Raw genomic sequence first — 57,671 nt, 5'->3', positions numbered from 1 at the left:
CTTATCCAGTGCGAAGTGTTTAACTTCCTTCAGGTAGGTCGGTGACCAATCGAGGATACCGTAACGCAGCAGGTAAACGAAGACGTTGGCGATTGCGATGTACCACAGCAGCTTGTTCGGGAAAACGTACTGCATGAAGATCTGCTTAGCCGTCAGTTCTTCTTCCGCTTTTTCATTGTAATCAACCGGATAATCGTTTTTGTACTCTTCAATTGGTGGCAGACCACAGGATTGCGGCGTGTCACGCATCAATGCAAAAGCGATCATGGCAATCAGAATGGCGGCGAAGGCCGGCATATAGAGTGCTGCTTTCCAGTCGTTGAACCAGGCCATACCCAGCAGGAACAGCAGAGGAGGAATACCACCGCCGACGTTGTGAGCACAGTTCCATACGGACACGATGCCACCACGTTCTTTCTGCGACCACCAGTGAACCATGGTACGTCCGCACGGCGGCCAACCCATGCCCTGGAACCACCCGCACAGGAACAGCAGGACGAACATAATCGCAATGCTGGAGGTTGCCCACGGCACGAAGCCCATGAACAGCATGACCGCACCTGACAGAATCAGACCCGCAGGCAGGAACACGCGTGGGTTAGAACGGTCAGATATCGACCCCATGATGAATTTGGAAAAGCCGTAGGCGATGGAAATGCCGGACAGTGCAAAGCCAAGATCGCCACGCGAGAAGCCCTGTTCAATCAGGTAAGGCATGGCGAGTGCGAAGTTTTTACGCACCAGATAGTAGGCGGCGTAGCCAAAAAAGATCCCCATGAAAATCTGCCAGCGCAGGCGGCGATAGAGCGGATCGACGTGTTCTTGCGACACGCGCGGCTGGTGGGCGGCGGGCCTAAAAATACTCAGCATAGAGATCTCCAATGCGAAAAAAAACGATAGCTTTTTTGTTCTATTACGAACGTTATTGTAAGGGGATAGCGTGCAAATGAGTGTGATTCATGACGCTGATGTTACACTTTTATGAAACTGTGACGATTTTTGCGCTCATGTTAACAGAATCGGAAAATTCCACAGTGCGCTTTTAGTGACCTAAATCACACTTATTGTTTTTAAACCCCGCTTTATTTTCGTTTAGTGTTCGTTTTTGCTCTTTATCAAACACTAACCCTTCTTTCTGTGTCCCAATAGCAACATGTATACCATCCGCCTGGAGCGAGAACATGATGCAAAATACGGGGAACTGGCGTGAAACTGACGTGGTTGTCATCGGCGGTGGTGCGACGGGAGCGGGAACGGCACGGGACTGTGCTCTGCGTGGACTGCGCTGCCTGCTGCTTGAACGTTATGATATTGCTACCGGAGCGACCGGCCGTAATCACGGCTTATTACACAGCGGCGCCCGCTATGCGGTAACCGATGGCGAGTCTGCCCGCGAATGTATTGAAGAAAACCAGATTCTCCGGCGGATTGCTCGCCACTGTATTGAACCTACCGACGGTCTGTTTATCACCTTGCCCGAAGACGATCTCGGCTGGCAGGCACAGTTTATTACCGCCTGCCAGCAGGCAGGGATTCGCGCGCAGGCGTTGGACCCGCAGGAAGCGTTACGACTGGAACCGGCAGCAAACCCGACGCTGATTGGCGCGGTGCGCGTGCCGGATGGTTCGGTCGATCCTTTTCGCCTGACGGCGGCCAACATGATTGATGCCTGCGAGCACGGCGCGGAAGTCTTGACCTATCACGAGGTTATCGGGCTGATTCGCAAGGGCGATCGTATTACCGGCGTGCGCGTTTTCGACCATAAAAAAGGTGTAGAAACAGAAATCTATGCACAGGTGGTAGTCAACGCGGGCGGTATTTGGGGACAACACATTGCGGAATATGCCGATCTGCGCGTGCGCATGTTCCCGGCAAAAGGTGCGCTGTTGATTCTTGGGCACCGCATCAACAACATGGTGATCAATCGCTGCCGTAAACCGGCGGATGCCGACATTCTGGTGCCGGGCGATACCATTTCGCTGATTGGCACCACCTCAACCCACATCGATTACGATCAAATCGACAATATGCTGGTGACGCCTGCCGAGGTGGAAACGCTGATGCGGGAAGGCTCGATGCTGGCCCCGATGTTGGCGAGCACGCGCATTCTGCGCGCCTATGCGGGTGTCCGACCGCTGGTTGCCAGCGATAGCGACCCGAGCGGCCGTAGCGTGAGCCGTGGCATTGTGCTGCTCGACCATGCCTGCCGCGACGGGCTGGAAGGGTTTATCACTATCACCGGCGGCAAGCTGATGACCTACCGCCTGATGGCGGAGTGGGTGACAGACGCCATCTGCAAAAAGCTGGGTCATGACGTGGCCTGCTCGACGGCACAGACGCCTCTGCCCGGTTCTGAATCGCTGGAGGAGGTGAAATCTGCGCCTCACGCCCTGTCTGCTTATCCTGCGGCAAAACCGCTCTCTGCGCCGCTGCGCGGTTCGGCGATTTATCGCCACGGTGAGCGTGCCGGAAGAATGCTGTCCGGTGAGCGTCTGGACCGCAGTCTGGTGTGCGAGTGTGAGGCGGTGACGGCGGGAGAAGTGCGCTACGCCGTGGAATCATTGCAGGTGAATAACCTGATTGATTTACGTCGGCGCACCCGCGTGGGTATGGGCACCTGTCAGGGTGAACTGTGCGCCTGTCGGGCGGCGGGTCTTCTGTGCCGTCTGGGCACCGCGACGCCAGAACAGTCGCTCACGCAGCTCAGCCAGTTTTTGAACGAACGCTGGAAAGGCATTCGCCCGATTGCGTGGGGCAATGCGCTGCGCGAAAGCGAGTTTACCATCTGGATTTATCAGGGATTGTGCGGCCTGTCGGCCAGCGACAGTCAGGAGGATCGTCATGCGCTATGACGTTGTGATTATCGGTGGCGGACTGGCGGGATTGACCTGCGGCATTCGCTTATCGGAGCAGGGGAAACGCTGCGCGATTGTCAGCGCGGGGCAGAATGCGCTGCATTTTTCTTCCGGCGCGCTGGATTTACTCTCCCATCTGCCTGACGGGCAGCCCGTGAGCCAGCCGCTCGATGCGCTGGATGAATTGGCGCGTCAGGCTCCTCATCATCCTTATTCCCGCATGGGCGCGGCGGCGGTTTCGGCACTGTTGCCACAGGTTGAAGCATTGCTGGAACGCAGCAATATCACCTTGCAGGGCAATCATCAGCAGAACCACTGGCGCATGACGCCGTTAGGTAAGTTTCGCGCCTGCTGGCTGAGTCCGGTCGATGGCGTAACGCGCGGTCTGCCGGATTCCCGCTTTGGCGACAATCCGCTGATTGCGGGAATCGAAGGCTTTCTGGATTTTCAGTCCCGTATTGTGGCCGGCACGCTGCAGGCGCAGGGGATCGCGGCACGCAGTGATGAACTCAAGCTGCCCGTGCTGGATAGGTTGCGTCAGAACCCCAGCGAATTCCGCGCGGTCAATATCGCCCGCGTGCTCGACCGACCGGAAAATCGTTCTGCGCTGGTGGAAGAGCTGTCGCTTCTGGCTAACGGGAACGATGCCATCATCATGCCCGCCTGTCTGGGATTGGACAGCCCTGAAATCATCAATGAACTCGCTGATGCGTTAGGTAAACCGGTGCTGCTGTTGCCGACATTGCCGCCGTCATTGCTCGGGTTACGCCTGCATCAGGCGCTGTCGCAGCGCTTTCGCCAACTGGGTGGCATGGTGATGCCGGGCGATCGCGCGGTGCGCGCCTCGCTGTCGCCGCAGGAGATTGCTGTCCATAGCCACCATCATCGCGATATTCCGCTGCGGGCGAAGCACGCGGTGCTGGCGAGCGGCAGCTTCTTCAGTAACGGGTTGGTGACGCAGTTTGATCGGGTGACCGAACCGGTCTTTGGGCTGGACGTTCGATTCGCTGACCAGCGCGAGGGCTGGAGCCAGCAGGATGTGTTTGCGCCGCAGCCTTATATGCAATTTGGCGCGATGGTCGATGAACATCTGCATCCGTACATTGGGGGTGAAACGGTCAACAACCTGTATGCGATTGGCGCGGTGCTGGAAGGCTTCGACCCGATTGTACAGGGATGTGGAGCCGGGGTTTCCTTGCTCAGCGCACTTCATGTTGCCGAACAGATTTTGAAGGAGGGCAACCCATGAGCCTGCTTAGCGATAACAGTTTTGAAGATTGCATCAAGTGTACTGTCTGTACCACGTACTGCCCGGTTTCTCGCGTGAACCCGCTTTATCCCGGCCCGAAACAGGCTGGGCCGGACGGCGAACGCCTGCGGCGTAAAGATCCGGCGCTGTATGATGATGCGCTGAAATACTGCACCAACTGCAAACGTTGTGAGGTCGCGTGCCCGTCGGATGTCAAAATTGGCGACATTATTCAGCGTGCAAAGGGGACGCACAGCACCCACAAGCCGACGCTACGCGATGCGATTCTGAGCCATACCGATCTCATGGGGTCGATTGCCACGCCGTTTGCGCCGCTGGTAAATACGGCGACCAGCCTGAAGCCGGTGCGCCACCTGCTGGATAAAGCGTTGAAAATCGACCATCGTCGCCAGTTGCCGAAATATTCATTCGGCACCTTCCGGCGCTGGTATCGCCAGCAGGCAGCAAAGCAGCAGGCTTATGATGAGCAGATCGCTTACTTTCACGGCTGTTATGTGAACTACAACCATCCACAGCTGGGTAAAGATCTGGTGCAGGTCTTCAATGCGATGGGCATTGGCGTCCAGTTGCTGAATAAAGAGAAGTGCTGCGGCGTGCCGCTGATCGCTAATGGCTTTCACGACAAGGCCAGAAAGCAGGCACACGCGAATATCAAATCGCTGGATGAGGCAATCAATCAGAAATCCCTGCCGGTGGTCGCGACGTCCTCCAGCTGTACGTTCACGCTGCGGGACGAATACCCACATCTGCTGGGCGTGGATAACGGCCATGTGCGCGACGGCGTCGAACTGGTGACGCGCCAGCTCTACCGCCTGCTGGAAGAAGAAGGGCGCACGCTGCCGCTGGGTAAATTGCCGCTGCGGGTGGCGTATCACACACCTTGCCACCTGGAACGAATGGGCTGGACGGCGTATACCCTGGCGCTGCTGCAACGCATTCCCGGTCTTGAACTGGTGATGCTGGATTCCCAGTGCTGCGGCATTGCGGGCACCTACGGCTTCAAGAAAGAGAATTACGCCACGTCGCAAGGTATTGGCGCACCGCTGTTCCAGCAGATTGAAGAGAGCGGGGTCGATATTGTGGTGACGGACTGCGAAACCTGTAAATGGCAGATTGAGATGTCGACCAGCAAACGGTGTGAACACCCGATCACCTTGTTGGCGAGGTCACTGGCGCAGCCAGAATAACAAACAGAAGGGGATCAAAACGGGCTGTTCCTCAGTCCGTATTGAGAATAAGAATTTATCGCAAAAAGCACTTTACAAGTGCGAATGATAATGATTATTATTGCTGTGCGTTCCGGGGAACGATGTCATGCGCCTGTGTTAATTACCTATGGTGTTCATGACGATCCGGCTTCCCTGTGAAGGCACGACATTGCTCACATTGCTTCCAGTATTATTTAGCCAGCTCGGGTGCTGGCTTTTTTTTTGCCTAATGACAAAGAAGGCGTGGTGGTTGCGCTGCAACGCTATGTTATGGCCAACAAGAGTGCATGTTGATGGTTTTCCCGCTCATCACGACTTCTTGCAAAAACGCCCACGTTTATCCGAACGATGGGGCATTGGAAGCAGAACCCAGCGTTGATTGTTACCAGTGCTTAATCAGTGAAGTCCCTATCTCTGCGATCTGCTTATTTCGTTCCTCTATGGTGGCCTGACTCCCCGTTAAGTAGATAATTACTATACGGGAAGGTTTACCATCTGGTCCCAGTGCAGCGATGATTCCGCGAGAACCACGTTCACCCGCGCCAGATTTATCCGCAATAAACCAGCCTGCCGGAAGTGCCGAACGCAAAAGTGGTCCTGCGACTTTATCCGCCTCCATCCAGTCCATTAATTGCTGCTGAGAGGCGACAGTAAGTATCTTTCCAGTTAATAGCTTATGCAGTGTTTCTGCCATCGCTTTAGGCGTCGTTGTGTCACGTTCGTCACCCGGTAAGGCTTCATTCAACGCTGTTTCCCAACGGTCGAGACGAGTAACATGATCACCTGTCTTGCGCAAAAAAATGGTTAACTCCTGCGGTCCCCCGATGGTTGACAGAAGTAAATTAGCCGCGGTGTTATCGCTCATGGTGATAGCCGCATCGCACAATTCTCCAACGGTCATACCATCCGTAAGATGCTTTTCAGTGACAGGCGAATATGTAACGAGGTCACTTTGATGGAAGTGTATGCGACGATCGAGCTGTTCTTTCCCAGAGTCAACACGTGATAATACCGCACTACATAGCAGTACTTTAAAAGTACTCATCATTGGAAAACGTTCTTCGGGGCGATAACCTTCCAAGATCATTCCGTTGGTGAGATCCAACTCAGTGTAACCCACCCGTGCCTTAAGCTTATTTTCAGCATCTTTTACGGTATCCAGCGTGTCGGGATGGGCAAACGCTGGCAAACAAAATGCAGCGAAGAAAGGAATAAGCGCTATACGGAAATGTTGCATATTAATACTTTCCCTTGGATTTTAGTTTTTGGAGTGAAAGACAAATCGAATGGAAGCGTAGAGAACGTTCGGTGTTCGGTATCACGTTATTCAGACACCCGTCAAAATAAATGGCTAACGGCGACAATGTCAAATTTCAGGTCTGGGTGGGTATTGTCCATTTTTCCTGTGCGTTCATGTGGTCTCAGGCTGACACGCGATGAATTTTTTGCCTTCCTTTTTTGCCCTTCACCCCGTTCTGATTTTTCGAACAGAGCGGTGAGTTTTTTGCGCTATCTTATTTATCGCCGCCCGTTACACTTTCCTTATCAAAAACGCGGGAGGAAATAACATGATCTATTTACGTCAAGCGCAAGATCGCGGACATGCGAATCACGGCTGGCTCGACAGCTGGCACACGTTCTCATTCGCCGATTATTACGATCCTGATTTCATGGGGTTTTCGGCACTGCGCGTTATTAATGAAGACTATATCGAAGGCGGTCAGGGCTTTGGCACGCATCCGCATAAAGATATGGAAATTCTGACCTATGTATTATCTGGTGCGGTTGAACATCAGGACAGCATGGGAAATAAAGAGCAGGTGCCAGCGGGCGAGTTCCAGATTATGAGTGCGGGCACGGGTATTCGTCACTCTGAATACAATGCCAGTAAAGATGAACAGCTGCACCTGTATCAAATCTGGATTATCCCGGAAAAAACCGGGTTGACGCCGCGCTACGAGCAGAAGCGCTTTGATGTACAGCAAGGGCGTCAGCTGGTGCTGTCTCCGGATGCGCGTGAAGGTTCGCTGAAAGTCTTTCAGGACATGACGCTGTGGCGCTGGGCGCTGAAAGCGAAGGAGCAATCGGTGTATCAGATTCAGGCTGACCGCCGCGTCTGGATTCAGGTGGTGCGCGGTACGGTAGAGATTAACGGCCAGAAAGCGGAAACCAGCGATGCGTTTGCCGTGTGGGACGAAACGGCGATCTCCGTACACGCCAGCGAGGACAGCGAAATCTTGCTGTTTGATCTGCCGCCAGTATAACGGCGAGTGAGAAAAGTGAATAAGCCCACGTAGGAAAGGACGCGGGCTTTTTATTTGTCACGGCCTGGCGTCATCATGCAGATTCTGCCCCTTTGCCTTTACTTTCTTTATGCTTTTTTTGTTAGACTTAGATTACTGTTTTTCAGGCATTTTAGTCGACGATGAAGAAAAAAAGACCCGTTCTCCAGGACGTTGCTGACCGTGTTGGAATTACCAAAATGACGGTAAGCCGTTATTTGCGTAATCCTGCTCAGGTATCCGCCGCGTTGCAGGAAAAGATCGCTATTGCATTGGATGAGCTGGGCTATATCCCCAACCTCGCGCCGAATATGCTCGCCAGCTCCACCAGCCGGGCGATTGGTGTGCTGCTGCCGTCATTAACCAATCAGGTTTTCGCCGAAGTCTTGCGCGGGATTGAACGCACGGCGGAAGCGCACGGCTACCAGACCATGCTGGCGCACTATGGCTATCATCCTGACAGAGAAGAACAGCGTCTGACGTCACTGCTGTCGTATCACATCGATGGGCTTATTCTGGCCGAACGTACCCACACGCCGCGAACGCGCCAGATGCTGGACGTTGCCGGCATTCCGGTCGTCGAGCTGATGGATTCCGTCTCGCCCTGTCTGGATATGGCCGTCGGGTTTGATAACGTTGAAGCTGCCCGGCAGATGACGTTGCGTATGGTCGCTCTGGGGCATCGTCATATCGTCTATCTCGGTGCGCGTCAGGATGAGCGTACGATTATGCGCAGCCAGGGCTACGAGCAAGCGATGTGGGAAAGCGGGCTCAAGAGCTATTGCGTGATGAGCGAGCGGGCGTCTTCCTATTCGCTCGGTGGCGAACTGCTGCGGCAGACGCAGGCGGAGTACCCACAGGTCGATAGCGTATTTTGTACCAATGACGACTTAGCCGTCGGTGCGATGTTCGAATGTCAGCGGCAGGGGCTGCGCGTGCCGGATGACATTGGCGTAGCCGGTTTCCACGGGCACGACATTGGTCAGGCGATGGTGCCGAAGCTGGCTAGCGTACTGACGCCGCGTGAACACATGGGACGCGTCGGCACCGAACAACTGCTGGCTCGTCTGCGGGGCGAGCCAGTTACGCAGGATAGGGTCGATGTCGGCTTTACCGTGCTGGACGGCGAAAGCCTCTAAGCCGCTGTGTTAGCCTACCGCGCGTAGTGCGTCAACGCAGCGCTGCACGACCTCTTCCCGGGTGCCGTCAATATCGACTTTCAGGACATCCGGCTCATCGCTACCTGGTTCTTCCAGCGCATCGAACTGGCTTTTCAGTAGGTCTGTCGGCATGAAGTGGCCTGCTCTGGCTTTATGACGTTCCAGAACCAGCTCAAAGCTGCCTTTCAAATAGATAAACACCATCTTTTCGTTGCCTTCGCGCAGGCGGTCGCGGTAACGCTTTTTCAGCGCGGAACAGACGATGATGCCGGTCTCGTTTTTGTGCGCCAGGCTGTAGGCAACATCGCTGAGTCGCTCCAGCCACGGTGCGCGATCGTCGTCATTCAACGGCGTACCGCTGGCCATTTTCTGGATATTCGCGCGCGGATGCAGATCGTCGCCATCAATAAATTTTGCCTGAATGGCGCGGCCAAGTTCAGCGCCAACTGAGGATTTTCCACTGCCTGATACGCCCATCAGAATAATGCTTCGACCTGACATAATTTGATCTCTATCTCAAAATGTAAATTAAATGGTGTTTGATAGTTCCTGATTTTAACATGTTACCCGTATCATGTTACCGGTATCAAATGATGATGTGATACACCTCACAAACAATCAGCCAATCCAGACCGGGTGCCCTAAAGAGATTATTAACGATGACAGAAATAACATCCGCCTATAGCGCCAGTGTGCTATTAACCATCGCCGCAGGTGCGGTCGCGCTGTTACTGGTACTGATTATGCGCTTCCGCGTCCACGCGTTTTTGGCGTTGACGTTGGTGAGCCTGATCACGGCGCTAGCGACGAAAACCCCTTTTGAGAAACTCGTTCCTACGCTGCTCAGCGGTTTCGGCAGTACGTTGGCATCTGTTGCCTTGCTGGTTGGTCTGGGGGCAATGATTGGTCGCCTGCTGGAAGTGACTGGTGGCGCAAATGTGCTGGCGGATACGCTAATCAATAAATTTGGTGAGAAACGTGCGCCTTTCGCGCTGGGTCTTGCCTCTCTGCTGTTCGGCTTCCCGATCTTTTTCGATGCTGGGCTGATCGTGATGCTGCCAATTATTTTCAGCGTGGCGAAACGTTTTGGCGGCTCAACGCTGACCTATGCATTCCCTGCTGCGGGCGCGTTTGCTGTTATGCACGCCTTGCTGCCGCCGCATCCCGGTCCGGTTGCGGCCAGTGAACTGCTGGGTGCCAACATTGGCCTGCTGGTACTGGTTGGTGCCGTGATTGCTTACCCTACCTGGTATCTGGGCGGTTATCTGTTCGGCCTGTGGGCAGGTAAGAAATTCCATTTGCCGTTGCCGTCTACCTTCCTGACCGATGTCAAAGCGGATGAGAAGCATACGCCGCCGGCGTTTGGCGTGGTGATGTGGGTGCTGTTGTTGCCTCTGATCCTGATTTTCCTCGATACCGGGTTGAATACCCTGACAGTAATGGGCGTTATCAGCGGTGATAGCGGTCTGGTGCAGTTCCTGCGTATGTTAGGAAAAACGCCGATTGCGCTGCTGATTACGGTCTTGTTCGCCATGATTATGTTCAGCGGCCAGCATAGCCGTCGACACCTTGAGAAGATCTGTGAAGGCGCGCTGGGGCCGGTTTGTTCGATTATTCTGGTCACCGGTGCGGGCGGGATGTTCGGTGGCGTTCTGCGTTCCAGCGGCATCGGCGATGCGCTGTCTGGCGCGCTGGCGGATACCGGTATGCCGGTGATTGTGGCGGCGTTTGTGGTGTCTGCTGCACTGCGTGTGGCGCAGGGTTCTGCAACCGTAGCACTGACGACCACGGCGGCGCTGATGGCACCGGCGGTGGCGGCGACCCCTGGTCTCAGCCAGTTCGATCTCTGCTTTATCGTGGTAGCGATTGCGGGCGGGGCGACCGTGCTGTCGCATGTGAACGACTCAGGCTTCTGGCTGGTTGGCCGTTTCCTCGAAATGGATGAGAAAACGACCCTGAAAACCTGGACGGTGATGGAAACGCTGCTCGGCAGTATCGCGTTCCTGATCGCGCTAGTGGGGAGTATTTTCCTCTGATGTGTTTAATCCCCCTCCTTATGGAGGGGCTTTTAGTCACATTTTTTATGCCGATTAAGAGACAGTTTCGTGCGCGATAATGTCGTTATTTTCATGCTACTTCGTAGCACGCGCCCGACATGGGGCGGCTCAAACGCCGCTCGCCCCATGACCCCCTGGCTTTTGGCTAAATTATGCCGCTAGCGGTGCCATCGGCGTTCATGACCACTTTTCGAGCCGACTGTGACGCGCTCCCGGCGCGGCACAGTCTTTCGCGGCGTCCCTGCCGCTCACTCGGTGGTCATGCCCACCGCTGCATAATTTTCACGCCAGATAACGTCAACCCCATAATAATTTGCGCATTTATGTATAAGATACAAGGGGCACCGGAGCGGCTATAACTTCATATAAGCACGCACGCCGTCGAGGAACATCTGCGTCGATAGCATCACCAGAATCAGGCCCATCAATTTCTCCAGCGCACTCACGCCCTTCTCACCAAGCAAACGCAAGAACACATCTGACATCAGCAGGATGATGAACGAAATCGTCCAGGCGATAAACAACGCCAGCGTCAGGTGAGGTAGCTGATTGGGGTACTGGTGAGACAGCAGCATCAGCGCCGCGAGGATTGACGGCCCCGCTACCAGTGGAATCGCCATGGGTACCAGAAACGGTTCCTCTCCGGCAGGCAGGCCGCTGCTGTTGCCTTCCTGCGAAGGGAAAATCATACGAATCGCGATGAGGAACAGCACGATACCGCCGGAAATCGACACGGTTTCGGTGCGCAGATTCAGGAACGCCAGAATGTGTTCACCGGCGAACAGGAAAATCAGCATCAGTCCGAGTGCGATCAGCATTTCACGGATCAACACCACACGTCGGCGTTTGGGGTCGAGGTGTTTGAGTACGGACATGAAAATCGGCAGATTGCCGAGTGGATCCATAATGAGCAACAGCAGCACTGTTGCGGAGATCATTTCTGTCATTTTGGTTTTTTACTCCCGAAACCTTGTTTCCTGACCTGGGTCATCTTTACGGGCTGACCAACGTGATTATCCTGCGTCAGGTTGATGATATTAGAATGACTGCTGAAAAAGGGCGTACTATCGAATAAATTCACTTGCGACTTTATGTACATTTTGTAAGGTTGAATGACACGATTATTTACAGGTTTACGACACGACGCGCGCGACCTCTGCGGAAGGTCACCGAGTCAGCAATCACTGAGCGCTATCGACGTTAGCCAGAATTCTTTTTGTTACCCCCAAAGCAGGACAGTTACCATGAAAAATGTTGGTTTTATTGGCTGGCGCGGTATGGTCGGCTCGGTTCTCATGCAGCGCATGGTGGAAGAACGCGACTTTGATGTGATTCACCCGGTATTCTTTTCGACTTCTCAGCACGGCGAACCTGCTCCGGCGTTGGGTGGTCATAAAGGCGTGTTGCAGGATGCTTATAATATCGATGCACTGCGCGCGCTGGACATCATCATTACCTGTCAGGGCGGCGATTATACCAATGAAGTTTACCCAAAGCTGCGTGAAAGTGGCTGGCAGGGTTACTGGATCGATGCCGCATCCTCGCTGCGTATGAAAGATGACGCGATTATTATTCTGGATCCGGTTAACCACGGTGTGATTCAGCAGGGTCTGGATAAAGGCATCAAAACCTTTGCCGGCGGTAACTGCACCGTCAGCCTGATGCTGATGTCATTGGGCGGCCTGTTTGCGAACAATCTGGTGGAGTGGGTTTCTGCCGCGACGTATCAGGCAGCTTCTGGCGGCGGTGCGCGTCACATGCGTGAACTGCTGGCTCAGATGGGGTCGTTGCACGGTGAAGTGGCGAAAGAGCTACAGGATCCGGCCTCTGCGATTCTGGATATCGAACGTAAAGTGACAGCGCTGACCCGTAGCGGTTCGCTGCCGACCGATAACTTCGGTGTGCCGTTGGCAGGTAGCCTGATTCCGTGGATCGACAAACAGCTGGATAACGGCCAGAGCCGTGAAGAGTGGAAAGGTCAGGCGGAAACCAACAAGATTCTTAGCACCAGCAGCGTCATTCCTGTTGACGGTCTGTGTGTACGTGTCGGCGCACTGCGCTGCCACAGCCAGGCGTTCACCATTAAACTGAAAAAAGACGTGGCGCTGCCGGAAATCGAACAACTGCTGGCAACCCACAACGACTGGGTGAAAGTGGTACCGAACGATCGCGATATCACCATGCGTGAGCTGACGCCTGCTGCGGTAACGGGCACGCTCTCCACGCCGGTGGGTCGTCTGCGTAAGCTGAACATGGGGCCGGAATACTTGTCCGCCTTCACGGTCGGCGATCAGCTGCTGTGGGGAGCCGCTGAACCGCTGCGCCGTATGCTGCGCATCCTGCTGTAGTTATCTTGATGTAGTTATATTGCTATAGTTCTCGTGCTTTTCTGGCGCAGCATCGGTTGGTGTTGCGCCATCTTTCTAAGATCGAATCCCTTCTGTTAGTCACGTCTTCGGCAATTTTTACTCGCTTATTTTATCTCTATCAGAGCTTGGTTTTGAGGGATTGCCGTATCGCGTTTATTGCTGAAATTAACTCCACATTGCTGTCGAATGACAGTAAATAAATCTATAATATTGGGTGTTAAGTGCGTTTATACGGGATAACTCACAATATGATAGATTTATCTATGAGTAAGTCTGACGAGATCGTCAAACTGCTCTGTGAGCGACTGCGTAAGGAGCGGTTATCACAGCAGATGACCCAGTCAGACGTGGCTGCTCGGTCAGGCGTTGGCGTCAACACCGTATCCAATCTGGAGTCTGGACGTAATGTCGGGTTTGAGAATGTGGTCAGAGTGGCGATGGTTCTTGGACGAGGCAATGAGCTAGCGACGCTGTTTATGCCAAAAATAGACAGCCTTGATGACTTGCTTCGCTACGAAAAAAACGCCACCCGCCAACGTATAAAAAGGAGTTCTAACGATGGTGAGTAAAGTTGACGTGTACTACGAGGGATGGGGGGAGCGCTGGCAATGGGGAACGCTGGTCTCTTCTACCGCGCTGACTGGTCGCCCACTGATTATGTTTGAGTACAGTGAGGAGGCCATGCGTCGTGGGCTAGAGTTGTCGTCCTTAAGATTGCCCCTGAAAGGACCAAAGCTATCCCGAGACTTTCCCTCACATCAACTGGGTTTGCCGGGACCTGTCTATGATTCGCTTCCTGACGGTTGGGGCATGTTACTGATGGATCGTCTGTTCAGGCTCCGTGGCCTCAATGCTGCGCGTATCGGTCCTTTGGAACGGCTGACCTATATCGGCAGCAATGCGATGGGAGCGATGTCGTTCGAACCTTCCCAGCCTGAAGCCGCTGCGGTGGTTGAGGATATTCCGCTTGCCCAACTGTCTGCAGAAGTTCAGGAAGTGCTAGAGGGAGAAGGCGGGGCGTTCCTACAAAGGCTATTGCAGATGGGGGGATCGCCTCAAGGAGCGAGGCCCAAAGCGCTGCTGTATCGTGACCCAGGAGCCAAAACATTTACGACATCTGCTGTATCGGATCTGGAGGCCTGGCTGTTTAAGTTTCCGGCAAGACAGGAACATCCAGAAGTTTGTGCTATCGAGGCGGTCTATGCGCAATGCCTGCGAGAATGTCATATCCACACGCCAGACACAGAATATTTTGAGTTGCCCAACGGACAGGCGGCGTTTGCCAGCAGGCGATTTGACCGACAAAATGGCTTACGTATCCCGATGCAAAGTCTGGCTGCTTTCACTGGGGCAAACTACCAGAGTCCTGGCTCGTTGGACTACACGAATTTTCTGCGCGCAACTCAGCTATGCACCAATGATGTAAGGGAAAAAGAGCTGGCCTTTGAACGGGTTGTCTTTAACGTTATTTTCAATAACCGGGACGATCATCCGAAGAATTTCGCTTATATCATGTCATCGACCGGTCAGTGGCAACTAGCACCAGCCTATGATGTCACCTACTGCGAAGGTCCGGGAGGATATCATCAAATGGACGTGATGGGAGAAGCATTAGAAATCTCTCGGAAATCGCTCCATAAACTCGGTGTGCAGGAAGCTGACCTGACATCCTCACAGGTGGATATCATCATAGAGAAATACGGCGAGGTCGCCGCCAGTTTCGCGAAGAGAGCTGCAGATAGCTTCCCTGGATGCATCACGCAGGATACGCTCCGTACTATTCAGGATCGTATCAACGACAATATTCGTTGCTTGCAGAAACGTTGACGTTATGGCGTGTTGCAGATTCATGCTGTGTTTAATCTGCAACATTCAATCCGCAACGCCTTTATCTCCCCATCACGCCACGCTATCCAACTGTTTCAATGCCTGACGGGGTGAGATCAGCGGGACGCGCACTTCGACCCGAGTGAATTTATCCGCTTCGCTGACTACCGTGATGCCATAGCGGTTGCCGTAGCGTGCTTTGATGCGGCGGTCGACCAGATTCATGCCTAGCCCATCGCCGCCGCTACGGGGCTGATAGGTGCCGGCGTTATCTTCCACTGACAGCTCCAGCGTGTTGGCGTGCAGGCGTCCGCTGATATGGATATGACCGCTTTCAATCATCTGTGAGATACCGTGCTTAATCGCATTTTCGACAATCGGTTGCAGGGAAAACGCGGGTAACCGTGCCTCACGCAGCGCTTCCGGCAGCGAAATGTCTACCGTCAGGTGATCGGCAAAGCGCGCCTTTTCGATTTCGAGATAGGCGTTAACGTGCTCCAGCTCGTCATTAAGCGACACTTCATCGTTGCTGCGCTTGAGGTTTTTACGGAAAAACGTCGATAGGGACAGCACCAGCTGGCGAGCGTGGTCGGGGTTGCGTCGTATCACAGCGGACAGCGTATTGAGCGCGTTAAACAGAAAATGCGGGTTGACCTGCGCGTGTAGCAGCTTGATTTCCGACTGGGCCAGCAGCTGTTTCTGCTGTTCAAAACGGCCCGTCAGAATCTGTGCGGAAAGCAGGTGCGCGATCCCTTCCCCGAGCGTACGGTTAATGCTGGAAAATAGCTTATTCTTGGGCTCATAAAGCTTGATCGTGCCGACAACGCGCTGATCTTCGCCACGCAGCGGGATCACCAGCGTGGAGCCGAGTTTGCAGTGTGATGAAACTGAACAGGTATAAGACACCTCGTTGCCGTCGGCGTACACCACCTGATTGTTGTCTATCGCTCGACGGGTGTGTGATGACGTGATAGGTGCACCGACATTGTGGTGGTCGTCGCCCAGTCCGATGAAGGCTAGCAGTTTGTCACGATCGGTAATGGCTACAGCACCCACGCCTAACTCTTCATACAAAATACGGGCGACACGCATACTGTTTTGTGGGTTGAATCCCTGACGCAGCGCCCCTTCGGCGCGGGCGGCGATTTGCAGCGCCTTGGCGGAAAACGCAGAGGTGTATTTTTCAAAAATGGCGCGTCTGTCGAGCAGGATGCGCATGAACATGGCAGCACCGATGGTGTTGGTGATCATCATCGGTAAGGCGATATCTCGAACCAATTCAACGGCATTATCAAACGGACGGGCGACCAGCAGGATAATCGCCATTTGCAGTATCTCCGCAACCAGCGCGGTCAGGCCGACGGCGAGGGGTTGAAACAGCAAATCGATGCGGTTGCGGCGTGCCAGATAGCGGTGTAACAGCCCGCCGAGCAGGCCTTCGGCAATCGTCGATAGCATACAGGCCAGCGCGGTCATACCGCCCATCGAATAGCGGTGTAATCCGCCCGTTAACCCGACGAGAAAGCCGACGGAAGGGCCGCCCAGCATGCCGCCGAGCACGGCGCCCGTTGCGCGGGTATTGGCAATAGAATCGTCTATATGCAGGCCGAAATAGGTTCCCATAATGCAAAACACGGAAAAAACCAGATAGCAGACCAGCTTGTGCGGCAGACGGATGGTGACCTGCATCAGCGGGATAAACAGCGGTGTTTTACTGAGCAGATAGGCGATAACCAGATAAACGCACATCTGCTGTAAAAGGGAAAGAATCAGATCAACCTGGCTAACCATGGGCGGGGTCTCTTCACGCACAATTTGCAACATACATAATCGCCAAATTGTACTGCTTTTTGCTCGCGGACGAATCGATCTTTAAACAAAAGATGCTAATTATCCCGTGTCATAACTTATTCATATAAATATAAACGGAAAAATTTCATCCGTTCTCGGATATTTCTGCGTTCTTTGACTACGCTGAATTAGGGGGCGTGGTTCAAGAACTCTTTCATAGTATTCATTATTTTTACACGTCGCCGTTATTCATTAGCAAGCTAATAACCCGTTATTTTTATTGGTTTTTTGTTAAAAATAAGTAACGGGAGAATATAAGCGCAACGTAATGCGTTTTTTATATTACTTATTTATTTAATTCAAATGGTTAATCAGAGGATGGATACCATGTCAGCGTTTTCTGAGGCGATTAATTCACTTATTTCCGGGCACTATGCCGACCCGTTTTCGCTGTTAGGTATGCATCATTCCTCCAAAGGTCTTGAAGTTCGTGCACTGCTGCCGGATGCGCAGGCAGTCTGGGTTGTGGATGCCAGCAATGGACGAAAAATTGTCGAACTGGATCGTGTAGACGAACGCGGTTTTTTTTGTGGCCTGGTGCCGCGCCGGAAAAATGCCTTCCGTTATCAACTGGCCGTGACCTGGGGTGAAGAAACCTGGGTGATTGAAGATCCTTACCGTTTTGGCCCGCTGTTGCAGGATATGGACATTTGGCTTTTGGCTGAAGGCACGCACCTGCGGCCTTACGAGCGGCTAGGCGCACATCTGGAAACGCTGGACGGTGTTGAAGGCACGCGCTTTGCCGTCTGGGCACCGAATGCTCAGCGCGTTTCAGTGGTGGGGCAGTTCAACTTCTGGGATGGCCGACGTCACCCGATGCGGCTGCGACAGGAAAACGGTATTTGGGAATTGTTTCTACCCGATGTGAAAGCGGGACAGCTCTACAAATACGAAATGTTCGACAGCCACGGGAACGTCCGGTTGAAGGCCGATCCGTATGCGTTTGAAGCGCAGATGCGCCCGGATACCGCATCGCTGATTACGCCGCTGCCTGAGAAAGTCCCGACCAGCGATGCCCGGCGTGAGGCGAACGGCCTGCGTTCACCGATCTCCATTTATGAAGTTCATCTCGGTTCCTGGCGGCGGCATACGGATAACAATTTCTGGCTGAGCTATCAGGAATTGGCGAATCAACTGATTGATTATGTGCAGTACATGGGCTTCACGCACGTGGAGCTGATGCCGATTAACGAGCATCCGTTCGATGGTAGCTGGGGCTATCAGCCGCTGGGGCTGTATGCGCCAACGCGCCGTTTCGGCACCGCGTCGGAGTTCAGAGCCTTTGTTGATGCGCTCCATGACGCGGGCATTAACGTCCTGCTGGACTGGGTGCCGGGGCATTTTCCCGGTGACGAATACGGTTTGGCGCAGTTTGACGGCACCGCGCTGTATGAATACGCCGATCCGCGCGAAGGCTATCATCAGGACTGGAACACACTGATTTATAACTATGGCCGCCATGAAGTGCGTAACTATCTGGCGGGCAATGCGCTGTTCTGGATGGAGCGCTATGGCATCGACGGCCTGCGGGTCGACGCCGTGGCTTCCATGATTTACCGCGACTACAGCCGCAGCGAAGGGCAGTGGGTGCCGAACCATTACGGCGGTAAAGAGAATCTCGAAGCTATCTCGTTTCTGCGCTACACCAACCACATGCTGGGTCATGCCGCGCCCGCGGCGATCACGCTGGCTGAAGAGTCCACCGATTATCCGGGCGTCACGCTGCCGCCGGATTGCAACGGTTTAGGGTTTCACTACAAGTGGAATATGGGCTGGATGCACGACACGCTGGCCTATATGCAGCTCGATCCGGTTCACCGCAAATATCATCACGATTTGCTGACATTCGGCATGTTGTACGCCTATAGCGAGAATTTCGTGCTGCCGCTGTCTCACGATGAAGTGGTGCACGGCAAGCACTCGCTGCTGGATCGCATGCCCGGCGATGTCTGGCAGAAATTTGCCAATTTACGCGCTTATTACGGCTTTATGTGGGCGTATCCCGGCAAGAAGCTGCTGTTTATGGGCGGCGAATTTGCGCAAGGGCGTGAGTGGAACCACGACGCCAGTCTGGACTGGCATCTGCTGGATGAACCGGAAGGCTGGCACCGCGGCGTGCAGACACTGGTGCGCGATCTCAACCACTACTATCGCCAGCAGCCATCGCTGTATCAGCTGGATTTCCAGCCGCAGGGCTTTGAATGGCTGGTGGTGGATGATCGGGAAAACTCGGTTTTTGCCTTTGTCCGGCGTGATGAGCAAGGCAATGAAGTGCTGGTGGTCAGCAACTTCACGCCAGTGCCGCGTTACGGCTATCGGATCGGCATCAACCAGCCGGGCGGCTGGCGAGAAGCGATCAACACGGATTCGGTTCACTACAACGGTAGCGATGCGGGCAATATCGGGACGATTTACAGCGAGGAACAGGCCAGCCACCAGCGCCAGCATTCTCTGGTTCTGACCATTCCGCCGCTTGCCACGCTGTATCTGGTGAAGGAGACGTAAATGGCAGAATTGCAGACGGGCAAGCCGACGCCGCTGGGAGCCAGTTTTGATGGACAGGGCGTGAATTTCGCCCTGTTTTCGGCAGATGCAGAGCGGGTTGAGCTGTGCGTGTTTGACGAACGTCAGCAGGAACAGCGCATCGAACTGACCGCACGCAGCGGAGATATCTGGCATGGCTATCTCCCCGATGCACAGCCGGGGCTACGCTACGGTTTCCGGGTCGATGGGCCGTTTGAACCGTCGCAGGGTTTGCGCTTCAATCCGCATAAACTGCTGTTGGATCCGTGCGCGCGCCAGCTTGACGGCTGGGTGGTGGATGACGTTTGCCTGCAAGGCGGGATTGATCAACGTGATGAGCGCGATAGCGCTGGCATCATGGCGAAGTGCGTCGTTACGGCTGAGGATTACGACTGGCAGGATGACCAGCATCCGCACACGCCCTGGAATCAGACGGTGATTTATGAGGCACATGTCCGTGGGCTGACGCAACTGCATCCCGATATCCCCGAAGACATTCGCGGTAGCTATGCGGCGTTAGGCCATCCGGTGATGATTGGCTATCTGACGTCGCTGGGCATCACGGCGCTGGAGCTGCTTCCGGTGCAGCAGCATGCCGATGAACCCCGGCTTCAGCAACTGGGGCTGCGTAATTACTGGGGCTATAACGTGCTGCTGCCGTTTGCCGTAGATAACAGCCTGGCCGCGGGTGACGATGCGCTGAATGAATTTCGCGATGCGGTGAAGGCGCTGCACAACGCGGGTATCGAGGTCATTCTGGATGTGGTGTTTAACCACAGCGCCGAGCTGGACGTCGAAGGGCCAACGCTGTGCCAGCGCGGTATCGACAACCGTAGCTACTACTGGCTGACTGAAAACGGCGAATACCATAACTGGACCGGCTGCGGCAATGTGCTGCGCCTGAATCATCCGGCGGTGATGGATTGGGTGATGGACTGCCTGCGCTTCTGGCGCGAGGTCTGCCACGTTGATGGTTTCCGCTTCGATCTGGCAACGGTGCTGGGGCGTACCCCGGATTTTCACGCCGATGCGCCGCTGCTGTCTGCCATGAAAAATGATAGCCGCTTACAGGGCTGCAAGCTGATCGCCGAGCCGTGGGACATCGGGCATGGCGGTTATCAGCTCGGTCAATTCCCGACACCGTTTGCTGAGTGGAGCGACCGCTACCGTGACGATATGCGCCGCTTTTGGCTGCATGGTGACATTTCTCTTGGCGCATTCGCCCGCCGTTTTGCTGCCTCCAGCGACATCTTCCAGCAGCGCGACCGCCTACCTTACGCCTCTATCAACAAACTGACGGCCCATGACGGCTTTACGCTGCGCGATCTGGTGAGTTTCAACCATAAGCACAATGACGCCAACGGCGAGGGCAACCGCGACGGCACAGGTAGCAATTTCAGCAATAACCACGGCACGGAAGGGCTGGAAGCCGATGACGACATCCTTCAACGCCGACTAGCCAGCCAGAAGGCGCTGCTGACGACGCTGATTCTGTCGCAGGGAACGCCAATGCTGCTGGCGGGCGATGAACTGGGACACAGCCAGCAGGGCAACAACAACGCCTACTGTCAGGACAACGAATTGACCTGGCTGCACTGGGAAAATGCGAATAGCACACTGCGTGAGTTTGTCGCCGGATTGATCCAGTTACGCCGCACGATTCCGGCATTACAGCAGGAAACGTGGTGGCAAGAAGGGGATGGAGCGGTGCAGTGGCTGAACCGAGAAGGGCAGCCTTTGACGCCGCAGCAATGGGAGCAAGGGGAGCATCAGCTACAGATTTTACTTTCCGGTCGTTGGCTCGTGTTGTTTAACGCCAGCCTGCATGCCGGTGCGTTCATTTTGCCAGAAGGCCACTGGCAGGTTTCACCGCCGTTTGATGAGACGAATCCGCCTGAGGGTGGAGTTTGGCACGGACAAGCGCAGGCGGTAGGCGTCTTGATAAAACAGACCGCCTAAGCGCAAGCCATTAAAAGAATAATCAGGAGATAGCCATGGTGAATAACGACAAGCATGACCCTCTGATGTTGGCAAGACAGCTCCCTTTGAAATCCGTGGCATTAATTTTGGCCGGAGGCCGTGGAACGCGACTGAAAGGGCTGACGGCGTTGCGTGCCAAGCCCGCCGTCCATTTTGGCGGCAAATTTCGCATTATTGATTTCGCGCTCTCTAACTGCCTGAATTCCGGCATCCGCCGTATTGGCGTGATTACGCAATACCAGTCGCATACGCTGGTGCAGCACATTCAGCGCGGCTGGTCATTTCTGAACGCAGAAATGAACGAATTTGTCGATTTGCTTCCTGCGCAGCAGCGCCATTCTACCGATCACTGGTATCGGGGAACGGCGGATGCGGTTTGTCAGAATCTCGACATTATTCGGCGCTATCGTGCGGAGTATGTAGTGATCCTCGCGGGCGATCACATCTACAAGATGGACTACTCACGTATGTTGATTGATCACGTGGAGAAGGGGGCAGAATGTACCGTCGCCTGCCTGCCCGTGCCGATAGAAGAAGCCAGCGCCTTTGGCGTCATGAGCGTCGACAAACAGCATCGCATCCTCGATTTTGCCGAAAAACCGGATAACCCGACGCCGATGCCGGATAACCCCGATATGGCGCTCGCGAGCATGGGGATCTATGTTTTTAATGCGGACTATCTTTATCAATTACTGGAAGCGGATCGTAACGCGACGGATTCTGCCCACGACTTTGGGCAGGACCTGATTCCGAAGATTGTCTCGCAGCGTCTGGCCTGGGCGCATCCTTTTACGCTGTCGTGCGTCACGTCGGGCGAAGATGAACACCAGTATTGGCGGGATGTCGGCACGCTGGAAGCCTACTGGCGCGCCAATCTCGATTTGGCGTCCGTTACGCCGGAACTGGATGTGTACGATCGGCACTGGCCGATTCGTTCCGCGATTGAATCGCTGCCGCCCGCCAAATTTGTTCAGGACCGTTCCGGCAGTCATGGCATGACGATGAACTCGCTGGTATCCGGGGGCTGCATCGTCTCCGGTTCTGTGGTCACGCATTCCGTGCTGTTCCCGCGCGTGCGGGTGAATTCGTTTTGCAGTATCGATTCGACGGTGATCCTGCCGGATGTCAACGTGGGGCGCTCCTGCCGTTTACGCCGTTGTGTCATCGATCGTGCCTGCCACTTGCCGGAAGGCATGGTGATTGGTGAAAACGCGGAAGAGGATAGCCGTCGTTTTTACCGTTCAGAAGAGGGGATCGTGCTGGTCACGCGATCAATGTTGGAAAAGCTGTAAACACCATCGGAACAAAACGGGAGTAATAATGCGGGTCTTACATGTTTGTTCGGAGCTATTTCCACTATTGAAAACCGGTGGACTGGCGGATGTGGCTGGTGCGTTGCCCGGCGCGCAGATTGCGGCGGGTATGGATGCCCGTGTCATCCTGCCTGCCTTCCCCGATCTGAAAAAAGGCATCGCCAACCTACAGGTCGTGCGTGAGCTGGATACCTTCGCGGGACACGTCACGCTGCTGTTCGGCCATTTTAACGGCGTTGGTATTTATTTGATTGACGTGCCTGAGCTGTATGAACGCGCGGGCAGCCCTTATCACGACCCGGCGCTTTATGCGTATGCCGACAACTACCTGCGGTTTGCGCTGCTGGGGTGGATGGGATGCGAAATGGCAGGCGGGCTGGATCAGTATTGGCGACCTGATGTTGTGCATGCTCATGACTGGCACGCGGGGCTGACCTGCGCCTATATGGCGGCGCGCAACCGTCCGGCGAAATCGGTCTTTACCGTTCACAATCTGGCCTATCAGGGGCTATTTGATGCCCGGCATATGCCGAATCTCCAACTGCCGAGCGAGTTCTTTCAGGTGTACGGGCTGGAGTTTTACGGCCAGATTTCCTATCTCAAGGCGGGGTTGTACTACGCTGACCATATTACGACCGTGAGCCCAACCTACGCGCACGAGATTACGCTGCCGGCTTATGGCTACGGTATGGAAGGCTTGCTGAAAACGCGGGAAGAAGAAGGACGGCTGTCCGGCATCCTCAATGGCGTAGACGAAACGATTTGGAATCCGGCGCACGATCCTTTACTCACCAGCCATTACTCCCGGGATGCTTTAGCGGACAAAGCCGCAAACAAGCGGCATCTCCAAACGGCGATGGGCCTGAAGGTGGACGACAAGGCCCCGGTTTTTGCCATCGTCAGTCGCCTGACCAGTCAGAAAGGGCTCGATATCGCGCTAAGTGCGGTGCCGGATCTGCTGGAACAGGGCGGACAGTTGGTGGTACTAGGCGCAGGGGATGCGGATTTACAGGAGGGCTTTCTGGCGGCTGCGGCGGAATATCATGGCCAGGTTGGCGTACAGATTGGCTATCACGAGTCCTTCTCGCACCGCATTATTGGCGGCGCGGATGTCATCATGGTGCCGAGCCGATTTGAGCCTTGCGGGTTAACGCAGCTCTACGGCCTGAAATATGGCACGTTGCCGCTGGTGCGCCGAACCGGCGGGCTGGCGGATACGGTATCGGACTGTTCGCTGGAGAATCTGGCGGATGGGCTGGCAAGTGGGTTCGTCTTTAACGATTGCAGTGTGGGATCGCTATCCCGCGCGATTCGTCGTGTGTTTGTGTTGTGGTCCCGACCCACGCTATGGCGCTATGTGCAGCGTCAGGCGATGGCGATGGATTTTGGTTGGCAGGTTGCTGCTCAGGCTTATGGTGCGCTCTATCAACGCTTGTATACCCACTAGTTTTCCTGCTGCGCGTCATCCTCGTGCAATCTGAAAACGACAGGGTAGGGTAACACTCACTTGGGAATGAATATTATGAACTCGCCGTTTATCTATACTTCACCAACGCTCAGTGTGGAAGCGCTGAAACACTCTATTGCTTACAAGCTCATGTTTAGCGTGGGGAAAGATCCCTCCATTGCGAATAAACATGACTGGCTGAACGCCACGCTGCTGGCCGTGCGTGACCGGATGGTAGAGCGCTGGCTGCGCTCGAATCGGGCACAGCTTTCGCAGGATGTGCGGCAGGTCTATTACCTGTCGATGGAATTTTTGCTCGGGCGGACGCTGTCGAACGCGCTGCTGGCGATGGGATTGTATGACGATCTGAAGGCCGCGCTGGATGGCATGGGACTGGAACTGGACGATCTGCTACAGGAAGAAAACGATCCCGGTCTAGGGAACGGTGGCCTGGGGCGTCTGGCTGCCTGTTTCCTGGATTCGCTGGCGACGATGGCGCTGCCGGGGCGCGGCTACGGTATTCGCTACGAATACGGTATGTTCAAACAGAATATCGTTAACGGCAGGCAGGCGGAATCGCCGGACTACTGGCTGGAATACGGTAATGCGTGGGAATTCCCGCGCCACAGCACGCGCTACAAAGTGCGCTTCGGTGGCCGAATTCAGCAGGAAGGCAGCAAAATGCGCTGGCTGGAAACGGAAGAAGTCATTGCCTGTGCCTACGACCAAATCATTCCCGGTTTTGATACCGACGCCACCAATACTTTGCGTCTGTGGGGCGCGCAGGCCAGTAACGAAATCAATCTGGGTAAATTTAATCAGGGCGACTACTTTGCGGCGGTGGAAGATAAAAACCACTCGGAAAACGTGTCGCGCGTGCTGTATCCCGATGATTCCACCTATTCAGGCCGCGAGCTGCGTTTGCGTCAGGAATACTTCCTGGTTTCCGCCACGGTGCAGGACATTCTCAATCGCCACTGGATGATGCATAAAACGTACAGCAATTTGGCGGAGAAGTTCGCCATTCACTTGAACGATACGCATCCGGTGCTGGCTATCCCTGAGTTGATGCGTTTGCTGATCGATGAGCATAAATTTAAATGGATAGAGGCGTGGACGGTGGTGAGGAAAGTCTTCTCCTACACCAACCACACGCTGATGCAGGAAGCGCTGGAAACCTGGCCGGTTGATATGCTGGGTAAAATCCTGCCGCGCCATCTGCAATTGATTTTCGAAATTAACGAACATTTTCTGGAGTACGTTCAGAAAGAAGCGCCTGATGACAACGATCTGTTGGCGCGGGTTTCCATCATTGATGAAAACAACGGGCGTAAGGTGCGGATGGCGTGGCTGGCCGTGGTCGCCAGCCATAAGGTGAACGGCGTATCGGAGCTACACTCGGATCTGATGGTGCAGTCTCTGTTTGCTGATTTCGCCCGCCTCTTCCCTAATCGGTTCTGCAATAAAACTAACGGTGTGACGCCGCGCCGTTGGCTGGCGCTCGCCAACCCATCGCTCTCCAAACTGCTGGACGACACGATAGGCCAGACCTGGCGCACCGACCTGAGCCAACTGAGCGAGCTGAAACAGCACATCGATTATCCAGCGTTTGTGCAGAAAATCAGTAAGGTGAAGCTGAAGAACAAAGTGCGCTTGGCGACCTATATGGCGGAAACGCTGAATATTGTGGTTAACCCTGAGTCGCTGTTTGATGTGCAGATTAAGCGTATTCACGAATACAAACGGCAACTGCTGAACGTGCTGCACGTTATCACACTCTATAACCGCATTAAGGATGACCCCGAGGTCGAGCGTGTGCCGCGTGTCGTCATTTTTGCGGGCAAAGCCGCATCCGCCTATTATATGGCGAAGCACATTATTAACTTGATCAACGACGTCGCGAAGGTGATCAACAACGATCCGACCCTGCACGATCGGTTGAAAGTCGTCTTCATCCCGAACTACAGCGTGAGCTTGGCACAGTTGATCATCCCGGCGGCGGATCTTTCTGAACAGATCTCGCTGGCGGGGACGGAAGCATCCGGGACCAGTAATATGAAGTTTGCTCTGAACGGCGCGCTGACGATTGGCACGCTGGATGGGGCGAATGTCGAAATGTTGGAACACATTGGCGAAGAGAACATGTTTATCTTTGGCAATACGGCTGAGCAGGTCGAAGCGCTGCGTCAGAACGGCTACAACCCGCGACAGTATTACGATCAGGATGAAGAACTACGCCGTGTACTGACACAAATTACTACAGGCGTCTTCAGCCCTGATGACAGCCGACGCTACAGCGACCTGTTTGATTCACTGGTGAATTTTGGCGATTACTACCAGCTACTGGCAGACTACCGCAGCTATGTGGATACGCAGGATCGGGTTGATGAGCTGTATGAGAAAAAGGATGAATGGGCACGCTGTGCCGTCCAGAATATTGCCAACATGGGTTATTTCTCGTCTGACCGCACCATCGGCGAATACGCAGAGGATATCTGGAATATTAAACCGATACGGTTGTGATGAGAGAAGACCTCTTGAGGGTTAATTTTTAAAAAGATAACAGGCGCTCAATGAGCGCCTGTTTATTATCGTTAGTCCTCATGATGCATGTATTTTTTATGCAGATATCTCAAAGTCAATGAGCCAAAGATTGGAATAGTGAGCAGAATGATAAAAAATAAAAATGAATCTATGTAATCCAAATCTATGGCTGTAATGATAAATAAAAAAATAAAGCCCGCCATCGTGACCATAAAATACTTTTTCATTATGAAATGTAAGCAAATAGAAACAATCCCAACAAGTATGATGTAACCGGATATAATAATTCCTGCCGCAAAATCCCAGCTATTAAAAAAATTAGTATCACTATATCGATCACCGCAAAAAAAAGCATATAAGAATGATAAAAAACACCAAAGAAACGTTGGTGATAAAAAAATATAAATAACAGATGACTTGTTTATCTTTACCCTATTATTACCTGCTTTTAACGATGTATCCTGGTTCATCATCATCCTTAATTGTATTACTCATAACATTAAAGCCAATATTGATACTGTATCATCCTGATATATTGAGACAACTTCAAGCTGCATTGGCGTGCTTGATATTCCCCGTTGCGCTGCTGCCAACATGGGCTATTTCTCGTCTGACCGCACCATCGGCGAATATGCAGAGGATATCTGGAATATTAAACCGATACGGTTGTGATTGCGCGTTGATGATATGAAAAAGCGCCGTAGGCAAAAACCTACGGCGCTTTTGTATTTGCACTAAAAGGCGCTTGTGATAACCGCTGATTAGCCCGCTTTTGCTATCTGCTGGTAATGGTTTGCCAGCCAGTCGCTGATGCGTTGTTTCTGTGCATCATCGAAGCGCATGCCCAGTTTGGTGCGGCGCCAGATGACGTCATCAAGCATAACGGCCCATTCTTTTTCGACCAGATAGCGCAGTTCTGCTTCATACAGGTCATGACCGAAATCTTCACCCAGGTCGCTGAGGCCTTTCACGTTTGCCAGAATCAGTTCGCTGTTTGAACCGTAGGTGCGGCTGTAACGGCGCGTCAGTGATTCCGGCAGGTTGAAGCGGCGACGCAGTGCGGCGGCGTAGTCATCACGCGTGCCAGCGATATCACCACCCGGCAGTACTGCGCCTTTCGTCCAGGCTTTACCCGCTTGCGGGTAGTATTTGTGCAGCTTATCCAGCGCGTGCTCTGCCAGCTTACGGTATGTCGTTAGCTTGCCGCCAAACACGGAAAGCAGTGGAGCCTGACCGTTATCATCATCGACTGACAGCGTGTAGTCACGGGTAATCGCCTGCGGGGAATCGGACTCGTCATCACACAGCGGACGCACGCCAGAGTAAGTCCAGACGATATCGTCACGCGTAAGCTGCTGTTTGAAATGGTCGTTATACACGTCCAGCAGGTAGGCGACTTCGTTGTCATCGATCTTCACATCGTGCGGATTGCCTTTGTACTCCACGTCGGTCGTGCCGATGATTGAGTAGTCATCCTGCCACGGGATCACGAACACAATACGGTGATCTTTGTTTTGCAGAATATACGCCTGCGGCTGGTTATGAACTTTTGGCACCACGATGTGGCTGCCTTTGATCAAACGGATGCCGTAAGGCGATTTCAGTTGCAGGCCGTCATCAAAGAATTCTTTCACCCACGGGCCCGTGGCGTTCACCAGACCTTTGGCACGCCAGGTGAAGGTTTCGCCGGTCAGTGAATCAACGGCATCCACAATCCATACGCCTTGTTCACGGCGAGCGCGGGTCACTTTGGTGCGGGTACGGACTTCTCCGCCGCGTTTTGTCACTTCCTGCGCGTTTAACACCACCAGACGCGCATCGTCCACCCAGCAGTCAGAATATTCAAAGCCCTGCTTCAATTCAGGCTTAAGTACAGAATCTGCGCCGAATTTCAGGCCTTTACTGGCAGGCAGGCTGACGCGTTTGCCGATGTTGTCATACATGAACAGGCCGATACGAATCATCCAGGCCGGACGCAGGTGCGGCTGATGGGGCAAACGAAAGCGCATGGGGAAAATAATGTGCGGGGCCATTTTCAGCAGCGTTTCGCGCTCAGACAGCGCTTCGCTGACCAAACGAAACTCATAGTGCTCAAGGTAGCGCAGGCCACCGTGAATCAGTTTGGAACTGGCGGAGGACGTGGCACAGGCAAGATCCTGCGCTTCCAACAACAGGACTGATAACCCTCGCCCAGCCGCATCTGCGGCGATGCCTGCACCGTTAATTCCGCCGCCGATAACGATTAGATCTTTGGTTTCCACGTTTCTTCCTCCACCCTCGAATAAATCAAAATGTTCGTTTTCGAGCATTATGATAATCGAAAACAAACAAACCAGCCAATGGTTAACCAAATAAAAACATTTATGCGTGACGAACCTAACAATATGATGATAGTTGTCACATTAAAAGAAGGGATATTCGGCTGGAATTGTGCTGTTTTGTCGTTACTCTCCACACTAGTGAAGCACTGTTTTTATAAATAACCTTATAATCAGATGGGTTTTATGCCGTTGAAGGCGGGTTACAATGACGCCTCGGGTTGCCATGACGTCAGTGGTTACTAACATCCTGTCCATTATTAACAAGGTTGTCACTTTCGATGGAACAATTTGAAGCTATCAGTATTGATCAAGCCCATTCCCGCTGGCAGGAAGGGGGCGTTGTTGTTGATATTCGCGATCCACAGAGCTTTGCCGCAGCCCATGTTCCCGGCGCGACGCACCTGACGAACGAGACGCTGTCTGACTTCGTGCGCGGCGCTGACCTCGAAGCACCGGTCATGGTGATTTGCTACCACGGCATTAGCAGCCGCAATGCCGCACAGTACCTGATTAGCCTGGGATTTGATTCGGTGTACAGTATCGATGGTGGCTTTGAGGCCTGGCAAAACCGCTACCCGCAAGACACGCAGGCGCAAGCCTGATCGCATGACGATTAAAGAACCTTTATTATCATGTTTCTAACTCAACCTACTCACTGGCGCTTCCCGCTATGATGATTCGCGTTATTGCTCTCTCCAACCCGCGTCTGGCTCAGGCATTTGTTGACTACATGCGTACACAGCAGGTCCATCTGGAAATGCGGCCTCAGGGGCATGAAGCTGAACTGTGGCTGGAAGATGAAGCCCAACTGAGCAAGGTTCAGGGAGAACTAGAGGTTTTTCTGCGCGACCCGACAAACCCGCGCTATCTGGCGGCCAGTTGGCAAACGGGATCGATGGATACCGGCATTCAATACCAACGCTACTCTTACCTGCAAACGCTGAAGCAAAAGGCAGGCCCGCTGACGCTATCCCTGATGGTCGTGACGATCGCGGTGTTCATCCTGATGCAAATCTCGGGCTATGAGAGCGTGATGGTGTGGCTGGCGTTCCCGGCGGAAGGGCAACAGATAGAGGTGTGGCGCTGGTTCAGTCATGTTTTGTTGCACTTTTCCCTGCTGCACATTTTATTCAATCTCATGTGGTGGTGGTATCTGGGCGGCCCGGTTGAGAAAGTGCTGGGAACCGGAAAATTGCTGGTCATCACGCTGGTTTCCGCACTGGTTAGCGGCTGGGCGCAGTCCTGGTTTAGCGGCACCCATTTTGGTGGCCTGTCTGGCGTGGTTTATGCCCTGATGGGCTATGTCTGGCTGCGAGGGGAACGAGAGCCGGATGGTTATTTATCCATGCCGCGCAGTTTAATGGCCTTCGCTTTACTGTGGCTGGTCGCCGGATATTTCGATATTTTAGGCATGTCGATCGCGAATGCGGCGCATGTGGCTGGTCTGGTTGTTGGGCTATTGATGGCCTTTTGGGACACGTATAATAAAACAAACCCTCGGTAAATCGGGGCGTCTTAGGGGATAAATGTGAAGCAGACACAACGGCATGACGCCATTATTGAGCTGGTGCGCCAGCAGGGCTATGTCAGTACTGAAGAGCTAGTGGAGCATTTTGCGGTAAGCCCGCAGACCATTCGTCGCGATCTGAACGATCTGGCCGAGCAGAATAAAATCCATCGCCACCACGGCGGCGCGGCATTGCCGTCCAGCTCGGTTAACACGGCCTACCATGACCGTAAAATGATGTGGTCGGATGAAAAAGCGCGCATTGCTCGTCGGGTGGCGAGCCAAATTCCAGACGGCGCGACCCTGTTTATCGATATCGGTACTACGCCCGAAGCGGTGGCTTATGCGCTGATGCAGCATAAGGATTTGCGCGTCGTCACCAATAACCTGAATGTGGCAACGCTGTTGACGGCAAAAGAGGATTTTCGCCTGATCTTGGCCGGTGGCGAAGTGCGTACCCGTGACGGCGGTATCATGGGTGAGGCGACGCTGGATTTTATCTCTCAGTTCCGTCTTGATTTCGGCATTTTGGGCATCAGTGGTATTGACATGGATGGGTCATTACTGGAGTTTGATTACCATGAAGTGCGCACAAAACGGGCGATTATTGAAAATTCTCGCTGCGTCATGCTGGTGACGGACCATTCCAAATTTGGTCGTAATGCGATGGTGAATTTGGGTAACATGGATTTGATAGACTATCTTTTTACCGATCAGTCACCACCACCCAGCGTACTGAAAATCATTGAACAACATAAGGTACAGTTGGAGTTGTGTTGAACCCGATGTGCCTTTTCCATGATGGACAAAGGAGGAGGCACGATGTCAGATTCTTCAAGAAAGTCGGGTTCTGCAAAAGTATCAGGATCGTCAAAACGTTCAGCGGCTGCAAAAAAGCCAGAGGCTTTAACGCAGCCCGTTTCCTCCGCCCGTCCCGCTATTGCCTTTGATGCATCAGAATTTACCGCCGCGCTGCGCCGCCAACAGCGGCTCGGTGGCGTCGCGTCCCTGAACGCGATGACGCCAGTGCAGTGCTGGCGCGCCGTTAGCCTTGCGCTGTCTGAACAACTGCTGATGCACTCCGCTTCGCCAACGTCTCCTGCTGCCAATACGCCTCAGCGCCATGTGAATTACCTGTCGATGGAGTTTCTACCCGGTCGTCTGACGGGCAACAACCTGCTGAATCTGGGCTGGTATGACGCAGTAGCCGCCGTGCTCGCCGAGCAGGGGCTGAACCTGAGCGATATTCTGGAACAGGAAACCGATCCTGGTTTAGGCAACGGCGGATTAGGTCGGCTGGCGTCCTGCTTTCTGGATTCGATGGCAACGGTGGGGCAGCCTGCAACAGGTTACGGCCTCAACTACCAATACGGCCTGTTCCGTCAGCATTTTGCGCAGGAAAAGCAGCAGGAAACGGCTGATGACTGGCAGCGCGATACCTATCCGTGGTTTTTACCGCGCGCGGAGCTGGCGGTGGATGTCGGGTTTGGCGGGCGTCTGCAACCCCAAACTGACGGAACCTTGCGCTGGCTGCCGGATACCGTTTTCAGAGGTGAAGCCTGTGACCTGCCGGTGATTGGCTATCACAACGGTGCCGCGCAGCCGCTGCGTTTGTGGCGTGCGACGCATCGCGATCCGTTTGATTTGACGTTATTCAACGAAGGGCACTATCTGCGTGCGGCACAGGCGGGGATTTCTGCCGCCAGCCTGACCAGCGTGCTGTATCCGAACGACAATCACGCAGCGGGCAAACGCCTGCGCCTGATGCAGCAGTATTTCCACTGCGCCTGTTCGGTGGCCGACATTCTGCGCCGCCATCTTAACGCGGGGCGTGCGTTGTCCACGCTGCCTGATTATGAAGTCATCCAGCTTAATGATACTCACCCGACGCTGGCGATCCCCGAACTGATGCGCCTGCTGCTGGATGAGCATCAGATACCGTGGGATGAAGCCTGGTCGATAACCGGACGCACCTTTGCCTATACCAACCACACGCTGATGCCGGAAGCGCTTGAGCGCTGGGACGAACGGCTGCTTGGTCGCCTGCTTCCGCGCCACCTGTCTATCATTCGGCAAATTGATACGCAGTTTAAGGCGCAGGTCGAAAAGCAATGGCCTGGCGATCGGCAGGTATGGGCGAAGCTCGCGATTCGCCACCAGCGCCAGATTCGCATGGCAAACCTGTGCGTTGTCAGCTGCTTTGCGGTCAACGGCGTGGCGGCGCTGCATTCGGAACTGGTGGTGAAAGATCTGTTCCCGGAATATCACCAGCTGTGGCCGACCAAATTCCATAACGTCACCAACGGTATTACGCCACGCCGCTGGCTAAAGCAGTGTAATCCGGCGTTGTCCGCGCTGATCGACGACACGCTGCACACGCCGTGGGTGAATGATCTGCCCGCGCTGCAAGGGCTGGAGCCCTATGCTGACGATGCTGGCTTTCGTGAGCGTTATCGACAAATCAAGGCCGATAATAAAACGCAGCTGGCGACCTACCTGCGCCAGCAGTACGACATTGTTATCGATCCGCAGGCGCTGTTTGATGTGCAAATCAAGCGATTGCATGAGTACAAACGCCAGCATTTGAATCTGCTGCATATCCTCGCGCTATATCGTCAATTGCGTGACAATCCGCATCTGGATATAGTGCCGCACGTCTTTTTGTTCGGTGCCAAAGCGGCGCCGGGCTATGTATTAGCGAAAAACATCATTTACGCCATTAACCGGGTCGCCGCGGTCATTAATCAGGATCGCCGTGTTAATGATCGCCTGAAGGTCGTCTTTCCGCCGGACTATCGCGTCTCGCTGGCCGAACGGATGATTCCTGCCGCGGATGTGTCTGAACAGATTTCAACGGCAGGTAAAGAAGCGTCCGGTACGGGCAATATGAAGCTGGCGCTGAACGGCGCGTTGACCGTCGGCACGTTGGACGGGGCGAATGTGGAAATGGCGCAGCAGGTCGGTGAAGACAATCTGTTCATTTTCGGTCACACCGTTGAACAGGTAAAAGCGCTACAGGCGCAGGGCTATGAGCCGTCTGACTACCTTGCCGTGACGCCGCTGCTGCGTGAAGTGCTGAACGAGCTAGCGAGCGGCGCGTTCAGTCAGGGGGATAAAAATGCGTTTGCCCCGCTGTTGGATAGCCTGCTGAAGCTGGGCGATCCCTATATGTTAATGGCCGATTTTGCACCGTATTGTGAGGTGCAGCAGCGTGTTGATGCGCTTTACCGTGAGCCGGATGAATGGACGCGCCGCTGTGTGCTGAATACCGCCAGAATGGGGATGTTCAGTTCGGACCGGGCGATTCATGATTACCAGACGCGCATTTGGCAGGCGCATCGTTAGGAAAAGGAGAGGGTGTTCAAGGTGGATAAACTGGCAAGCCAGCAGACAGGCATCGCGGAAAGCTATACCGATGCGTATGGCAAAGAGCACATGGTTGCGGCCGCAATCAGAGACCAGATTCAGGCAATGATGGACGTTTCTGATAGCGATAATGCACCTTTGCCGCCTGTTCGGGTCTTTTTGCAAGGCCGGGATGCGGTCATCGAGCTTGCTGGTCACGGTGAATTCCTCTGGACGCTGATGTATGAAAACGGCGGTCAAATTCAAGGACAGATAACAGGCGGCTCAACGCTGGCTCTGCCGGGCGTGCTGCCGCTGGGTTACCACTATCTGACGCTGACGCAGGCCGATCAGCGCTGGAGCTGCAGGATTATTGTCGCGCCGCACCGCTGCTATGAACCCGAATCCTTACTACAGGGAAAACGCTGGTGGGGCGTGACCGTCCAGCTTTATACCTTGCGTTCGCAGAACAACTGGGGCGTCGGGGATTTCGGCGATCTTCGCCAACTGATTGAGCAAATCGCCCGACGCGGTGGTGCCTTTGTGGGACTGAACCCACTGCATTCGCTGTATCCCGCGCTGCCAGAAGCCGCAAGCCCTTATAGTCCTTCCTCTCGGCACTGGCTGAACATTATTTATATCGATGTGAATCGGATCGATGATTTCCAGCAGAGCAGTGAAGCGCAAGCATGGTGGCACCGTGAGGATACGCAAAGCGCGGTTTCTGCGCTGCGGGCAGGGCGCTGGGTCGATTATGAACCGGTGACGGCGCTTAAGCTGACGGCCTTGCGGCTGGCTTTCCGCTACTTTACGACGCGCAGTGCGCTGGATCCACGCATTAGCGCCTTTCGCCAGTTTGTCGTGAGCGGCGGGCAGAGCCTGCAACTTCAGGCGACGTTTGATGCGCTTCAGGCCTACCTGAAAAAGCAGGGTGAGAATTATGCGGACTGGCACCAATGGCCTGCCAGCTACCATGATGTGCACAGCGAAACCGTGAAGTCATTCCGCCGTGAAAACAGCGATGAGATTACGTTCTACAGCTGGCTGCAATGGGTAGCGCATGAGCAACTTGCGGAGTGCTACGCGCACAGTAAACAGCTTGGTCTGCCGCTCGGTCTGTATCGCGATTTAGCCGTTGGCGTTGCACAGGGCGGCGCGGAAACCTGGGACGAGCGGCAGCTCTATTGCCTTGATGCCTCTATCGGCGCACCGCCGGATCCGCTCGGGCCGCAGGGACAAGACTGGCAGCTTGCGCCAGTGAATCCTACTATGCTGCAACTTCGTGGCTATCAACCGTTTATCGACGTCCTGCGCAGCAACATGGCGCACTGTGGTGCGCTGCGTATCGATCACGTGATGGCGCTCTTGCGCCTGTGGTGGATACCTAAGGCGGAGTCGGCGGGCAACGGGGCTTACGTGCATTATCCGGTTGACGATCTGCTGGCGGTGCTGGCGCTGGAAAGCCAGCGTCATCGCTGCCTGATTATCGGTGAGGATTTAGGCACGGTGCCGCCGGAAATTGTCAGCAAGCTGCACGACTACGGTATCTATTCTTACAAGGTGCTGTTCTTTGAAAAGGACGAAGAAAACCACTTCCGCGCGCCGCAAGACTATCCGCGTCAGGCGATGACAACTATCACCACGCACGATCTGCCAACGCTGCGCGGCTACTGGCAAACCGTGGATCTATCGCTGGGTCGGGAATTGGGGCTGTACCCGACGGAGGCGCTACTGCAAGAACAAATGCAGCAGCGTGAGAAAGCGAAACAGGGGTTGCTCAACGCGTTGCATGAATTCGGGCTCTTGCCGCAGCGGGTTGGCCGCAACTCGGCGCTGACGACGATGGGCGCACCGCTAAGCCGTGGCGTTCACCGCTATGTCGCCGATAGCGCAAGCGCGCTGGTGGGATTCCAACTGGAAGACTGGCTGGACATGGCGACACCGGTTAATGTGCCGGGCACCAATCGTGAATACCCCAACTGGCGGCGCAAGCTCACGCGTCCGCTGGAGTCGATCTTCACTGACCGCTGCCTTGAACGACTGGTTAGGGATATGGATTTGCGTCGTGGCGCGCCGATGAAAGTGCAGAAAGCTGAATAACAGAATGAATACTCTTCCTCCCCTGAGTCGGGGAGGAAAAGCAAAGATCAATCAGCAGGGGAGAGGATTAATAGTAGGAGTGCTCGCCGCGCTGGTGTTCGGTGAGGTCTCTCACGCCTTTCAGCTCAGGGAATGTTTGCAGCAGCTCTTTCTCAATCCCTTCTTTCAGCGTGACGTCAACCATAGAACAGCCGTTACAGCCGCCGCCAAATTGCAGAATCGCCAGACCGTCATCGGTAATTTCCATCAGCGTCACGCGGCCGCCGTGGCCCGCCAGCTGTGGGTTGATCTGTGATTGCAGCACATACTCCACGCGTTCCATCAGCGGAGCGTTGTCGTCCACTTTACGCATTTTGGCGTTCGGTGCTTTCAGCGTCAGCTGAGAACCTAACTGGTCGGTCACGAAGTCGATTTCAGCGTCTTCCAGATAAGGTGCGCTGAGTTCGTCCACGTAAGCAGAAATCTTTTCAAACTTCAGTACGGTATCGCTGGCTTCTACGGCATCCGGCGGGCAGTACGACACGCCACACTCGGCGTTTGGCGTACCTGGATTGATAACAAATACGCGAATCTGTGTGCCTTCTTCCTGTTTTGCCAACAGTTTCAGGAAATGCTCCTGAGCAGCATCGGTAATACGGATCATAAGAGTAAGCTCGATAGTTGACTGCACTTATCGGTTATAATACGCCCATCCTCCCCCCAACTACAAGGTTCGGCACAAACACCAGACCTGAACGCCCGCTGCACCTTGAGCCAGCAGCAGCCTGCTGATTTCGGCGGCGGTACTGCCCGTCGTGACCACATCATCCAGTAAAACCACCTGCTGCCCAGACAGCGAGACATCACAGGAAAATGCGCCTCGCAGATTTCGCCGTCGCGCGCTGGCGCTGAGCGTCTGCTGTAGCGGCGTGCGTCGGGTGCGCTGCAATTCGCGTGGCTCGTAAGCACAGTTCAGCCAGCGGGCGAGAGGGCGGGCAAGCAGCTCGGTCTGGTTGAAGCCACGTCGCCACTGGCGGTTCCGGTGCAGGGGAACGGTGAACAGGCGGTCAGGACGGAACAGGGGAACCCGTCCGGTGAGCTTTCGCTCGCGGTAGGTCATCTGCCAGCGCAGCAACAGCTGTCGGGCGAGCACCGTTGCCAGCTCGGTTTTACCGTGAAACTTAAAATGCTTCAGCAGCGTGTTGAATGGCGGCACGTAGTCGCTGATAAAAGTCATCGATTGCCAGGGGGGCGGGTTTTGCAGGCAGCGTCCGCACGGATGTGTTGTATCGCCGGAGGGCAAGCCACAGCGCGGGCAGCAGAGGGGCAAACGCGGCAGATGGCGCTGGCAGTACGAACAAATTCCCTGCTGGCTGTGATGAAGTGGCAATAAGCATAGCCAGCAGCGTGCGGAGATGGTTAACATGGTTTTCCTTAACGATCGTTTTCCCTAAATACGGGTTTTCCCTGAAATATATTGACCCCATGCAAGCGTGAAGGGGTTTCCTGAGGAAGGAAGATAACGGATGGCAGCGTTGTATTGGCAGACTGAAGGCGCAGGAAATACGGATCTTGTGTTGCTGCACGGATGGGGATTGAATGCGCAGGTATGGCAAAGCATTATTGCGCGACTCGCCCCGCATTTTCGTCTGCACTTGGTCGATCTGCCGGGCTATGGCAGAAGTCAGGGGTTTGGGCCGATGTCGCTGAGCGATATGGCGGATTGCGTACTGGCGCAGGCACCGAAACGCGCCATCTGGTTAGGGTGGTCGCTGGGTGGACTGGTTGCCAGCCAGATTGCGTTGAGCGCCCCTACGCGGGTGGAAAAGCTGATTACCGTGGCGTCATCCCCCTGTTTCAGCACACAGGACGGCTGGCCAGGCATCAAACCGGACGTCTTGCAGGGGTTTCAACAGCAGCTTAGCGAAGATTTCCAGCGTACGGTCGAGCGGTTTCTGGCGCTGCAAACGCTGGGAACGGAGAGCGCACGGCAGGATGCCCGACTGTTAAAAAGCGTGGTGCTGGAACAGCCGATGCCATCAGTCGAAGTATTAAACGGCGGGTTGGCGATTTTGCGTGAAGCGGATTTACGCCAGCCGTTAGCCGACCTGGCCGTGCCATTCCTGCGGCTTTATGGTGCCTTAGACGGGCTGGTGCCGCGCAAGGTTGCCGGATTGCTGGATGATCAGTGGCCGAACTCAACCTCGGTCGTCATTCCAAAGGCTGCGCATGCGCCGTTTATCTCGCATCCCGATGCCTTTACCGAGCAGGTGATCGCGTTCGCTCAGGCGTAGCCGACGATAATTTACATTTTCTCCTCAATTTCTCCACGATTTAGCCGACGTCGACAGTTAAGGTAATTCGGCACCCTGTGCGCAGGGTTTCTCTGGGTTGAATTCTGTTCGAATATAAATAGGCTGCTCGTGAAGCAGCCACGTTAAAATATGGCTGAGGAGTGTTGGAGAGATGGCGAACTTTTTTGTCGACCGTCCCATTTTTGCGTGGGTGCTGGCTATCCTTCTCAGCCTGTGCGGTATGTTGGCCATCAAGTCATTGCCGCTGGAACAGTATCCCGATCTGGCTCCGCCCAGCGTGCGGATCACCGCGAGCTACCCCGGCGCGTCGGCGCAGACGCTGGAAAATACCGTCACCCAGGTTATCGAACAGAGCATGACCGGTCTGGATAACCTGATGTACATGTCCTCGGACAGCAGCAATACCGGGCAAGCCAGAGTCATGCTGACCTTCGAGGCAGGCACCGACCCCGATGAAGCCCGTCAGCAGGTGCAAAACCAGCTTCAATCCGCTATCCGCAAGCTGCCACAGGAAGTCCAGCAGCAGGGCGTAACCGTCAGCAAAACGGGCGATACCAATATTCTGATGGTCGCGTTTGTTTCTACCGATGGCAGCATGGACAAGCAGGATATCGCTGATTATGTCGCGACGAATATTCAGGAACCGATCAGCCGTATCAGCGGGGTGGGCGAGGTTTCTGCCTATGGGTCGCAGTATGCGATGCGCATCTGGCTGGATCCGGCCAAACTGATGGATTATGCGCTGACCACCAGCGACGTGGTGCGGGCCATCGAATCGCAGAACAGCCAGGTCTCGGTAGGGCAGGTTGGTGGTGTACCGTCGGTGGATAATCAGGGGCTGAACGCCACGATCAACGCACAATCGCTGTTAGAGACGCCGCAGCAGTTTCGCGATATCACGCTGCGCGTCAATCAGGATGGCTCTGCTGTGACGCTCGGCAATGTCGCAGAAGTTGAACTGGGTGCCGAACGCTACGACTTTCTCAGTCGTTTCAACGGTCAGTCCGCCTCCGGTCTGGGGGTGACGCTGGCTTCTGGGGCGAATGAGCTGGAAACCGATAAGCGCGTCAGAGAACGTATCGAAGAGCTGTCGCAGTATTTCCCGCACGGGCTGGAAGCCAAAATCGCCTTCGAAACCTCCCCTTTTGTTAAAGCCTCTATCACCGATGTGGTGAAAACCCTGTTCGAAGCGGTGCTGCTGGTCTTTCTGGTGATGTACCTGTTCTTGCAGAATTTCCGCGCCACGCTGATTCCTACGATTGCGGTGCCGGTGGTGTTACTCGGCACGTTTGCCGTGCTGTATGCCTTCGGCTTTAGCCTGAATACGCTGACGATGTTCGCGATGGTGTTGGCGATTGGCCTGCTGGTCGATGATGCCATTGTGGTGGTGGAAAACGTAGAGCGGGTGATGAGCGAGGAAGGGCTCTCGCCACGGGATGCGACGCGAAAATCGATGGGTCAGGTGCAGGGCGCGCTGGTCGGAATCGCGCTGGTGCTGTCCGCCGTGTTTGTGCCAATGGCCTTCTTTGGTGGCACCACGGGCGCGATCTACCGCCAGTTCTCCATCACGATTGTGACCTCAATGATCCTGTCGGTGCTGGTGGCGATGACGCTGACCCCCGCGCTGTGTGCGACGCTGCTCAAGCCGCTCGCCAAGGGCCAACATCATGGCCGCAAAGGGTTCTTCGGCTGGTTTAACCGGAGCTTTACCCGTACGTCGCTGAAGTATGAGCGCGGTGTCGGCAAGATATTGATCAGCAGCGGGCGCTGGCTGCTGTTGTATATGGGCATCATCGGGATTATGGCCTTTCTGTTTTTCCGGCTGCCGACCTCGTTTCTGCCGCAGGAAGATCGTGGTGTATTCACGACACAAGTGCAGCTCCCGCCGGGCTCGACGCAGCAGCAGACCTTACAGGTGGTCCACAAGATCGAGCAGTACTATCTCACGCAGGAAAAAGACACCGTGACGTCCGTGTTTTCCACCATTGGCTCGGGGCCGGGTGGAAACGGGCAGAACGTAGCGCGGTTGTTTGTACGGCTTAAAGACTGGAGCGAACGCACCACGCCGGAGAGCAGCTCGTTTGCCGTGATCGAACGAGCGACCAAAGCCTTTCGTCATATTCAGGAAGCGCGCGTGTTTGCCAGCAGCCCGCCGTCGATTAACGGGCTGGGTAGCGCTGCGGGTTTCGCCATGCGGTTACAGGATCGCGGTGGAGTAGGGCACGATGCGCTGATGGCGGCGCGGGATCAGCTCTTAAACATGGCCGACAGCAATCCCGAACTGACGCGCGTGCGCCACAACGGTCTGGATGACAGCTCGCAGTTGCGCATTCATATCGATCAGCGCAAGGCACAGGCGCTGGGTGTGTCGGTAGATGACATTAACAGCACGCTGAAAACGGGCTGGGGCTCGACCTATGTGAATGACTTCCTCGATCGCGGTAGGGTGAAGAAAGTCTACGTTCAGGCGGCGGCGAAGTTCCGCATGCTGCCGGACGATGTCAGCAAATGGTATGTGCGCAACAACAGCGGCGGCATGGTGCCGTTCAGCGCGTTTGCGCAAACCGTCTGGGAAACTGGATCGCCGCGCCTTGAGCGTTACAACGGTTATTCCTCGCTAGAGATTGTCGGTGAAGCGACGCCGGGCGTCAGTACCGGCACGGCGATGAATGTCATGGAGTCACTGGTTGCGCAACTGCCGGAAGGCTTTGGGTTGCAGTGGACGGGCATGTCGTTGCAGGAGCGATTGAGCGGGGCGCAGGCTCCGGCGCTGTATGCCATTTCGCTGCTGGTGGTGTTCCTGTGTCTGGCTGCGCTGTATGAAAGCTGGACGGTGCCGTTCTCCGTCATGCTGGTGGTGCCGATGGGCGTGCTGGGGGCGTTGGTGGCAACCTGGGCGCGCGGTCTGGAAAACGATGTCTATTTTCAGGTTGGGCTACTGACGGTGGTCGGGCTATCGGCGAAGAACGCTATCCTGATAGTGGAATTCGCCAACGAGATGAACCAGAAAGGGAAGGATTTGGTTGAGGCCACGCTGGAAGCTTCCCGTCAGCGACTGCGGCCGATCTTGATGACGTCGCTGGCGTTTATTTTCGGCGTCTTACCGATGGCGACCAGCAGCGGCGCGGGCTCGGCCAGCCAGCATGCGGTGGGAACGGGCGTGATCGGCGGTATGCTGGCTGCCACCTTCCTTGCCATCTTCTTCGTGCCGCTGTTCTTTGTCGTCGTGCGCCGCCGCTTTCCGCTGAAGGAAAAGGTACCGCAACAGGATTAGATACAGATGCAATAATTTATGGGGAAATTCATCAAACTGTAAAAAAAGGTAACTACGTTATGTCCAGCTCAATGACGCAACCAAGGACATAACAATGAAAGCTCGCTGGTTACTGCCTTTACTGATTTCTGCTGCTCTGCCGGGAATGGTGCAGGCTCAGGCTATTTATCCCATTGACCGCGCCACTATGCTGGCAGGCGGAAAATTCGATTTTAAAGTCGAGTTTGATGAAGTACTTAAGCCGGAAGATATTCGCATTCTGATCAACGGTAAGGATTACCAGCAGGTGCTGGGCAAAACGGCATCGTTTGTTGAGCGTGAAGACGGCGGTAACGCGTCCACGATCTGGCTGCGAGACGTGAACTTGCCGGAAGCAGGCAAGTATGTGGTAGAGGCGGAAGCCAAAGGCAAGAAGACGCTGGTGAACTGGGAAGTTTATTCCGCAGCTGGCACGCGTAAAGCCAAAAACGTGATTCTGTTCATCGGCGATGGCCTGTCCGTTGCGCACCGCACTGGCGCGCGCATCCTGTCTAAAGGGGTGACGGAAGGGAAAGCAGACGGTCGTCTGGCGATTGATGATCTGCAATACATGGCGTTTGCCGGTACGTCCAGTACCGACTCTATCGCAGCGGATAGCGCCAACACCATGAGCGCCTACATGACCGGTCACAAATCCGGTGTGAACGCGCTGGGTGTGTACGTCAGCCGTAGCAAAAGTTCACTGGATCACCCGAAGCAGGAAACGCTGGGTGAGCTGTTAACCCGTTCTACCAAGATGTCTGTCGGCGTTGTCAGCGATGCTGAACTTCAGGACGCGACGCCAGCGGCAGTCGTCTCCCACACGCGTCGTCGTGCGGATAAAGCTGAAATCGTTGAGATGTTCTACAACGTGCAGCCTACAGTCATGCTGGGCGGCGGTTCTGCCTACTTCCTGCCGAAAAGCACGCCGGGTTCTAAGCGTAAAGACGAAACCAACTACGTTGAGAAATTCCAGCAGGCGGGCTATTCACTGGTCACCGATGCAGATTCACTGAAGAAAAATGCTGCGCAGGCGACCAAGCTGCTGGGGCTGTTCCACACTGGCAACATGGATGGCGTGATGGATCGTCGCTTCCTGAAAAATGACGTTGCCAAGAAATTCCCGAACCAGCCTGACCTGACCGACATGACGCAGGCGGCGCTGGATGTGCTGTCCAAAAACCAGGATGGCTTCTTCCTGATGGTGGAATCCGCGCTGATCGACAAAGCGTCTCACCCGCTGGATTGGGAACGCGCCTTCACTAACACCATCATGCTGGATCAGTCTGTCGCTATCGCCAAGAAATTTGCCGAGAAAAACCCAGACACGATGATCATCGTGACGGGCGACCATACTCACGGCCTGTCTATCATCGGTACCATTGATGACAGCAAACCGGGTACCGAGATGCGTGAGAAAGTCGGCGTGTATGAAGATGCGGGCTATCCGAACTATAAGGATGCCAACAAAGACGGCTACCCGGATGACCTGAACGTCTCCAAACGTTTGGCCGTGTTCTTCAACAACTACCCAGACTATTACGAAACGTTCCGTCCGAAGCTGGATGGCCAGTTCGTTCCTGCTATCAAGAACGAAAAAGATCAATACGTTGCCAACAAAGCCTACGAGAAAGTGCCGGGTGCGGTATTCCGTGAAGGGATCCTGCCACGCTCTTCCGATACGGGTGTTCATGCCGTTGACGATATGGTGATTCAGGCGAGCGGCCCAGGTGCAGAGCGTATCCGTGGTTACATGGAAAACACCGATCTGTTCCGGGTGATTGTTGATGCACTGGCGGTGAAACCGCAGGACAAAAAGTAATCCTACGACGCTATGAATAATGCGAAATGCAGCAAAGCGGGGGCGACCCCGCTTTTATTCTCTTGGCTGCGCGCGGTGCTGGTGATCTTCCTCCTTGGAGGTATCACCCCGGTGAAAGCCGCGCAGTCTGAACTCTCCTTCGACAAGCTGTACGCCTCTTACGGCGTGCTGGGTCTGGAATTCTCCAATGAAGTCAAAACGCTCTCCGGTAAACGGGTCAAGATGCGCGGCTTCATGGCACCGCCACTCAAGGCGGAGTCACAATTCTTTGTCTTAACCAAAATGCCAATGGCGCTGTGCCCCTTCTGTTCGTCTGATGCGGACTGGCCTGAAGATATCCTCGTCGTTTACCTCGCCAAACGTCAGACCTTCGTACAGAACAACACCATGATTGAGGTGGAAGGCGTGCTGGAACACGGATCGTGGACCGACCCTGAAACGGGTTTTGTCAGCCTGCTGCGACTGCGTGAAGCCACGTTCGATACCCTTTAGGAGCGCTGATGGCTGAGTTATTGATTCAACACCTGAGTGTGACCTTCCCCGATACGTCCGAGGCCGTGTTGGCTATTCCCGCGCTGTCTATTCGTTCTGGCGAACGGGTCGCGGTGATGGGACCTTCCGGCTCCGGTAAGACCACGCTAGTGAATGCCATCACCGGGATGGATCACAGCGGAACGGGCTGTGTGCAGTGGGAAAAGCAGGACATCTGGCAGATGAACGAAGCGGAACGCGACCGCTGGCGGGCGCAGCATATCGGGCTGGTGATGCAGGATTTCCACCTGTTCCCCGGTCTGAGTGCAATAGAGAACGTCTTACTGCCTGCGCAGTTTCACCACTGGCGGATCCCCGCGGCGCTCAGGCAGCGGGCGGCAGATTTGCTGGCACAGGTCGGGCTGAATACCGCGAAACGTCCGATTGAAGTGCTATCACGCGGCGAGAAGCAGCGGGTGGCGGTCGCAAGAGCGTTGCTCAGCAAGCCAGACATCATCATCGCCGATGAGCCAACGGCCAGTTTGGATGCGCAGAGCGGTGAGCAGATCGCCGATTTGCTGGTGACGCTGGCGCGCGATAGTCGCGCGACGCTTATCGCGATTACGCACGATGCGCGTCTGGCTTCACAGATGTCGCGCTGTATTCAACTGGAAAAAGGACGCCTCGTGGCGGACACGCTGTATCAGGAGGATCGCGCATGATTCCTTGGCGTCTTATTTGGGTCGACTGGCGTCGGCTCTGGCCGGGTGTGCTGGTCGTGGTGTTGCTGATCGCCGTGGCGACAGCGTTAAGTATTTCGGTGAGTTTGCAGGAAAGAGCGCTGCGCATGGGCAGCGCCAAAGCGGCTGACCGTTTCGATCTGGTGATTGGCGCACCGGGGAGCGAAACCCAACTTGTGCTGTCGTCCGTGTTCCTGCAACCGTCGGCGCTGACGCTGGTTCCTGCGCAGGTGCTGACCGATCTGGAGAAGAATCCGCTGGTTGCCTGGGCGGCACCGGTCGCGTTTGGTGATTTCTATCAGGGCATGCCGATTGTTGGCACCACGCCGCCGCTGGTCACCGATAACGGTAAACGGCAGCTCACTGCCGGACGCGTGTTCAACGACGGCTTTGAGGCCGTAGTAGGCGCGCAAACGGGGCTGACGGTGGGGAGTACTTTTAGCCCCATTCATGGTCAGGTGGGGACGGAAGGGGCGCACGCGCACGATGACGTCATCTACACTGTTGTCGGTGTTTTACCGGCTGACGGCAGCGCGTGGGATAAAGCGATTCTGGTGCCGGTGAACGCGGTGTGGCGAGTACACGGCATCCATCCACCGCATGGTGAGGACGATGCGCACCACGATGATCACGAGCATGCCGATCACGATCATGGCGCACATGAGCATGAGGAGGAACATGACGGCCATGATCATGAACACGATGAAACCGCGCAGGCGGAAGGTGAGCCGCATACCGATGAGCATCACAACCACGCTCAGCCGGTAACAGCGCCACACGATGACGAACACGGCGAAGCCGAAGCACACGGCCATGCACATCAGGCTGGTTTACCGGCTATCGTCGTTAAACCGAAAACGATCGCGGGTGCCTATCAACTTCGTTCGCTGTATCGCAGCAACACGACGTTGGCAGTGTTCCCCGGCGAAGTGCTGGTGAAGCTCTATTCGATGCTGGGTGATATTCGTGAGCTGTTGACCTATATCTCGCTGGGCACGCAGGGATTAGTCGGCGTCGCAGTGGCAATGGTAGCGGTTATCCACCTGCGGCAGCGGCAGAAACAGATCGGCGCACTCCGTGCCTTTGGCGCACCGCGCTACGGTATTTTCACGCTGATTTGGAGCGGGTTGATGTCGCTGGTGAGCGTCGGCGTACTGCTGGGTGTCGGTCTGGGCTACCTTGCTGCCCGTGCGATTGCGGTGGTGATGAGCGAGAAAAGCGGCTTCGTTCTGCCAGTGACGCTGGAATGGGAAGACATCCACTTCGTCCTGCTTCTGTTGCTGGTCGCCGCCGTGGTGCTCACGATTCCGGCGATGCTGTCCTACCGTCAATCTCCTGCAACGGCACTACGTGGTGAGTAAGTGTGGTGAGTAAGTGTGGCGACTAAGCCGCGACGCTAGCCGTATTAGCATCGGGCGCGTAGTTTCTGCGTCCGATGCTATCCTTCGCTGTCTTACCGTCATGACATAAAAAAGCAGGGTGAACGTGGTTCACCCTGCTGTATTTTACTCTCTTGGCGTGACGCCAGAGGGGATTAGCGTAAATCCAACATTGCGATATGGTCCATATCGTCAAACGTCAGGTTTTCGCCGATCATGCCCCAAATAAAGGCGTAGTTTTTGGTGCCGACGCCGGTGTGAATCGACCAGCTCGGGGAGATCACCGCCTGCTCGTTATGCATCACCAGATGGCGCGTTTCATGCGGTTCACCCATCATATGGAAAATAATGGTGTCTTCCGCCATATCAAAGTAGAAGTACACTTCCATTCTGCGCTCATGGGTATGCGTCGGCATTGAATTCCAATTGCTGCCTTCCGCCAGACGCGTTAATCCCATGCTCAACTGGCAGGTTTCCACCACTTCCGGCACCAGATATTTGCAAATTGTCCGCTTGTTACAGGTTTTGACGTCGCCCAGCGGCGCTTTGATCGCCTGATCCTGCGTAATGATGCGTGTCGGGAAAACGGCATGTGCTGGTGCGCTGTTATAATACAGTTTCGCCGGTTTGGCTTTGTCCAGGCTGCTGAATGCTAAGGCTTTGGCTCCTTTTCCGACATAGAGCGCTTCCTCATTGCCAACTTCATAGCTTGTGCCGTCGATGACGATTTTTGCTGGGCCGCCGATATTGATAAGCCCCAGCTCGCGACGCTCAAGAAAATAGTTCACGCCAAATTGTTTGCCGATGCCATCATCAAACGTTATCTCGCCATCCACCGGCATGATCCCGCCCACCACGATACGGTCGATGTGGCTGTAGGTCATGGTGTATTGGTTTGGCGTAAATATCTGCTCAATAAGAAATTTCTTTCTCAGCTCAGTGGTATCAAGCGTTTTCGCATGTTCACTGTGTACACTTTGTCGTACGTCCATTTTGCTACCTTCTTATGCGGTTTTAGGTGAAAAGCGTTTTGCCCATACTGCCGTAAGGATGGGTACCAGTACTGATGTCACGATCACACTGGTGGCGACTAACGCTGTTGCCTGTTGAGCGACCGGAGCGAATTCCGGAGCCATATTCGCGATCAACAGAGGAGTGGCGACGGCGGCACCCGCGCTGCTGGATGCGGCCACGCCTGCGGTTCCATTACCACCGCCGATAAATTTATCAGCCAGAATCAACGGGATACCTGTAACCACAATCACCAGCAGGCCGAGGAAGATACCTGCGAAGCCCGTCTGGAGGATCACTGCCAGATTAATGGTGTTGCCCAATGCAAAGGCAAAGAAAGGGATCAGCGTTTGTACGGAATTACCGAACAGTTTTCTCAAGTCCGGGTCCAGGTTGCCCAATGCAAAACCAATCAGGAAGGGCAGGACGGCACCGACAAATAACTGAGGTTCAAAGGTCGCGATACCGCTGGCACCCAGAATGACCATGGTCATCAACGGGCCGGATTCCAGAGACATCAGTACGAAGGCACCCGCTTCTTCTTTCGAACCGTATTGGTTCATCAGTGCGGCGTACAAACCACCGTTAGTCATGTCCATTGCCGCGACCAGCGCCAGCACGGAGATCCCAGCCAGCATACCGTTTTGGATGCCGTCACCCGGCAAGAATGTGCCTGCGATCAGCGCCACAACCCAGGCAGTGGCGATTTTGGTGACCACCAGAACGCCTGATTTTCTCAGCATCGTTCCCGTTGCTTTAAATTCAATGGACGCGCCCATGCAGAAAAACCATACCGCCAGAATAGGGATTGTGCCAGTAATCAGGCCGTTACTGAATGAACCTAAGTATTTCCCAGCGCCTGGCGTAAAGGTATTACAGAGTGCGCCCAAAAAGAGCGGCACCAGCATTAATCCCCCAGGGATTTTATCAATAGCTTGTTTGATTTTCATAAAAGACCTCATTAAAAGATAAAAGCATGTTCAGCCCGCTTTCAGTGAAAGCAGATGGAGTATTGGTATAAAGTAATAAATAGGGGGGAATAAAACCCAAGGGGTTATTACCCGATTTCATTAACTAGTGAAGATGGTTGTCCCCATTATAAAATTGATAATTAATATTTTTCGTCATCTTAATGATGGCTTATGTCATGTTTTTTTAGTTATAGTTGGTCTCCCCGCAATGCTTAATAAGCGTTTGCAGGTAATTATGTCGTGATATATCCGTCGCGCCATTTTTACGCGACTATGATGAATTTCAATAAATTATAAATTGAAATTCATTAGGGTTATTTTCAATAAATAGATTATCTAATATCAATATTCCGGCTGTTAATATGTGCAGTAATTGCTTTGCTGGTTTTAATCAGGCTTGCCAGATGCTTTTCTTTTTTTCCGTTAGCATATTGCGACTGCATACCGTTAACGCCGATAGCAGCGATGACTTCACCATTTTGGTTAAAGATCGGCGCGGCCATGCAGCAGATCTCTTCTATATCTTCGCCGTCGTCTATGGCCCAGCCCTGTTCTTTGACGGTTTTCAGGTGTTGTAGGAAATCTTCTTTATTGGTAATCGTCCGGGGCGTCAAATATTCAAAGGTGCAATCGGCAATCAGTGATTCAATTCTTTCCTGCGGCAGCCAGGCGACGAGCACTTTTCCCAGAGACATACGGTTAAATACAATTTTCTTACCTTCCCAGGATGTTTTTACGATGGCCTTTGGCGATTCGACTTTACTCAGGAAGAAACCGTTATCGCCATCCATAATACCAAGATGGCAGGTCAACTCCGTCTCTTTGACCAATTCATGCATAAAGTTAATCGTGTCTTTACGCAGATCAATATTCTTTATTACCAAACCGCCAAGCTCAAACAGTCTTAATCCCAAAACATAACGACCGTCAGCGCGCTGACGTAATAATTGCGTCACCACCAGCACTTCTAATAGATGATGTACGCTGCTTTTGGGTATAGACAAATCAGTGCAAATCTCAGTGAAGCTGGCTTCGTCGTGTTTGGCGATGTAGTCAATAATCATCACTAAACGGACGGCTGCCGGTGCTTTACTGTGTTCGATCTGTTGGAATATATTCATGGTTGTTCTATATATAAAACTATGGTTTCCTATATAGAACAATAATAACGCAACGGTAATTTATTTACCTAGATGCAGATCACAAAATAATCGCGAAGTGGTTGAATATTTCAATATAAATGAAACGTAGTTTTATTAGGGAAACAAAATAGCGGTATTTTGGCAGGAAAGATGCCTGACCCCGTCAATAAGGTCAGGCATGATGTAAATGACAGAACGGCGGTTAACGCTTTTTAAAGGCCGCGGCCAGCGCATCGCCCATCGCGCTGTTGCCGGCGACAGGGGCGCTAGCAGGACGAGGACGTGATTTACCGGCTGGCTGACGCGATGAAGTATTGCTATCGCCACGCGCATTGCCACCGCCACGACGTGATGCCGTCTCGCCCGGTTGTTCATCAAGGCGCATAGTCAGCGCGATACGCTTACGTTGCAGATCCACTTCCATCACTTTCACTTTGACGATATCGCCCGCTTTCACGACCTTGTGCGGATCGTCGACAAAATGGTCGGCCAGTGACGAAATGTGTACCAAACCGTCCTGATGGACGCCGATATCCACAAATGCGCCAAAGTTGGTGACGTTGGTGACGGCACCTTCCAGAATCATGCCCGGCAGGAGATCGTTTAAGGTCTCCACGCCGTCGGCGAAGCTGGCGGTTTTGAACTCAGGACGTGGATCGCGACCCGGTTTTTCCAGCTCTTTGATGATGTCGGTTACCGTCGGCACGCCGAAACGCTCATCGGTGAAATCCGACGGTTTCAGGTTACGCAGCGCGTTGGGGTTCCCCATTAGCTCCTGCAACGCCTGCTCGGTCGCGGCCAGAATGCGTTCCACGACTGGATACGCTTCTGGGTGAACGGTAGAGGCATCCAGCGGGTTGTTGCCGTGGTTGATGCGCAGGAAGCCCGCACACTGTTCAAAGGCTTTTGGCCCCAGACGGCTGACTTTCAGCAGTTGTTCACGGTTGTGGAAGCGGCCATTCTCATCACGCCAGGTCACAATGTTTTGCGCCATCATGCGCGTCAGCCCGGCGACACGCGTTAACAGCGCCACGGACGCGGTGTTCAGGTCAACGCCGACGGCGTTTACGCAGTCTTCGACCACCGCATCCAGTTTCTTCGCCAGCAGACTTTGGCTTACGTCATGCTGATACTGACCCACGCCGATGGATTTCGGGTCGATCTTCACCAGTTCCGCCAGCGGATCCTGCAAACGACGGGCGATAGAGACTGCGCCGCGCAGCGAGACATCCAGATCGGGGAATTCCAGCGCAGCCAACTCGGACGCGGAATACACCGACGCGCCAGCTTCGCTGACGATCACTTTCTGCGCTTTGATATCCGGGAACTGTTTTTGCGTGTCGAGGAAGAAACGCTCGGTTTCACGTGACGCAGTACCGTTGCCAATCGCCACTAGCTCAACCTGATACTTGAGGCACAGCGCAGCGACAATCGTAGCCGCTTTCGCTGCCTGACCGGTATGCGGATAAATCGTATCGGTCGCGACCAGCTTGCCGGTGGCATCCACCACCGCGACTTTTACACCAGTGCGCAGGCCGGGATCGAGACCCATCGTGGCACGCATACCCGCCGGAGCAGCCATCAGCAGGTCGTGCATGTTGCGGGCGAAGACGTTGATTGCTTCGTCTTCGGCCTTTTCACGCACGCTACCCATCAGGTCGGTTTCAAGGTGCAGCAGCACTTTAATACGCCACGTCCAGCTAATGACGGCGCGTCGCCAGCTGTCCGCCGCAGCATTCCCCAAACGCAGGTTCAGGTGGTCGATAATAATCTGTTCGCAGTAGCTCTCACGCGGCGCTTCTTCGTGTTGCGGATCGGCGTTCAGTGCCAGTTGCAGCACGCCTTCGTTACGGCCACGGAACATCGCCAGTGCGCGGTGTGAAGGTACCTGAGCAATCGGTTCATGGTGATCGAAATAGTCGCGGAACTTCGCGCCTTCTTCCTCTTTCCCTTCCACAACGCGGGAAACCAGATGGGCATTTTTCCACAGATAGTTACGCACTTTTGCCAACAGCGTGGCGTCTTCGGCAAAGCGCTCCATCAGGATGTAACGTGCGCCGTCCAATGCGGCTTTCACGTCCGCTACGCCTTTCTCGGCATCAACATAAGCCTGTGCCGTCAGCTCTGGATCCTGGCTCGGGTCTTGCCACAGGCCATCGGCCAGCGGTTCCAGACCGGCTTCAATCGCGATCTGCCCGCGCGTGCGGCGCTTAGGTTTATACGGCAGGTAGAGATCTTCCAGCTCGGTTTTGCTCAGCGTGCCGTTAATAGCCGTGGCGAGCTGTGGGGTTAATTTCCCCTGTTCGTCGATGGATTTCAGAATAGTCTGGCGTCGATCTTCCAGTTCACGCAGGTAGCCGAGGCGCGTTTCGAGCTGGCGCAACTGGGTGTCATCCAGCCCGCCGGTCACTTCTTTACGGTAACGGGCGATAAAAGGGACGGTGTTTCCTTCGTCCAGCAGGCGGACGGCGGCGTCTACCTGCTCCGTACGCGCCTGCAATTCGCTGGCGATAATGTGGCTTAATGAATCATTCATAGGTCTGATATCAGTCGTCGTCAAATTAGTGGAATAAAAGGTAGTGGAATTAAGTAGTGAGTAAACAAGTGAGGACAGTTATACGGATTGAGCGTGCAAAATGCCAGCCGCCGCCGTCTGGAAAACGCGGATGATCTCGCGTTGTTCAGTGCAACAAAATTTACCTACATCAATATTCCGTCAGATTCTTGCAACCCACTCACGATTTTAGCGTATGACATACGTTGGCTTGTGTTGCTGTAAATTGAGCGCTGTAAATTGAGTGCCGCACGGGATGACCTATCCAGAAGCCCATAAGAGCGGACGAGAACAACATCATTATTCGGGCAGGAGAAAGTTCATGACAGTCAGAACGTCCACGTTGACGGCAGAAGGGCAGGCGGATATCACGCTGGACATGCGTTCCGGCGTGCTGGGGAAAACGGCGGTGGATATTCGCCCACTTGGTGAACACGGGCTGTGCAGCTATGACCCCGGTTTTGCCAATACGGCAGGGTGCGAGTCGGCGATTACCTATATTGATGCGGTGAATAGTGTGCTGCTGCATCGGGGCTTCCCTGTCGAACAGCTCGCCGAGCAGTGTGACTTTACTGAAGTCTGTTACATCCTGCTGCATGGCGAAGCGCCTTCGGCGGAAGCGTATGCGGAATTTGCTGACAATATCACCCGCCATACGCTGGTTCATGAGCAAATTACCCGGATGTTCAGCGGCTTTCGTCGCGATTCCCACCCGATGGCGCTGATGTGCGCTGTGGTGGGCGCGCTGGCCGCGTTCTATCACGATGTATTGGATATCCATAACGCGGAGCATCGCGAGCTGGCGGCGGTGCGACTGCTGTCGAAGATGCCGACGTTGGCGGCGATGTGCTACAAATATTCCATCGAACAGCCGTCCGTCTATCCCCGTAATTCGCTCTCCTATACCGGCAACTTCCTGCATATGCTGTTTTCGATTCCAGCGGAGAAATATGAAGTGAATCCGGTGCTGGAACGAGCGATGAACCGCATCCTGATTCTGCATGCCGATCATGGTCAGTGCCCGTCTACGATGGCGGTCAGAGCGTCGGGTTCTTCCGGCGCGAATCCGTTTGCCTGCATTGCCGCTGGGCTGGCATCGATGTGGGGGCCGCTGCACGGCGGGGCGAACGAAGCCTGTATGCGCATGCTGGAAGAGATTAAAACGGTCGATCGCGTCCCTGAATTTGTACGACGCGCGAAAGACCGCTGCGATTCATTCCGCCTGATGGGATTCGGTAACTCGGTCTACCAGCATTTCGACCCACGCGCGGCGATTCTGCGTAAAACCTGTTATGAAGTGCTCAATGAACTCGGCACGGAAGATAGTCTATTGCAGGTGGCGATGGAGCTGGAACATATCGCGATGACCGACGCCTATTTTCTGGAGAATAAACTCTACCCGAGCGTCGATTTCTATACCTCAGTCATTCTCAAAGCGATGGGGCTGCCGCCATCAATGTTTACGGTTATTTCCACCGTCGGCAGAACGATCGGCTGGATTGCGCATTGGGATGAGATGCATAAGCAGGATGAAATCAGCATCTACCGTCCGCGCCAGATTTATACCGGACAGCCGCGTCGGGACTATGTTTCCGCGCTGAAAGACTGATGCGATTTTCACCATGATGCCGATGTCGCGGCATCATGGCGATCTTGGGCAGGATAAGCCTAGAATTTTTCCCAGTTATCCTGTGCGTTGCCGACCGGCGCGAGCGCTAAACGAGTCGGTTGGGCTTTCTTCGCCATCGGCGCTGGGCGGACTGCTGGCGTGCCGCGCAGATGGAAACGGTTCATGAGCGTAACCAGGTGAGAGGACTGCTCGCGCAGACTGGTTGCCGCATTGGCAGATTCTTCCACCAGCGTCGCGTTCTGCTGAGTGACCTGATCGAGCTGGTTCACGGCATCATGAATTTGCGAAATACCGGATTCCTGCTCCTGCGTTGTCGTCCCGATCTCACTGATTAAATCCGCCACGCTGCGCGCCTGACGCACCAGCTCATCAATGGTGCTACCGGTGTCTTCAACCAGACGATTCCCTGCTTCCACTTTTTCGACGCTGGTGTTGATCAGTGCCGCGATCTCTTTAGCGGCGGAGGCGGAGCGCTGTGCCAGCGAGCGTACTTCCCCAGCCACCACGGCGAAACCGCGACCTTGCTCACCCGCGCGCGCGGCTTCGACCGCCGCATTCAGCGCCAGAATATTGGTCTGGAAGGCGATGCCATCAATGACGCTGATGATGTCGCGGATTTTGTGTGAACTGTCGGAGATCTCTTTCATGGTAATCACCATATCGCCGATCGCCTCGCCGCCCTTGGTCGCCGTTTCGCTGGCCTGGCTGGCAAGTTGAGTGACGCTACGCACGGTATGCGCATTCTGACGAATCGCCTGACTCATCTGCTCCATTGAGGCGGCCGTTTGTTGCAGGCTGGCGGCCTGTTCTTCCGTACGCTGGCTCAGGTTTTCGCTGCCTGCGGCGATTTGGCTTGAGCCGGAAGCGATGGCTTCGCTGCTCTGTCGCACCTGCTCGACGATATCGCCCAGGTTATTACTCATGTGACGCATGGTGGCTAACAGGCTGCTGTGGTCGTTCGGCTTGATATTGATATCAATAGCCAGATCGCCATCGGCCACCTGCCGGGCAACGTGGGTGGCGTAGAGTGGTTCGCCCCCCAGTTGGTTTTTCAGCGTGCGGGTTATCAGCCAGGCCACGACCGCGGCCATAGCAGCAGCGGCAAGCGCGAGAATCAGCATGATAACGCTGCCGGACTGCGCGTCCTGCTGCGCCCCGCTGACAATCTCATTGGTATCCTGCTGCTGCGAAGCCATCATCGCGTCCAAAACTTTGAACAGTGCGTTTTGTGCCGTCTGCATCTCATTGAGAATAATGGCGTTACCCTGTAGACGCTGCTGTGGATCGGTGGATTGCACCAATTCCATCGCTTTCAAAAAGGCCGCAAGGTAGGGCGGACGGGTATCCTGAAACTGTTTCAGCAGCGCGCTGGTGCCTTCGGTATCGAGCTGTTGCCCCAGCTTTTTCAGGTTGGCGGTATTGCGAGCGATTTGCTCGTCGACGAACTGCTTTTCCTGCTTGATTTGCGCAGGATCGGTGCTGAGTGCCATGTTCCGAATCAGACGGGCATTGGCGTCAAAGCCAGCTTTAACTTCCTGAATCAATAACATATTCGCTAACGTAGTGCCGGAAAGCCGGTTGATGTCGTTACCCAGTCCAACCAGCTGGAGTCGTCCGAAGAATGCCACCATCAGGCTGATGATAATAACCAGAGAAAATCCCATACCCAGCATCTTGCCGAGTTTGATTCTGTTCAGCATATTCATAAACATCCTTAATTTTTTGACATGCTATGAAGGCACAGCGGAGGAGGCTTGCTATCGTAATCGATGCAAGTAATGGCAAGGAATTATAGCTATGTTTCGCATTTTCGGGATACATCGGTAACTCCCGTCCTCAAAAACATATCGATAAGAATATCTGTAATATCGGCAAGAAAAGCATTCAGTTGATCACGGAAATTACGGCATGTGGGATTTCGTATGAAATGTGTGATCTGAGAGACAAAATGCGTGCGGGTATGGCGTTGGCTAATGGGAATAATGAGAAAAACGTGGGAGAGTGGTGCGTTAACCCTTTTAGAGGCTAACGCACCAGTTAATTAAGAGACGTCATCGCCGACAAAAGGGGCGATATAGCGCTGATAGCGTGATTCTTTCAGCTGTTGCAGGTCGACCAGCACCAGGCCGTCGATGCAGTTATTGAAATCAGGGTCGATGCCGAAGTCGATAAACCGCACGCCTCCCGGCTCACACAGCTCCGAATACTGCTTGTAGAGCGTGGGGATCGCACAACCCATGTTGCTGAGCATGCTTTTCAACCGCGTGAGGTCCTGCTGGTAGTCCGTTCCTTCAAACTGTTTCAGCACGTCAGGCAGCGAGGCCGGATAAGGGCGACGCGACGTTGCCAGCGGCTGGTCGGGCGTGAAGTGCAGGCGGTAAAACGCAACCAGCAAATCGCGTGCATGCGGCGGCAAGGTGCCGGACAGCGACACTGGGCCGAAAAGATAGCGGTGTTCTGGATAGCGCGCCAGATAGGCACCAATGCCCAGCCAGAGATAATCCAGCCCGCGTTTACCCCAGTATTTGGGCTGAATAAAGCTGCGTCCCAGCTCAATGCCGGATGCCAGTATTGGATCCATTTCGTCACCGTACTGGAACAGGCTGTGGCTGTAGAGGCCGCTTTTCCCTTTTTCGGCGATCAGGCTTGCCGTCGAGACAAAGCGATAGGCACCGACAATCTCCAGTTCGCGCTCGTCCCACAGGATTAGGTGCAGATAATCATCATCATAGCTGTCCAGATCGCGACGTTGCCCGGATCCTTCGCCTACGGCCCGGAAGGCGATTTCGCGCAGGCGTCCGAGTTCGCGCAACAGCGGCACGTAATCTTCTTCACCGCGACGATACAGATAGACAATCTTGCCATCCGGTGTGGTGCCCAGCGTTTCACACTCTGACAGCGCGCGCTTCAGCAGCACGCGGTCTTCGGCCAGCGCAATAGGCTTTTCACCGGCAAAACAGCCGGGCTTTCCTTGTCCCAACCGATAAACGTGACGTCGGAAACGGGCCGCCAGATCGTTGGCGTTCCACTCGCCCTGGCTCCAGGACGCATAGGGAATTCTGGCACCGATACGCAGCTTGAGAGTTTGGCCGCGCTGACCAAACATTTCTCTCACCAGCAAGAGGGTGGAGAGCGGGCGATAAACCATGGAAGAGAGATAGAACAGCGCGCTGTTGCGTCCGCCGATATGAATCGGCACCACGGGCGCGCGGGCTTTGCTCGCCATGCGGATAAATCCGTTGTGCCAGTGGCCGTCGCGAATACCTTGCAGGCTGGCGCGTGAAACCTCGCCTGCCGGGAAGACGATGATCGCGCCGTCGCCTTCCAGATGCTGCTGGATGGCGTTGACCTGCTGGCGTTTGGTACGGTTATTGAAGTTATCGACGGAAAAAAACAGATTTTTGAGCGGGGCGACATAAGAGAGTAGCTGGCTGGCGACGATGCGGACATCGGGCCTGACGCTGGCGACGGTGCGCAATAGCGCCAGACCGTCCAGTGAGCCAATGGGGTGGTTGGCAACCAACACAACCGGTCCCTGACTGGGGATATTTTCTAAATCCCCTTCGACCATTTCACAATTGAAGTTGAAGTAGTCAAGAATCTGTTCGACCAGATCCAATCCCTTCAAATGCGGGTAACGCCGCGCAAATTGCTGCATTTCATTTTCAAATAGCAGAGAACGCAAAACCGTTTTCTGCCAGGGTGGCGTATGGCGATGCGGGACAAGATCTTGCAGAATGGCGTCTAAGCTAAACATAAATCGTTCTCCGTAGCTCTCCGTGGCTAAAAGTACGGGATAGAAATGACATATTTATGTCTGTTGATAGATTATTAGCCAAAACTGTAAATCTGTGTAATGAACGCGCGATTTTTTCGGGCGAGGGATATCGAAGCATGTGGTACGCACTAAGAGCCTAACGGGGTTACTGACTTGAAAACCAACCTGATTACCCGCGAGGGGTATGACAAACTGCGGGCAGAGCATGACCATCTCTGGAATGTAAAGCGCCCTGAAATTACGAAAATTGTCTCCTGGGCAGCTAGCCTGGGGGATCGCTCAGAAAATGCGGACTACACCTATAACAAGCGTTTATTGCGCCAGATCGATCGTCGTGTGCGCTACCTAAGAAAATGCCTGACGGAATTGAAAATCGTTGATTACTCGCCGCAGCAGGATGGCAGCGTATTCTTTGGTGCCTGGGTTGAGATCGAGAATGAACAAGGTGATGTGAAGCGTTTGCGGATTGTCGGCCCGGACGAGATCTACGGCGACAATAAAGACTATATTTCGATCGATTCCCCGATGGCGCGCGCCATGCTGAAAAAAGCGGTTGATGAGGAGTTCATCGTGAACACGCCAGACGGCCCGCGTGAGTGGTTCGTCAATTCGATTGAGTACGTTAAGT

Annotated in this window: 41 protein-coding genes and 1 pseudogene (2 of these 42 running past the window's edge); 28 read left to right on the top strand and 14 right to left on the bottom strand. The window is 54.4% G+C overall.

Annotated features, from left to right (window positions below):
• A protein-coding gene (gene glpT, locus NXT09_RS15940) for a glycerol-3-phosphate transporter (protein WP_240583976.1) crosses the window boundary here: on the bottom strand, positions 1-870 show its 5' portion. 480 nt of this gene lie to the left of the window's left edge; 870 of the gene's 1,350 nt are visible here — the first part of the coding sequence; it begins with the start codon at positions 868-870; its stop codon lies off the left edge, out of view.
• 311 nt (positions 871-1,181) lie between these two features.
• Here glpT and glpA point away from each other — a divergent pair, with 311 nt between their 5' ends.
• Genes glpA through glpC form a run of 3 tightly spaced genes read left to right on the top strand, consistent with a single transcriptional unit; the run spans position 1,182 to position 5,312 of the window.
• The gene (glpA, locus tag NXT09_RS15935; protein WP_370690961.1) at positions 1,182-2,852 is read left to right on the top strand and encodes an anaerobic glycerol-3-phosphate dehydrogenase subunit A; all 1,671 of its coding nucleotides are present in this window, start codon (positions 1,182-1,184) and stop codon (positions 2,850-2,852) included.
• Positions 2,842-4,104: a glycerol-3-phosphate dehydrogenase subunit GlpB gene (gene glpB / locus NXT09_RS15930; protein ID WP_268580327.1), complete on the top strand. Its 1,263-nt coding sequence runs from the start codon at positions 2,842-2,844 to the stop codon at positions 4,102-4,104. The genes glpA and glpB overlap by 11 nt, the downstream gene beginning before the upstream one ends.
• Complete coding sequence (gene glpC, locus NXT09_RS15925; protein ID WP_127157853.1) at positions 4,101-5,312, top strand: anaerobic glycerol-3-phosphate dehydrogenase subunit GlpC; 1,212 nt, start codon at positions 4,101-4,103, stop codon at positions 5,310-5,312. The genes glpB and glpC overlap by 4 nt, the downstream gene beginning before the upstream one ends.
• A 403-nt stretch (positions 5,313-5,715) precedes the next feature.
• Here glpC and bla read toward each other — a convergent pair whose 3' ends face one another.
• Entirely contained in the window at positions 5,716-6,570 is an 855-nt protein-coding gene (gene bla / locus NXT09_RS15920; protein WP_240346492.1) for a class A beta-lactamase, read from the bottom strand.
• A gap of 331 nt (positions 6,571-6,901) precedes the next feature.
• Between bla and NXT09_RS15915 the strand changes: the two genes are divergently transcribed.
• Both NXT09_RS15915 and gntR read left to right on the top strand, forming a co-directional pair.
• The gene (locus tag NXT09_RS15915; protein ID WP_268580322.1) at positions 6,902-7,597 is read left to right on the top strand and encodes a pirin family protein; all 696 of its coding nucleotides are present in this window, start codon (positions 6,902-6,904) and stop codon (positions 7,595-7,597) included.
• Positions 7,598-7,758: 161 nt separating this feature from the next.
• Positions 7,759-8,754: a gluconate operon transcriptional repressor GntR gene (gntR, locus tag NXT09_RS15910; protein ID WP_205552175.1), complete on the top strand. Its 996-nt coding sequence runs from the start codon at positions 7,759-7,761 to the stop codon at positions 8,752-8,754.
• A 9-nt stretch (positions 8,755-8,763) separates the two neighbouring features.
• On the opposite strand, the gene NXT09_RS15905 is transcribed toward gntR, so the two are convergent.
• A complete protein-coding gene (locus NXT09_RS15905) occupies positions 8,764-9,276 on the bottom strand; it encodes a gluconokinase (protein WP_205552173.1) in 513 nt (170 codons plus the stop codon).
• 158 nt (positions 9,277-9,434) lie between these two features.
• Between NXT09_RS15905 and NXT09_RS15900 the strand changes: the two genes are divergently transcribed.
• The gene (locus NXT09_RS15900; protein WP_268580319.1) at positions 9,435-10,811 is read left to right on the top strand and encodes a GntP family permease; all 1,377 of its coding nucleotides are present in this window, start codon (positions 9,435-9,437) and stop codon (positions 10,809-10,811) included.
• 374 nt (positions 10,812-11,185) lie between these two features.
• Here NXT09_RS15900 and NXT09_RS15895 read toward each other — a convergent pair whose 3' ends face one another.
• Positions 11,186-11,779, bottom strand: coding sequence for a YhgN family NAAT transporter (locus NXT09_RS15895; protein WP_010277887.1), 594 nt, complete (start codon positions 11,777-11,779; stop codon positions 11,186-11,188).
• A 297-nt stretch (positions 11,780-12,076) separates the two neighbouring features.
• Between NXT09_RS15895 and asd the strand changes: the two genes are divergently transcribed.
• The 3 genes from asd (at position 12,077) to NXT09_RS15880 (ending at position 15,028) form a co-directional block, all read left to right on the top strand.
• Positions 12,077-13,180 (top strand): aspartate-semialdehyde dehydrogenase, encoded by a 1,104-nt coding sequence (gene asd, locus NXT09_RS15890; protein ID WP_039277647.1) that lies wholly within the window; start codon positions 12,077-12,079, stop codon positions 13,178-13,180.
• A gap of 269 nt (positions 13,181-13,449) precedes the next feature.
• Positions 13,450-13,770 (top strand): helix-turn-helix domain-containing protein, encoded by a 321-nt coding sequence (locus NXT09_RS15885; protein ID WP_205552169.1) that lies wholly within the window; start codon positions 13,450-13,452, stop codon positions 13,768-13,770.
• Positions 13,760-15,028 carry a type II toxin-antitoxin system HipA family toxin gene (locus NXT09_RS15880; RefSeq protein ID WP_268580314.1) on the top strand — a complete coding sequence of 423 codons (1,269 nt, stop codon included), beginning with the start codon at positions 13,760-13,762 and terminating at the stop codon, positions 15,026-15,028. The genes NXT09_RS15885 and NXT09_RS15880 overlap by 11 nt, the downstream gene beginning before the upstream one ends.
• A gap of 72 nt (positions 15,029-15,100) precedes the next feature.
• Here the strand turns inward: NXT09_RS15880 and NXT09_RS15875 are convergent, their stop codons facing one another.
• A complete protein-coding gene (locus NXT09_RS15875) occupies positions 15,101-16,819 on the bottom strand; it encodes a sensor histidine kinase (RefSeq protein WP_205552166.1) in 1,719 nt (572 codons plus the stop codon).
• A 387-nt stretch (positions 16,820-17,206) separates the two neighbouring features.
• Between NXT09_RS15875 and glgB the strand changes: the two genes are divergently transcribed.
• The 6 genes and pseudogenes from glgB to NXT09_RS22605 form a co-directional block, all read left to right on the top strand.
• Positions 17,207-19,384 carry a 1,4-alpha-glucan branching enzyme gene (gene glgB / locus NXT09_RS15870; protein ID WP_268580312.1) on the top strand — a complete coding sequence of 726 codons (2,178 nt, stop codon included), beginning with the start codon at positions 17,207-17,209 and terminating at the stop codon, positions 19,382-19,384.
• Positions 19,385-21,361, top strand: coding sequence for a glycogen debranching protein GlgX (glgX, locus tag NXT09_RS15865; RefSeq protein WP_268580310.1), 1,977 nt, complete (start codon positions 19,385-19,387; stop codon positions 21,359-21,361).
• Positions 21,362-21,396: 35 nt separating this feature from the next.
• On the top strand, positions 21,397-22,674 hold the full coding sequence (gene glgC, locus NXT09_RS15860) for a glucose-1-phosphate adenylyltransferase (RefSeq protein WP_039498123.1): 1,278 nt from the start codon (positions 21,397-21,399) through the stop codon (positions 22,672-22,674).
• Positions 22,675-22,702: 28 nt separating this feature from the next.
• Complete coding sequence (gene glgA, locus NXT09_RS15855) at positions 22,703-24,142, top strand: glycogen synthase GlgA (RefSeq protein ID WP_205552160.1); 1,440 nt, start codon at positions 22,703-22,705, stop codon at positions 24,140-24,142.
• 75 nt (positions 24,143-24,217) lie between these two features.
• Positions 24,218-26,665, top strand: a complete 2,448-nt coding sequence (glgP, locus tag NXT09_RS15850) for a glycogen phosphorylase (RefSeq protein WP_205552158.1) — start codon at positions 24,218-24,220, stop codon at positions 26,663-26,665.
• Positions 26,666-27,274: 609 nt separating this feature from the next.
• Positions 27,275-27,358 (top strand): annotated as a pseudogene (locus NXT09_RS22605) (glycogen/starch/alpha-glucan phosphorylase); the annotation flags it as partial.
• A gap of 89 nt (positions 27,359-27,447) precedes the next feature.
• On the opposite strand, the gene glpD reads toward NXT09_RS22605, so the two are convergent.
• A complete protein-coding gene (gene glpD, locus NXT09_RS15845; protein ID WP_010277863.1) occupies positions 27,448-28,947 on the bottom strand; it encodes a glycerol-3-phosphate dehydrogenase in 1,500 nt (499 codons plus the stop codon).
• Between the two features lie 338 nt (positions 28,948-29,285).
• Between glpD and glpE the strand changes: the two genes are divergently transcribed.
• From glpE to malQ, 5 genes are all read left to right on the top strand, one after another.
• Positions 29,286-29,609 (top strand): thiosulfate sulfurtransferase GlpE, encoded by a 324-nt coding sequence (glpE, locus tag NXT09_RS15840; RefSeq protein ID WP_010277860.1) that lies wholly within the window; start codon positions 29,286-29,288, stop codon positions 29,607-29,609.
• A 68-nt stretch (positions 29,610-29,677) separates the two neighbouring features.
• A complete protein-coding gene (gene glpG, locus NXT09_RS15835; protein ID WP_205555273.1) occupies positions 29,678-30,511 on the top strand; it encodes a rhomboid family intramembrane serine protease GlpG in 834 nt (277 codons plus the stop codon).
• A gap of 24 nt (positions 30,512-30,535) precedes the next feature.
• Positions 30,536-31,294, top strand: coding sequence for a DeoR/GlpR family transcriptional regulator (locus tag NXT09_RS15830; protein WP_010277854.1), 759 nt, complete (start codon positions 30,536-30,538; stop codon positions 31,292-31,294).
• 42 nt (positions 31,295-31,336) lie between these two features.
• A complete protein-coding gene (malP, locus tag NXT09_RS15825; RefSeq protein WP_268580299.1) occupies positions 31,337-33,859 on the top strand; it encodes a maltodextrin phosphorylase in 2,523 nt (840 codons plus the stop codon).
• Between the two features lie 12 nt (positions 33,860-33,871).
• On the top strand, positions 33,872-35,959 hold the full coding sequence (malQ, locus tag NXT09_RS15820; protein WP_268580297.1) for a 4-alpha-glucanotransferase: 2,088 nt from the start codon (positions 33,872-33,874) through the stop codon (positions 35,957-35,959).
• A gap of 67 nt (positions 35,960-36,026) precedes the next feature.
• Here the strand turns inward: malQ and nfuA are convergent, their stop codons facing one another.
• Both nfuA and gntX read right to left on the bottom strand, forming a co-directional pair.
• Complete coding sequence (nfuA, locus tag NXT09_RS15815) at positions 36,027-36,602, bottom strand: Fe-S biogenesis protein NfuA (protein ID WP_010277845.1); 576 nt, start codon at positions 36,600-36,602, stop codon at positions 36,027-36,029.
• Between the two features lie 60 nt (positions 36,603-36,662).
• Entirely contained in the window at positions 36,663-37,364 is a 702-nt protein-coding gene (gene gntX, locus NXT09_RS15810; protein WP_268580291.1) for a DNA utilization protein GntX, read from the bottom strand.
• Positions 37,365-37,464: 100 nt separating this feature from the next.
• Between gntX and bioH the strand changes: the two genes are divergently transcribed.
• The 6 genes from bioH to NXT09_RS15780 all read left to right on the top strand — a co-directional run bounded on the left by bioH (position 37,465) and on the right by NXT09_RS15780 (position 45,939).
• On the top strand, positions 37,465-38,232 hold the full coding sequence (bioH, locus tag NXT09_RS15805) for a pimeloyl-ACP methyl ester esterase BioH (protein ID WP_268580289.1): 768 nt from the start codon (positions 37,465-37,467) through the stop codon (positions 38,230-38,232).
• A 172-nt stretch (positions 38,233-38,404) separates the two neighbouring features.
• Positions 38,405-41,527 carry a multidrug efflux RND transporter permease AcrD gene (acrD, locus tag NXT09_RS15800; RefSeq protein ID WP_268580285.1) on the top strand — a complete coding sequence of 1,041 codons (3,123 nt, stop codon included), beginning with the start codon at positions 38,405-38,407 and terminating at the stop codon, positions 41,525-41,527.
• A gap of 94 nt (positions 41,528-41,621) precedes the next feature.
• Complete coding sequence (locus tag NXT09_RS15795) at positions 41,622-43,367, top strand: alkaline phosphatase (RefSeq protein ID WP_268580283.1); 1,746 nt, start codon at positions 41,622-41,624, stop codon at positions 43,365-43,367.
• A 12-nt stretch (positions 43,368-43,379) separates the two neighbouring features.
• A complete protein-coding gene (locus NXT09_RS15790; RefSeq protein WP_268580282.1) occupies positions 43,380-43,859 on the top strand; it encodes a hypothetical protein in 480 nt (159 codons plus the stop codon).
• A gap of 8 nt (positions 43,860-43,867) precedes the next feature.
• Positions 43,868-44,560 (top strand): ABC transporter ATP-binding protein, encoded by a 693-nt coding sequence (locus tag NXT09_RS15785; RefSeq protein WP_174867084.1) that lies wholly within the window; start codon positions 43,868-43,870, stop codon positions 44,558-44,560.
• Complete coding sequence (locus NXT09_RS15780; RefSeq protein ID WP_268580279.1) at positions 44,557-45,939, top strand: FtsX-like permease family protein; 1,383 nt, start codon at positions 44,557-44,559, stop codon at positions 45,937-45,939. Before NXT09_RS15785 ends, NXT09_RS15780 begins: the two co-directional genes overlap by 4 nt.
• A gap of 173 nt (positions 45,940-46,112) precedes the next feature.
• Here the strand turns inward: NXT09_RS15780 and kduI are convergent, their stop codons facing one another.
• The 4 genes from kduI to NXT09_RS15760 all read right to left on the bottom strand — a co-directional run bounded on the left by kduI (position 46,113) and on the right by NXT09_RS15760 (position 51,617).
• Positions 46,113-46,949 (bottom strand): 5-dehydro-4-deoxy-D-glucuronate isomerase, encoded by an 837-nt coding sequence (kduI, locus tag NXT09_RS15775; protein ID WP_240583956.1) that lies wholly within the window; start codon positions 46,947-46,949, stop codon positions 46,113-46,115.
• 12 nt (positions 46,950-46,961) lie between these two features.
• Positions 46,962-47,918, bottom strand: a complete 957-nt coding sequence (kdgT, locus tag NXT09_RS15770) for a 2-keto-3-deoxygluconate transporter (RefSeq protein WP_240583955.1) — start codon at positions 47,916-47,918, stop codon at positions 46,962-46,964.
• 353 nt (positions 47,919-48,271) lie between these two features.
• Positions 48,272-49,060: an IclR family transcriptional regulator gene (locus tag NXT09_RS15765; protein WP_268580277.1), complete on the bottom strand. Its 789-nt coding sequence runs from the start codon at positions 49,058-49,060 to the stop codon at positions 48,272-48,274.
• Positions 49,061-49,283: 223 nt separating this feature from the next.
• Positions 49,284-51,617 carry a Tex family protein gene (locus NXT09_RS15760; RefSeq protein ID WP_268580275.1) on the bottom strand — a complete coding sequence of 778 codons (2,334 nt, stop codon included), beginning with the start codon at positions 51,615-51,617 and terminating at the stop codon, positions 49,284-49,286.
• Between the two features lie 340 nt (positions 51,618-51,957).
• Here NXT09_RS15760 and NXT09_RS15755 point away from each other — a divergent pair, with 340 nt between their 5' ends.
• Positions 51,958-53,244, top strand: coding sequence for a citrate synthase (locus tag NXT09_RS15755; protein ID WP_268580273.1), 1,287 nt, complete (start codon positions 51,958-51,960; stop codon positions 53,242-53,244).
• Between the two features lie 59 nt (positions 53,245-53,303).
• Here the strand turns inward: NXT09_RS15755 and NXT09_RS15750 are convergent, their stop codons facing one another.
• Positions 53,304-54,971 carry a methyl-accepting chemotaxis protein gene (locus tag NXT09_RS15750; RefSeq protein ID WP_268580272.1) on the bottom strand — a complete coding sequence of 556 codons (1,668 nt, stop codon included), beginning with the start codon at positions 54,969-54,971 and terminating at the stop codon, positions 53,304-53,306.
• A 335-nt stretch (positions 54,972-55,306) separates the two neighbouring features.
• Positions 55,307-57,022, bottom strand: coding sequence for a bifunctional ornithine lipid synthase OlsF (gene olsF, locus NXT09_RS15745; RefSeq protein WP_268580270.1), 1,716 nt, complete (start codon positions 57,020-57,022; stop codon positions 55,307-55,309).
• A gap of 174 nt (positions 57,023-57,196) precedes the next feature.
• On the opposite strand from olsF, the gene greB reads away from it, so the two are divergent.
• Positions 57,197-57,671, top strand: partial view of a transcription elongation factor GreB gene (gene greB, locus NXT09_RS15740; RefSeq protein WP_205555260.1) — the 5' portion only. The gene runs 2 nt beyond the window's last position; 475 of the gene's 477 nt are visible here — the first part of the coding sequence; its start codon is at positions 57,197-57,199; the stop codon is cut by the window's right edge — 1 of its three bases falls inside, at position 57,671.

Origin of the sequence: Pectobacterium jejuense (assembly GCF_026800125.1) — a bacterium.
Classification (GTDB): Bacteria; Pseudomonadota; Gammaproteobacteria; order Enterobacterales; family Enterobacteriaceae; genus Pectobacterium; species Pectobacterium jejuense.
Note: the sequence above shows the minus strand (reverse complement) of the source record. Positions and strands in the feature narration are given on the sequence as shown.

Bases quoted from the DNA above. Each gene is read 5' to 3' on its own strand.
- glpA (WP_370690961.1), top strand. From the start codon at position 1,182: ATGATGCAAAATACGGGGAACTGGCGTGAAACTGACGTGGTTGTCATC.
- glpB (WP_268580327.1), top strand. From the start codon at position 2,842: ATGCGCTATGACGTTGTGATTATCGGTGGCGGACTGGCGGGATTGACC.
- glpC (WP_127157853.1), top strand. From the start codon at position 4,101: ATGAGCCTGCTTAGCGATAACAGTTTTGAAGATTGCATCAAGTGTACT.
- bla (WP_240346492.1), bottom strand. From the start codon at position 6,570: ATGCAACATTTCCGTATAGCGCTTATTCCTTTCTTCGCTGCATTTTGT.
- NXT09_RS15915 (WP_268580322.1), top strand. From the start codon at position 6,902: ATGATCTATTTACGTCAAGCGCAAGATCGCGGACATGCGAATCACGGC.
- gntR (WP_205552175.1), top strand. From the start codon at position 7,759: ATGAAGAAAAAAAGACCCGTTCTCCAGGACGTTGCTGACCGTGTTGGA.
- NXT09_RS15905 (WP_205552173.1), bottom strand. From the start codon at position 9,276: ATGTCAGGTCGAAGCATTATTCTGATGGGCGTATCAGGCAGTGGAAAA.
- NXT09_RS15900 (WP_268580319.1), top strand. From the start codon at position 9,435: ATGACAGAAATAACATCCGCCTATAGCGCCAGTGTGCTATTAACCATC.
- NXT09_RS15895 (WP_010277887.1), bottom strand. From the start codon at position 11,779: ATGACAGAAATGATCTCCGCAACAGTGCTGCTGTTGCTCATTATGGAT.
- asd (WP_039277647.1), top strand. From the start codon at position 12,077: ATGAAAAATGTTGGTTTTATTGGCTGGCGCGGTATGGTCGGCTCGGTT.
- NXT09_RS15885 (WP_205552169.1), top strand. From the start codon at position 13,450: ATGATAGATTTATCTATGAGTAAGTCTGACGAGATCGTCAAACTGCTC.
- NXT09_RS15880 (WP_268580314.1), top strand. From the start codon at position 13,760: ATGGTGAGTAAAGTTGACGTGTACTACGAGGGATGGGGGGAGCGCTGG.
- NXT09_RS15875 (WP_205552166.1), bottom strand. From the start codon at position 16,819: ATGGTTAGCCAGGTTGATCTGATTCTTTCCCTTTTACAGCAGATGTGC.
- glgB (WP_268580312.1), top strand. From the start codon at position 17,207: ATGTCAGCGTTTTCTGAGGCGATTAATTCACTTATTTCCGGGCACTAT.
- glgX (WP_268580310.1), top strand. From the start codon at position 19,385: ATGGCAGAATTGCAGACGGGCAAGCCGACGCCGCTGGGAGCCAGTTTT.
- glgC (WP_039498123.1), top strand. From the start codon at position 21,397: ATGGTGAATAACGACAAGCATGACCCTCTGATGTTGGCAAGACAGCTC.
- glgA (WP_205552160.1), top strand. From the start codon at position 22,703: ATGCGGGTCTTACATGTTTGTTCGGAGCTATTTCCACTATTGAAAACC.
- glgP (WP_205552158.1), top strand. From the start codon at position 24,218: ATGAACTCGCCGTTTATCTATACTTCACCAACGCTCAGTGTGGAAGCG.
- glpE (WP_010277860.1), top strand. From the start codon at position 29,286: ATGGAACAATTTGAAGCTATCAGTATTGATCAAGCCCATTCCCGCTGG.
- glpG (WP_205555273.1), top strand. From the start codon at position 29,678: ATGATGATTCGCGTTATTGCTCTCTCCAACCCGCGTCTGGCTCAGGCA.
- malP (WP_268580299.1), top strand. From the start codon at position 31,337: ATGTCAGATTCTTCAAGAAAGTCGGGTTCTGCAAAAGTATCAGGATCG.
- nfuA (WP_010277845.1), bottom strand. From the start codon at position 36,602: ATGATCCGTATTACCGATGCTGCTCAGGAGCATTTCCTGAAACTGTTG.
- gntX (WP_268580291.1), bottom strand. From the start codon at position 37,364: ATGTTAACCATCTCCGCACGCTGCTGGCTATGCTTATTGCCACTTCAT.
- bioH (WP_268580289.1), top strand. From the start codon at position 37,465: ATGGCAGCGTTGTATTGGCAGACTGAAGGCGCAGGAAATACGGATCTT.
- acrD (WP_268580285.1), top strand. From the start codon at position 38,405: ATGGCGAACTTTTTTGTCGACCGTCCCATTTTTGCGTGGGTGCTGGCT.
- NXT09_RS15795 (WP_268580283.1), top strand. From the start codon at position 41,622: ATGAAAGCTCGCTGGTTACTGCCTTTACTGATTTCTGCTGCTCTGCCG.
- NXT09_RS15790 (WP_268580282.1), top strand. From the start codon at position 43,380: ATGAATAATGCGAAATGCAGCAAAGCGGGGGCGACCCCGCTTTTATTC.
- NXT09_RS15785 (WP_174867084.1), top strand. From the start codon at position 43,868: ATGGCTGAGTTATTGATTCAACACCTGAGTGTGACCTTCCCCGATACG.
- NXT09_RS15780 (WP_268580279.1), top strand. From the start codon at position 44,557: ATGATTCCTTGGCGTCTTATTTGGGTCGACTGGCGTCGGCTCTGGCCG.
- kduI (WP_240583956.1), bottom strand. From the start codon at position 46,949: ATGGACGTACGACAAAGTGTACACAGTGAACATGCGAAAACGCTTGAT.
- kdgT (WP_240583955.1), bottom strand. From the start codon at position 47,918: ATGAAAATCAAACAAGCTATTGATAAAATCCCTGGGGGATTAATGCTG.
- NXT09_RS15765 (WP_268580277.1), bottom strand. From the start codon at position 49,060: ATGAATATATTCCAACAGATCGAACACAGTAAAGCACCGGCAGCCGTC.
- NXT09_RS15760 (WP_268580275.1), bottom strand. From the start codon at position 51,617: ATGAATGATTCATTAAGCCACATTATCGCCAGCGAATTGCAGGCGCGT.
- NXT09_RS15755 (WP_268580273.1), top strand. From the start codon at position 51,958: ATGACAGTCAGAACGTCCACGTTGACGGCAGAAGGGCAGGCGGATATC.
- NXT09_RS15750 (WP_268580272.1), bottom strand. From the start codon at position 54,971: ATGAATATGCTGAACAGAATCAAACTCGGCAAGATGCTGGGTATGGGA.
- olsF (WP_268580270.1), bottom strand. From the start codon at position 57,022: ATGTTTAGCTTAGACGCCATTCTGCAAGATCTTGTCCCGCATCGCCAT.